The following is a 51610-nucleotide window of genomic DNA, read 5'->3' as shown; positions in this document are numbered from 1 at the left end:
TCCCACATTAGATATGCGCTAGCCATTCAAACCTTTTTGACAGCACAGCAATTCAACAGGTTAGAATCGCTGGCACGCAGACTGCATGGTCAGTTTGCGCCTCGTCTTTCCCGCTCATGGAGTACTGCCTTTGAATGCGACGACCATCAACAGCCTGTTCTTGATCGGCGCGTTGCTGGTAGGTGCGAGCATTCTGGTGAGTTCTCTTTCGTCCCGCCTGGGCATCCCGATCCTGGTGATCATCCTGGCCGTGGGCATGATCGCCGGCGTCGACGGCGGCGGCATCATCTTCGATAACTACCCGACCGCCTACCTCGTGGGCAACCTCGCCCTGGCCGTGATCCTGCTCGATGGCGGCTTGCGAACACGGGTGGCGAGTTTTCGCGTGGCACTCTGGCCCGCGCTGTCCCTGGCGACGGTCGGGGTACTGATCACCACCGGTCTCACCGGCATGGCAGCCGCCTGGCTGTTCAACCTCAACATCATTCAAGGCCTGCTGATCGGCGCCATCGTCGGCTCCACGGACGCCGCGGCGGTGTTCTCGCTGCTGGGCGGCAAGGGCCTGAACGAACGGGTCACCGCCAGCCTGGAAATCGAATCCGGCAGCAACGACCCGATGGCGGTGTTCCTCACCGTCACCCTGATCGACATGCTCGCCAGCGGCCAGACCGGCCTGCACTGGAGCCTGCTGGGCCACTTGATCCGGGAGTTCGGCATCGGCGGCATCATTGGCCTGGGCGGCGGTTGGTTGATGCTGCAGATGGTCAACCGGATCAACCTGGCCAACGGCCTGTACCCGATCCTGGTGATTTCCGGCGGCCTGTTCGTGTTTGCCCTGACCAACGCCCTGCACGGCAGCGGCTTCCTCGCGGTTTACCTGTGCGGTTTGGTGATCGGCAACCGCCCGGTGCGCAGCCGACATGGCATTTTGCATATGCTCGACGGCATGGCCTGGCTCGCGCAGATCGGCATGTTCCTGGTGTTGGGCCTGCTGGTCACGCCCCATGATCTGCTGCCCATCGCGCTACCCGCCCTGGGCCTGGCGCTGTGGATGATCCTGTTTGCCCGGCCGCTGTCGGTCATGGTCGGCCTGCTGCCGTTCAAGGCCTTCCATGGTCGAGAGAAAGCCTTTATTGCCTGGGTCGGCTTGCGCGGCGCGGTCCCGATCATTCTGGCGGTGTTCCCGCTGATGGCCGGCCTGCCCCACGCACAGCTGTACTTCAACCTGGCGTTCTTTATCGTGCTGGTGTCGCTGCTGGTGCAAGGCACGAGCCTGCCATGGGTGGCCAAGCTGTTGAAAGTGACCGTACCGCCCGAGCCCGCCCCAATCTCCCGGGCGGCCCTGGAAGTGCACGTCACCAGCGAGTGGGAGCTGTTCGTCTACCGTCTGGGCGCCGAAAAATGGTGCATCGGCGCCGCCCTTCGGGAGCTGAAAATGCCCGAAGGCACACGGATCGCTGCGCTGTTTCGTGGCCAGCAACTGCTCCATCCGTCGGGTAGTACGGTGCTGGAAGTCGACGATTTGCTCTGCGTGATCGGCCATGAACACAACTTGCCGGCCCTCGGCAAACTGTTCAGCCAGGCACCACAACGGGGCCTCGACCTGCGCTTCTTCGGTGACTTCGTCCTGGAAGGCGACGCCCAGCTGGGCGCGGTTTCGGCGCTGTACGGGCTCAAGCTCGAGGGCATCGACCCGGACATGCCACTGAGTCGCTTCATCACCCAGAAAGTCGGCGGGGCACCCGTGGTCGGCGACCAGGTGGAATGGAACAACACCATTTGGACCGTCGCGGTCATGGACGGGAACAAGATCGGCAAAGTCGGCGTCAGATTCCCCGAAGGAAGTCGCCCGGGCCCCGGACTCTTCCTCTAAACTGCGGGGCGACGGCGCGCCAGTCGATGTCGGGACGCCCCCTATTTATCACCTTGCTCGACCGGTCTCTATGACAACCCTGCGCACTTTTCTCGCTACTGCCCTGCTGGGCCTGACTCTCTGCGTCGGCACCGTGCACGCCGCCGACCCGCCCAGCATCGACTCCGTCCAGCAAACCCTGGACAAGCTGCCAGACCGCAAGCTGCCCGACGCCGACATGAAGGCGCTGCAAAGCATCCTGCAGCAGACCCTCACCTTCCTCGGCAACCAGCAGGATTACCAGCAGCGCCTGGTCGACCTCAAGCGCCAGCTGGAAGACGCGCCGCGCCAGAGCGCCGAGAACCAGCGCGAGCTGACCCGACTCAAAGCCACCAAGGTGATTCCGGTCGCCCAACGCTACGCCACCTTGCCGGTGCCGCAACTTGAACAACTGCTGGTGCAGCGCACCACCCAGCAAGGCGACCTGCAAAAGGACCTGGCCGACGCCAACAGCCTGAGCATCGCCGCCCAGACCCGCCCGGAACGCGCCCAGACCGAAATCAGCAGCAGCCAGACGCGCATCCAGCAAATCAACTCGATCCTCAAGGCCGGCAAAGACAATGGCAAGGCCCTCAGCGGTGACCAGCGCAACCTGCTGAACGCCGAGCTGGCCGCCCTCAACGCGCTGATTCCGTTGCGTCGCCAGGAGCTGGCCGGCAACAGCCAACTGCAAGACCTGGGCAACAGCCAACACGATCTGGTACTGGAAAAAACCGCGCGCCTGGAGCAGGAAATCCAGGACCTGCAAACCCTGATCAACCAGAAACGCCTGGCCCAGTCCCAGGAAACCGTGACCCAGCAGTCCATCGAAGCGCAAAAGGCCGGTGGCAGCAGCCTGCTTGCCACGGAAAGCGCGGCCAACCTGAAACTGTCCGACTACCTGCTCAAAAGCACCGACCGGCTCAACGAACTGACCCAGAAGAACCTGCAAACCAAGCAGCAACTGGACAGCGTGACCCAAAGCGACTCGGCGCTGGACGAACAGATCAACGTGCTCAAGGGCAGCCTCCTGCTGTCCAAGATCCTCTACAAGCAGAAGCAGGCCCTCCCGCGCCTGACCGTGGACCGCGACCTGGCAGATGACATCGCCAACATTCGCCTGTACCAGTTCGAGGTCAATCAACAGCGCGAACTGATCAGCACCCCGAGCACCTACGTCGACAACCTGCTGGTCAACCAACCGGCCGACCAGGTCACACCACAACTGCGCCGCACACTGCTGGAACTGGCGATCACCCGCAGCGACCTGCTGGAGCGCCTCAGCCGCGAGCTGAGCGCACTACTCAACGAATCCATCACCCTGCAACTGAACCAGAAACAACTGCTGAGTACCGCCAGCACGTTGCGGGCGACCCTCGACGAGCAGATGTTCTGGATTCCCAGCAACAAGCCGCTGGACACCGAATGGCTGGAAACCGTACCGGCGCACCTGAGCAAGCAGGTCACCACCCTGCCGTGGGCTTCCAGCGTCAGCGAACTGTATGACGGCCTGACCCAACGCCCGCTGCTGTTCCTGCCCCTGCTGCTGTTGATCGGTGCGCTGCTGTGGCGTCGTAGCTACCTGTATGAGCGCCTGAAAAAAATCCACCAGGACATCGGCCACTTCAAGCGCGACAGCCAATGGCACACGCCGGTGGCGATCCTGGTGAATATCGCCCTGGCAATGCCGGTGGCCCTGGGCCTGGCGCTGTGCGGTTATGCGTTGCAGATCGATGCCCGCGGGCAAAACGCCAACCTCGGCGCCGCCTTGCTGCAGATCGCCCAGGCGTGGCTGGTGTTCTACACCGCCTATCGAATCCTGGCGCCCGGCGGCGTCGCCGAACTGCATTTCCGTTGGGAAAAACCCCAGGTCGAATTCCTCCAGGGCTGGATACGCAAGCTCGGGCTGGTGGTGCTGGCGTTGGTGGCCGTGGTGGCGATCGCCGAGCATCAGCCAGCGGCGCTGGCAGACGACGTACTGGGCATAGGCGTGGTACTGACCTGCTACGCACTGATGGCGTGGCTGCTCGGGCGCCTGCTGCTCAATAGCCCGACCCACGAAAAAGCCTCGCTGTTTCGCAAAGCCGTCGGCCTGATGTTTACCGCGCTGCCGGTCGCGCTGTTTATTGCTGTGTGCTTTGGCTACTACTACACCGCCCTCAAGCTCAGCGACCGGTTGATCAACACCCTGTACCTGCTGATGTTCTGGCTGGTGATCGAAGCCACCTTCGTCCGTGGCCTGGGGGTTGCCGCACGGCGCCTGGCCTACGCGCGGGCCCTGGCCAAACGCCAGGCCGCCAAGGAAGCGGGTGATGGCGAAGCGGTTATCGAAGAACCGACCCTGGACATCGAACAGGTCAACGAGCAGTCGATGCGACTGATTCGCCTGGCGCTGCTCGGCGGCTTTATCGCCGCGCTGTATTGGGTGTGGTCTGACTTGATCTCGGTATTTTCCTACCTGGACAACGTCACCCTTTACGAATACACCAGCGGCACCGGCGCCAATATCAGCATGGTGCCCATCAGCATCGGCGACTTGCTCGGCGCCTTGATCATCATCGGCATCACCTTCGCCCTGGCGCGCAACCTGCCCGGCTTGCTGGAGGTGTTGGTACTGTCCAAGCTGGACCTGGCCCAAGGCAGCGCCTATGCCACCACCACCTTGTTGTCCTACGTGATTGCCGGCGTGGGTTTTGTCTCCACCCTGTCGACCCTCGGCGTGAGCTGGGACAAGTTGCAATGGCTGGTGGCCGCGCTCTCGGTGGGATTGGGCTTCGGGATGCAGGAAATCTTCGCCAACTTCATCTCCGGCATCATGATCCTGTTCGAGCGCCCGGTACGGATCGGCGACACCATCACCATCGGCAACCTGTCGGGCACGGTGAGCAAGATCCGCATCCGCGCCACCACCATCACCGACTTCGACCGCAAGGACATCATTGTCCCGAACAAAACGTTCATCACCGGGCAATTGATCAACTGGTCGCTGACCGACACCATCACTCGGGTCACCCTGAAACTGGGCGTGGACTACGGCTCGGACCTGGACCTGGTGAAGGAACTGCTGCTCAAGGCCGCCTCCGAAAACCCGCGCGTCCTGAAGGACCCGGCGCCCCATGTGTACTTCCTCAACTTCGGTGAAAGCACCCTCGACCACGAACTGCGCATGCATGTGCGCGACCTGGGTGACCGCAACCCGGTAATCGATGAGGTCAACCGCTTCATCAACCGCGAGTTCAAGAACCACCACATCAACATCTCGTTCCGGCAGATGGAGGTTTACCTGAAAAACCTGCATGGCCAGGAATACAAACTGGTGCCGGTGGAAGAAGAAAAAAGAACCATCCTGCCCCTCGCCAAGGACCAGGACCTGCCCGAGCCACCGCCCGCCAAACTCGACTAAACGCGCCATCCCCAGCAGAATGGTCGGACATTCTGCTGGGAGATGGCCGTTGAAAGCCCTCGACGAACTGACCTTCGACAACCGCTTCGCCCGCCTGGGCGACGGCTTCTCAACCCACGTGTTGCCCGAACCCATCGACGAACCGCGTTTGGTGGTCGCGAGCGAAGCGGCCATGGCGCTGCTGGATCTCGACCCTGCCGTGGCCGAAACGCCGGTATTTGCCGAGCTGTTCGGCGGGCACAAACTGTGGGCCGAGGCCGAGCCGCGGGCGATGATCTATTCCGGGCATCAGTTCGGCTCCTACAACCCGCAACTGGGTGATGGACGTGGATTGCTGCTGGGCGAGGTTTACAACGAAGCGGGCGAACATTGGGACCTGCACCTCAAGGGCGCCGGGCAAACCCCGTATTCGCGCATGGGCGATGGGCGTGCGGTGCTGCGGTCGTCGATTCGCGAGTTTCTGGCGTCCGAAGCGTTGCATGCACTGGGCATTCCCAGCAGTCGTGCACTGTGTGTGATCGGCTCCGACACACCGGTGTGGCGCGAGAAACAGGAGCGGGCCGCCATGGTGCTGCGCCTGGCCCACAGCCATGTGCGCTTTGGGCATTTCGAATATTTCTACTACACCAAGAAACCCGAGCTGCAGAAGGCGTTGGCGGAGCACGTGCTGTCGTTGCACTTCCCGGAGTGCATGGAACAGCCCGAGCCGTACCTGGCGATGTTCCGCGAAATCGTCGAGCGCAATGCCGAGCTGATCGCCAAATGGCAAGCCTATGGGTTCTGCCACGGCGTGATGAACACCGACAACATGTCGATCCTCGGCATCACCTTCGACTTTGGGCCCTTTGCGTTCCTGGATGACTTTGACGCGCAGTTCATCTGCAACCACTCGGATCATGAAGGGCGTTATTCCTTCAGTAACCAGGTGCCGATCGGGCAGTGGAATTTGAGCGCGTTGGCGCAGGCGTTGACGCCATTTATCAGCGTTGAAGCGTTGCGGGAAACGCTCGGGTTGTATCTGCCGTTGTTCCAGGCCCACTACCTGGACCTGATGCGCCGCCGGTTGGGCCTCACTACCGCCGAAGATGACGATCAAAAACTGGTAGAGCGCCTGCTGCAACTGATGCAGAACAGCGGCGTCGACTACACCCTGTTCTTCCGCCGGCTGGGGGATCAATCCGCCGCGTTGGCCGTGGCGCGGTTGCGCGACGACTTTGTCGACCTCAAGGGGTTTGATGAGTGGGCCGACCTGTACAAAGCACGTGTCGAGCGGGAAGCCAGTGGCACAGAAGAACAGCGACGTGAGCGGATGCATGCAGTGAATCCGCTTTATATCCTGCGCAACTATTTGGCGCAGAACGCCATCCAGGCGGCAGAGCTTGGGGATTACAGTGAAGTGCGCCGGTTGCACGAGGTGCTGACCAAACCGTTTGAGGAACAGCCGGGGATGGAGCAATACGCTCAGCGGCCGCCGGATTGGGGGAAGCATTTGGAGATTAGTTGTTCGTCGTAGGAGCGAGCCAATGTGGCGAGCTCCCTCGCCACAGAACGGATATATCCAGAAATAAGTATCGGACGCGCCTGACATCCCCAAATACACATTCGGCCTAGGGTTCGGCGGATGTGTAAATCAAATTTGAAGCATAAGACGGTGAATCCAGGCCTTAGGGTCGTGGTGGCCAGGACGCTGGTCAGTGCGGTTGTTTTCGACGCTCTTGTTCCTCTTTCTCCGTTAATCGCTCAGGACTTGAGTGTTTCTCCGGCATTCTTTCAAGGCATGCTCGGCTTGTGCCTGATGGCTTTCGCATTCAGCCAGTTGTTTTCAACGCCGTTGGTCAACCGACTGGGAACCAGCGTCAGCCTGGCCGGTGCATCGGTGCTGATCGCGCTGCTATGTGTCGCAGTGGCGTTATCAACAAGCGCTCTCATGCTATCGATCATCTTTACTTTCATGTTCATCGCCAACGCGGTGGCAGCAACCTCTTCACGCCTTTGGCTACGTCAACGACTTGGGCAAACAACCTTCCAAAGCGCAACAGCTTATCTCTTGAGTGCGATTAGCGTCCTTACGGTACTAAGCCCGCCGACTCTGCTGGCGGCAGCCTCGTTTTGGGGGTGGAGATGGGTTTTTGGCGTACTCGGTTGCCTGCTTTTTATAATCTGCCTGGGACTTCTGGCCACTCATCACGGTAAGGCAACCGACCAAGGCCAACAGGCTGCAACTGAAACCCAATCTTTACTGTGGAAACAGCCGAAGTTCATCTGTGGTTTACTGCTTGCTCTCCTGATACAGAGCGCCTTCACACAGTTGAACCTCAGCAAGGCGTTTGCCCTGCAGGGAGTTTTTCATCTCTCACCACAAGCAACGGGCATGGCTCTTTCAGGCTGGGCAGCGCTGGTGGCGGCAGGTTTTTTCTTTTCAGGAAAAGCCGTCACACGATTCAGTGACGCCCAACGCCTGAATGCAGGAGTGGTCTCTCAGTGCCTCGCCGCGCTCTTGATGGTAGCGGCATGGCTACATGTCGATATCTACCTTTACCTGGCAGCTGCAGCAGCAACCAGTATTGCCTTCTGTATTTTGTTGCCCCTTGCGACCGGCTGGGCACTGGATATCGACGCGTCTCACCAAGCCAAAGCTTCTGCGGTTTTCGGATGCATCACTGTGGCCGGGGCAGGATTATTAACCTGGCTAGGGTCTCAATGGAATGCACCACTGCTTTTCACTCTGATGCTGGTGATTGGGGGTTGTGCTGTGGGCAACGTGTTTGCCTGCCAGCTGGCACGAAAGAAGATTGCACGCTGACGGCTTGTGTTGTTCCTTGATAAACCCCGACGGCGGCTCCAAATAGAACCCATTGGCCACTTTCACGGAGCCCAGCATGTCCGACTCTCTAGTAATCCCCTGCCCCCACTGCAACGGTCTCAATCGCATCCCCAACGAACGCCTGGGCGATGCGCCGAAGTGCGGGCGCTGCAAGCAACCGGTGCTGCTGAGCAAACCCTTTGAACTGAAACAGGGCGATTACGCCAGCCAGATCAAAGGCGATTTACCCCTGTTGGTGGATGTGTGGGCCGAATGGTGCGGGCCGTGCAAGTCGTTTGCGCCGGTGTTTGAGCAGGCCGCCGGGCAGTTGGCCGGGAAGTGCCGATTGGCCAAGCTCGATAGCGAGGCCAATCAGCAGTTATCCGCTCAGTTGGGGATTCGCTCGATTCCCAGCCTGATCCTGTTCAAGAATGGCCGGGAAGTGGCGCGTCAGAGCGGTGCGTTTCCGTTACCGCAGTTGATGAGCTGGCTGCGCAGTCAGGGCGTTTGAGGTAACGGGACACCCCGGTCCATCACTTGCCCCATCAGCATTACGCCCAATTCGCTCAATTGATGAATGGCCAACGCGACATCGCGCTGCTTGCCGGTGAGGTCATCGGAAAGGTCGAGCAAGAGGGTGGTGACTGAGGAGAAGGTTTCGTAAGTGTTGAGGATCAGGGTTTCGGTGGCTTGGCCGGGGCTGACTGTAAAAAGGTAAGACGGGGGATTTGGAGTAGCTTTAAACATGGTCGACATTCCTGATTGGAGCCGCCATCTGATCGCTACTAAACGAATTAGGGTGGCAGCTGTACGCAGGTTAGTAGACCGGGAAATGTCGAAGCCGGCGCGCCCGAAGACGCCCTACGCACAGCTACCATCAAGCACAGACTCAGCGCCTGAAAGATGAAGCTTATGCACTTAACGACAAACACTCGGGCTACTAAACCCGATCACTGAGAATTCAGCGACCGAGCAACCTTAGAGACGCCCATCCAGACGCACAAGCCGGCGGATTCTGGCGTAACTGTAGGCAACGGCGCAAGACGACAGGCTCTTTGTAGGAGCGAGCTTGCTCGCGAAGAACCCGAGAGCGCCGCGTTCATCCAGGCAGCCCGCGTTATCGTTGACGTCTTTCGCGAGCAAGCTCGCTCCTACAGGGGGCAAACGCCTGCTGGATCACGCGTTTTCCAGCAAGTTATGCAACTCCACAAACTGCTGTGTCAGCTTGTGCCGTGGGTCCAGGTGGATCAGCGGCATGTTCGCCTGGTGCGATTCACGCATGCGCACCGAGCTGGTCAGGTACACCGGCAGTACCGGCAACCCTTCGGCAATCAATTCATCCAGCATCTGCTGCGGCAGGCTCGCCCGGGCCTGGAATTGGTTGACCACGATCCCTTCCACTTCCAGCCCTTCGTTGTGGTCTTCCTTCAATTCTTCAATCTCTGCCAGCAGGCCATACAGCGCCTGACGGGAGAAGCTGTCGCAATCGAAGGGGATCAACACACGATCAGCGGCAATCAGCGCTGAAACAGCATAGAAGTTCAACGCCGGCGGCGTATCCAGGTAGATCCGGTCGTAGTCTTCGCTCAATTCATCCAGCAGCTTTCGCAGCTTGTTGATCTTGTGCTTGGCTTCGAGCTTGGGCTGCAAGTCCGCCAGTTCCGCCGTGGCGGTGATGACGTGCAGGTTGTCGAACGGGGTTTCGTAGATATCCACTTGGTTCTTCTTCGAAAACGGCCCGGAAGACAGGGTTTGCTTGAAGAAGTCGGCGATTCCCATGGGGATATCGTCGCCGGTCAGCCCGGTGAGGTACTGGGTTGAATTGGCTTGGGCATCGAGGTCCACCAACAGGGTTCGATAGCCTTCGCTGGCGCTGACCGCCGCCAGGTTGCAGGCAATGCTGGATTTGCCAACACCGCCTTTTTGATTGAACACCACGCGCCGCATGGAAAAACCTCCGTGTATCAATGAATGACCGAGTGTAGAGCGCAAAAGCGCCGGTTAGCTACCTCGTTTGTTCCTGTACTACAGCATCAGAGGCTCTATCTCGCACAACATTTTCCCGTCTGTCCGACAAAGCAGGAATTCCCTGACACCTGCTGCCCCACTTCCATGACGGACAATTCGTAATTCTTTCCAGCGAATTTGTAATCAGTCGTGAACAATTCTTTACCAAAGTTTGCTAGAACCCCGCAGCACCGGGATAATGCGCGCCATTCGGCGATTGCACCCTGTCCCGGTATTCGGGGCCAATGGCCGCACAAGGAAGCCCGCAGGGGCGGGATAACTTCTCAGTGATCAATTTCAACATCGCCCAATGGCGTGCCTGGGCTCCCGGGCTCGAAAGCGCGGACGACTGGCGCACCTGGTGCCAGCAGCCGACAGTACTCCCCCGAAGCGAGTCGGCCCCCGACGTGTCGTTCCTGCCGGCCATGCAGCGCCGACGCCTGAGCCGCCTGGCGCGCATGGCCTTCAGCGTGGGCTGGCCCTTGGCCGAAGGCCTGCAACAACTTCCGTTGGTGTTTGTCTCCCGTCACGGCGAAACCCCGCGCACCCTCGACATTCTCAGCGACCTGGCCAATGACGAGCCACTGTCGCCGACCCAGTTCAGCCTGTCGGTGCATAACGCGGTGATTGGCCTGTGGTCGATCCTGCGCAATGAAACCAGCGAAATGACCGCCGTCGCCGCTGCCGGCGACGGCCTGGAACACGGCATGCTCGAAGCCGCCGCCCTGCTGAATGAAGGCGCACCGGCTGTATTGCTGATCATTACCGAGGAACAGCCACCTGAAGCCTATGCGCGCTGGATCGATGACGTGCCCTTCCCCTACGCCCTCGGCCTGCTGCTGAAACCGGGCGACGAGTGGCAACTGGAACTGAATACAGCCGCTGTCCAACCCACCACCAAAGCCCAGTGGCCCCACGCCCTGAACCTGCTGCGCACCCTGCTGAACGAACAGGGCGCCTGCCAACATGCCTGGAAGAACCGAGTATGGAACTGGCAACGCAAGCCCTGACCGAAAAGCCTCGGAAGGCCTACTACTGGCGCCTGTTCGCCACTGCCACCGCCTTCGCCCTGTTTGGTCTGGGCGGCCTGTGCCTGCGCGTGCTGGTGTTCCCGCTGCTCAGTTGCCTGCCGGGTGACGCCAAACAGCATCAACGGCGTGCTCGCCACACCATCAGCTGCCTGTTCTGGCTGTTTATTCGCATGATGTATCGCCTGGGCATCCTGACCTACAGCGTCGAAGGCGCGGAAAAGCTCGGCCGCCCGGGCCAGATGATCATCGCCAACCACCCGTCGCTGGTGGACGTAGTGTTCCTGATCGCCCAGATGCGCCAGACCAACTGCGTGGTCAAACAGAGCCTGTGGCAAAACCCGTTCACCCGCGGGCCGGTGCGCGACGCCGGCTACATCAGTAACGATGGCAGCGCCGACATGCTCGACGCCGCCGCCGATGCCCTGCGGGACGGCCAGACCCTGATCATTTTCCCGGAAGGCACCCGCACCTCACCGGGCAAGGCGCCGACCTTTCATCGCGGCGCCGCCGCCATTGCCCTGCGCGGTGCGAGCATCATCACTCCGGTGGTGATAACGGTAAGCCCCACCACCCTGACCAAGGCCGAACCCTGGTATCGCATCCCGAATCGTCGCTTTCACTTCAGTTTGCGCGTAGGTGCCGATATAGAACCACAGGCGTTTGCCGCACAAGGGCCCGCGCCCCAGGCTTCACGCAAGCTCAACGATTACCTGCACCAGTATTTTATTAAGGAGCTCGCCGAAGATGAGCAACCCACACAGCCTTGAGCACGACATAAAAAAGCTGATTATCGAGGCCCTGGGCCTGGAAGACATCAGCGAAAGCGACATCGGCGACGAGCAAACCCTGTTCGGCGAAGGCCTTGGCCTGGATTCAGTCGACGCCCTGGAGTTGGGCCTGGCGATCCAGAAAAAGTACGGCATCAAGATAGATGCCGACGCCAAGGACACCCGCAATCACTTCACCAACGTGGCCAGCCTCGCGGCGTTCGTCACGGCCAGACAGGCAGCTTGAGACCGTACCATGCAAACTCGTGACGATATTTTCAACACCTTGCGCGACGCCCTGGTGGAACTGTTTGAACTGGAACCTGAACGCGTCACGCTTGACGCCAACCTGTACCAGGACCTGGAAATCGACAGCATTGATGCGGTGGACCTGATCGACCACATCAAGCGCCAGACCGGCAAGAAAATTGCTGCCGAAGAGTTCAAGGCCGTGCGCACCGTGAACGACGTGGTTGAGGCGGTGTACCGTCTGGTTCAACCGGCCGCATGAGCCGGCTGATCGGCCTTGGCCTGTTGCTGGCGGGGCTGCTGTACCCTTTTGCGGTGTACTACGGCACGGAGCACTTTGCCCCGTGGCAATTTGGCCTGCTGCTGGGCAGCCTGTGGCTGTTGCGCGCCCTGACCGGCGCCAGGCGCCCGGGCAGCCGCTGGATGGCGGCAGCGATCATCGTCTTTTGCCTGTTGCTCGCCTGGTTCGACAACCCGCAGATGCTGCGCTGGTACCCGAGCCTGGTCAGCGCGTTCATGCTGGCGCTGTTCGGCCTGAGCCTGAAATACGGGCCGCCGATGGTCGAGCGCCTGGCCCGCATGACCGAGCCGCAACTGCCCGAAAAAGCAGTTGTGTACACGCGCAAGGTCACCGTGGTGTGGAGTGTGTTTTTTCTGTGTAACGGCCTGCTCGCCGCCGCCCTCACCCTGTGGGCGCCGCTGAGCTGGTGGACGTTGTACAACGGCATGATCGCCTACGGGCTGATGGGGCTGTTGTTTGCCGTGGAATGGCTGGTACGACAAAGGGTTCGAGGCCGCGTATGAATTGGTTGAATCTTGAGCACTTGCTGCTTGAGCCTGTAGGTCAGCGTTTGGTCACCACCGAACCTGCCCTGGATCACCCACAACTGTGGGAGAAGTCCCTGAGCCTGGCCGCCGGGTTGCAAGCCCGGGGCATCCAGCGCCTGGCGCTGCACCTTGAGGATGCCGGCTTGCTGGCGATCGCCCTGCTGGGTGCGTGGCGCGCCGGCGTCAGCGTGTTGTTGCCCGCCGACCTGCAACCACAAACGCGCCAACGCTGGGACGATGCCGTCGATGCCTGGCTGACCGAAGCCGGCGACTTGGACGCGCTGTATCAAGCGCCATTAGGCGCCGCGGCCCTGGACTTGGACACCCACTGCCTGAGCCTGTGCACCTCCGGCTCCAGCGGCGAACCCAAGCGCATCGACAAAACCCTGCGCCAGATGGCCAACGAGGTCCAGGCGCTGGAAACCCTGTGGGGCGCCGACCTGGGCGAGGCCTGCATCATTGGCAGCGTCGCCACCCAGCATATCTATGGCTTGTTGTTCCGGGTGCTGTGGCCGTTGTGTGCCGGGCGTACCTTTGTGCGCCAGCAGTTGGCATTCCCCGAGGACTTGCAGCGCGCCAGCCGCGAGCATTCGCAGTTCGCCTGGGTCGCCAGCCCGGCGTTGCTCAAGCGCATGGGCGACAACCTCGACTGGCCGGCGCTCACGCCGGTCAAACGGGTGTTCTCCTCCGGCGGCGCCTTGCCCCTTGAAGCCGCCAGCAGCCTGCATCAGCGCCTGCAACAGTGGCCGACGGAAATCCTTGGCAGCTCGGAAACCGGTGGCATCGCCTGGCGCCAGGGCGAACAACCGTGGCAGCCGTTTGTCGACGTGCAATTGAGCCAGGACGCCGACGGAGCGCTGCGCATTGCCTCGCCGTACCTGCCCGCCGGCCATGTCGAACAGACCGCCGACGCCGCCAACATCCACGCTGACGGCCGCTTCGAATTGCTGGGCCGCCTGGACCGCATCGTCAAGCTGGAAGAAAAACGCATCTCCCTGCCGATGCTCGAACAAGCACTGATGGACCACGCCTGGGTCGCCGAAACGCGCCTCGGCGTGGTGCAGGAAAACCGCGCCTCCCTCGGTGCCCTCGTCGTGCTCAGCGCTGAAGGTTTGCACGCCCTGCGCAACCAGGGCCGGCGCACCGTCACCCAAACCCTGCGCCAGCACTTGAGCCAACACTGCGAAGCCCTGGCCCTGCCCCGCCGCTGGCGCCTGCTGCGCCAATTGCCGCTGAACACCCAAGGCAAGCTGCCCCAGGCCGACGTCGAAGCCCTGCTGCTGGCGCCCCGGCCGAAAGCGCCGGAAGTGTTGGAACAAGTCGAAACCAACGGTGAATGGACCCTGCAACTGGCGATCCCGCCGGACCTCGCCTACTTCAGCGGCCACTTCCCGCAAACCCCGGTGCTGCCGGGCGTGGTGCAGGTGGATTGGGCGCTGAACCTGGGCCAGCAACTGCTCAACCTGCCGGGGCAATTTGCCGGGATGGAAGTGCTGAAGTTCCAGCAACTGGTGCGCCCGGATGACCGGATCGAGCTGCACCTACGGTTCGATCAGGAGCGCGGCAAGTTGTACTTCGCTTACCGCAATGAGGCGGCAGCCTGCTCCAGTGGCCGTATTCTTTTGGAGCTGGCGAGTGAATAAGCTTCTGTTGTGGCGAGGGAGCTTGCTCCCGCTGGAGTGCGCAGCACTCCCAACCCAGGCACTGTGGTTTATCAGGCAAATCGGTGTCGCCTGTATTGGGGCCGCTTCGCAGCCCAGCGGGAGCAAGCTCCCTCGCCACAAAAAGCGCTTCTGCCAATGGGGTGCCTGTTATGCATAAGCCCTGCGCCCTGATCCCGGTCTACAACCACGAAGCCGCCGTGCCCGCCGTGGTTCATACCGTGCTGGCCAGCGGCCTGCCATGCCTGTTGGTAGACGACGGCAGCAGCGACGCCTGCGCCGCTGTCCTGGCGCAACTGGCAACCCTCGATAACGTATCCCTGCTGACCTTGCCCACCAACCAGGGCAAAGGTGCCGCCGTCATGGCCGGCTTTCGCGAAGCCGCGCGCCTGGGCTTCACCCATGCCCTGCAAGTGGACGCCGACGGCCAGCACGACCTGCGGGAAGTCAGCACCTTCCTCGACGCCTCCCGCGCCCACCCGAATGCAGTGATCTGTGGCTACCCGGAATACGACGACAGCGTACCCAAGGGCCGCCTATACGCGCGCTACCTGACCCACGTGTGGGTATGGATCAATACCTTGTCGCTGCAAATCCGCGACTCCATGTGCGGCTTTCGCGTGTACCCACTGCCACCGACCCTGGCCTTGATGGACTCGGCCAACATCGGCAAACGCATGGATTTCGACTCCGACATCCTGGTGCGCCTCGCCTGGCGCAACCAGCCGATGCGCTGGCTGCCGACCAAGGTGCACTACCCCGCCGACGGCCTGTCGCACTTTCGCCTGTTCCACGACAACGCGCTGATTTCCTCGATGCACACCCGGCTGTTCTTCGGCATGTTGGTGCGCGCGCCGATGATCCTCTGGCGCCGGTGGCAGGCATGACCCAGGACACCAAGCACTGGGCCGACCGCGAAGAACGCGGCAGTTTCTGGCTGATGAAATTCACCGCCTTCGCCGCCAAGGTCCTCGGGCGCCGGGTGCTGAGCCCGCTGCTCTACGGCATCGTTTTCTACTTCTTTCTGTTCGGCCGCACGGCCCGCCAAAGCGCCTGGCAGTACCAGCAGCGCCTGGCCGACTGGAGCCAGCGCGACGACCTGCGCCCTACCCACAGAAGGGTCTTCGGACAGTTCATGGCGTTCGCCGATGCCTTACTGGACAAACTCGACGTATGGAACGGCAAGTTGCGCCTGGAGCAGATCGAAATCATCGACCCGGCTCAACTGCGCGGCCAGCTGCGCAGCGAGCGCGGGCAGATGCTGGTCGGCGCGCACCTGGGCAACCTTGAAGTGTGCCGCGCCCTCGCCGAGCTGGGCGAAAAGGTCACGATGAACGTGCTGGTACACACCAAGCACGCCGAACGCTTCAACCGGATATTGGGCGAAGCCGGGGCGACCAATTTGCGCCTGATTCAGGTCAGCGAACTCGACCCGGCGGTGATGATGATGCTCAGCCAGCGCCTCGACGACGGCGAGTGGCTGGCGATTGCCGGCGACCGCGTACCGCTGCATGGCGGGCGTACGGTGCGCGTGGATTTTCTCGGCCATGACGCCGCCTTTCCACAAGGCCCATGGCTGCTGGCCGGCCTGCTGAAATGCCCGGTCAACCTGCTGATGTGCTTGAAGCATCAAGGCCGTTATCGCCTGATCATCGAGCCGTTCGCCCAGTTGATCGAATGGAAACGCAGCGATCGCCAGCAGGTGATCGCACAATGGACCGCCCGCTACGCCGAGCGCCTGGGCCAGTTCTGCCTGGAAGCGCCCCAACAATGGTTCAACTTTTACCCTTTCTGGAAGACCGATGACGACGCATCTTGAGCCGGTAACCTTCGGCGAACTCCCTTTGCGCATCGAAGACGTGCTGGCCCTGGCCAACCGTCAGGCGCCGACTCAACTGCAAGCTGATGCCAAGTACCGCCAGCGTATCGCCAAGGGCGCGCAGTTCCTCGATTCGTTGCTGGACAAGGAAGGCGTGATCTACGGCGTCACCACCGGCTACGGCGACTCGTGCGTGGTGGCGGTGCCGCTGGAGCACGTCGAAGCGCTGCCGCGTCACCTCTACACGTTCCACGGCTGCGGCCTCGGCAAGTTGCTGGACGCGCAAGCCACCCGCGCGGTGCTGGCGGCGCGGTTGCAGTCGCTGTGCCATGGCGTTTCCGGGATACGCGTGGAGTTGCTGGAGCGCCTGCATGCGTTCCTGGAATTCGACGTACTGCCGCTGATTCCGGAAGAAGGCTCGGTGGGCGCCAGCGGTGATTTGACGCCGCTGTCCTATGTGGCTGCAACCCTGTCTGGCGAGCGCGAAGTGATGTTCCGTGGCGAACGTCGCCAGGCCGCCGACGTGCATCGCGAGCTGGGTTGGGACCCGCTGGTTCTGCGCCCGAAAGAAGCCCTGGCCCTGATGAACGGCACCGCCGTGATGACCGGCCTCGCCTGCCTGGCCTTCGCCCGCGCCGACTACCTGCTGCAACTGGCCACGCGCATCACCGCGCTGAACGTGGTGGCGCTGCAAGGCAATCCGGAGCATTTCGACGAGCGCCTGTTTGCCGCCAAGCCGCACCCGGGGCAGATGCAAGTCGCCGCCTGGTTGCGCAAGGATTTGGCGATTGATGCACCGACCGCACCGCTGCATCGCCTGCAAGACCGTTATTCGCTGCGCTGCGCCCCCCACGTCCTCGGCGTGTTGGCCGACAGCCTGAACTGGCTGCGTTCGTTCATCGAGATCGAACTCAACAGCGCCAACGACAACCCGATCATCGACGCGGAAGAAGAACGCGTGCTGCACGGTGGCCACTTCTACGGCGGCCACATCGCGTTCGCCATGGACAGTCTCAAGACCCTGGTGGCCAACGTCGCCGACCTGCTGGACCGCCAGCTCGCGCTGCTGGTGGACGTGCGCTACAACCACGGCCTGCCGAGCAATCTATCGGGTGCGCCAGCCGAGCGGGCGATGATCAACCACGGCTTCAAGGCCGTGCAGATCGGCACCAGCGCCTGGACCGCCGAAGCCCTGAAAAACACCATGCCGGCCAGCGTGTTCTCGCGCTCCACCGAGTGCCACAACCAGGACAAGGTGAGCATGGGCACCATCGCCGCCCGCGATGCGATTCGTGTGCTGGAACTGACCGAACAAGTCGCCGCCGCCACCTTGCTCGCCGCCAACCAGGGCGTATGGCTGCGGGCCCAGGCTGAAGACGCGCGCCCGCTGCCCCCGGCACTGGCCGCCATGCACATCGAGTTGGCCAAAGACTTCCCGCCGGTCATCGAAGACCGCGCCCTGGAAGGCGAACTGCGCCTGTGCCTGAAGCGCATCGCCGAGCAACACTGGAGGCTGCATGCGTAGCCCCGGCGTGCTGCACTGCGACACTGAAATCCTCGTGCCGTTTTTCGACATCGACACCATGAACGTGGTGTGGCACGGGCACTACGTGAAGTACCTGGAAGTCGCCCGCTGCGCCTTGCTGGACAAGCTCGGCCACAACTACACGGCGATGCTGGAAGCGGGCTACGCCTGGCCGGTAATCGACATGCAGTTGCGCTATGTACGCGGTGCGACCTTCGGCCAGACCCTCAACGTGCGCGCCAGCCTGGTGGAGTGGGAGAACCGTTTGAAGGTCAATTACCTGATCAGCGACAAGGCCACGGGCGAGCGCCTGACCCGCGCCAGCACCGTGCAAGTGGCGGTGGAAATTGCCAGTCGCGAAATGCAGTTGGCATCGCCAAAGGTGTTTGTGGATGCAGTCGAGAGGGCCCTGCAATGACCTCCCCTGTAGGAGCGAGCTTGCTCGCGAAAAACGTCAACGATAACGCAGGCCGCCTGACACCCCGCGGCGCCCTCTGGTTCTTCGCGAGCAAGCTCGCTCCTACAAGGGTCGCGTTGATGCTGTTTTTAGGCATTCCAGGCCTGGCCCAGGCTTTCGACCTGCAACAACTCAGCGATCAGCTTGCAAAGCCAACGGTGATCCACGGCAACTTCATCCAGGAAAAACACCTGCGCGCCCTGCCGCAACCGCTGACCAGCAAGGGCACCTTCGTCCTGGCCAAGGACCACGGCTTGCTTTGGCTGCTGAAAACCCCGCTGCAACAGGACTACCGCATCAGCGCCACCGGCATCGCCCGGCGTGATGCCAACGGCTGGCAGTTGCTGCCGAACAAGAGCGCCGGAGCCGAACAAAATCGTTTGTTCCTCGCGGTATTGCAGGGCGACAGCAGCGGCTTGCAGCGTGACTTCGAACTGCAGCTGCAAGGCGAAGCCACGCAGTGGAAACTCACGTTGATCCCGCGCTCTCTGCTGCTCAAGCAGGTGTTCAACCAGATCAATATCGACGGCGGCGAGCGGGTGCAAAAAATCGAGCTGCTGGAAACCCAGGGCGACAGCACCGTACTGCGCATGCAGGACAGCACCAGCAGCCAGCCCCTGAGCGACGCGGAGCAACACGACTTTGCCGAGTGAACGCTGGTTGCCGCGCCTGTTCCTGATCCTGCTGGTGGCCGTGTTGGCCCTGGCGGGTTGGCAATGGCGCCATGGCGCGCCGCTGTCGGCGAACCTGATGGAACTGGTGCCCGGCACTGCACCCGATGCGCTGGAGCTGCGCGCCGAACAGCGCATGCAGGAACCACTGAACCGCGAAATGCTGGTGCTGGTGGGGCATGCCGATCGGCAAAAAGCCGTGGCCATGGCGACGCAATTGGGCGAAGCCTGGCAAGCCAGCGGCCTGTTTGAGAAGGTCCAGTGGAACCTGCAAGCCGACCTGCCGGCCCTGCGTCAGCAGTTGCTGCAAGGCCGGCTCGCGATGCTCTCGACCAAGGATCGCGAGCAACTGATCGACGAGCCCCAGGCGTTTATTCAGCAGCGGGTTCAGGCGCTGTTCGACCCGTTCACCGGCTTCAGCCTGGTGCCGAGCCAGGACGATTGGCTGGGCCTCACCGGGCGCATCCAGAACAGCCAGCCGCAGCACGGTTCGGTGCAGCTGGATATCGGCAGCGGCGCGTTGATCGCCGACGCCGACGGCAAAAGCTGGGTGCTGCTACGGGCGCGCACCACGGGCAATGCCTTCGACATGAAACTGCCGCTGCAAGTGGCTGAATTACTCAAGGCCAGCCGCGAGCAGGCCGACCAGCAAGGCGCGCAATTGCTCGCCGCCAGCGGCCTGCTGTACGCGGCCAACGGTCAGCAACAGGCGACGCGGGAAATCACTTGGGTTGGCGGCGGCGCGACTGCCGGGATCCTGTTATTGCTGCTGTTGGCGTTCCGCCGCTGGCGTGTGCTGTTGGCGTTTGTGCCGGTGCTGGTGGGCATGTTGTTTGGTGCGGTGGCCTGTGTGGCACTGTTCGGGCATATGCATGTGATCACGTTGGTGCTGGGCTCGAGCCTGATCGGCGTGGCGGTGGATTACCCGCTGCATTACCTGTCCAAGAGCTGGAGCATGAGCCCTTGGCGCAGCTGGCCAGCCTTGCGCCTGACCTTGCCGGGCCTGAGCCTGAGCCTGGCCACCAGTTGCATCGGCTACCTGGCCCTGGCCTGGACGCCGTTCCCGGCGCTGACGCAAATCGCGGTGTTCTCTGCCGCCGGCCTGGTGGGCGCCTATCTGTCCGCCGTATGCCTGCTGCCGGCCTTGCTCAAGGGCGTCGAACTGCGCCCGGCGCAGTGGCCGCTGCGCATTGCCGAGTTCCTGCTGAGCATGCGCGAGTCGCTGCTCAAGCGCCTGCCCAGTCCGGTGTTATTGGTACTGGTATTGGTGTTTTGCGCAGGCGGCCTATGGCACCTGAACAGCAAAAACGATATCCGCCAGTGGATCGGTGCACCGCCGCAGTTGCTGCAGGAAGCCCAGGCCGTCGCGCGGATTACCGGGTTCCAGCCCACCAGCCAGTTCTTCCTGGTGCGGGCGGACAATCAGCCGCAATTGCTGGAGCGTCAGGCCGCGCTGAGTCAGCGTCTGGATCAGTTAGTGAACATGGACAAGCTCCAGGGTTACCTGGCGCTCAATCAGTTGGTCAGCGCGCCGGCCGAGCAACAGCAACTGCGTGAAGCCCTGAACCAACTGCCGCAGTACTGGCAGCCATTGCTGGACCTCGGCGTGCCCGCCGCCGCACTGCAAGCCGAGCTGGCCCAGTTGCAGGCACTGCCCACCGAAGACATCGATGCCGCGCTGGTCGGCCCGCTGGCTGAGCCGTGGCGCACACTGTGGCTGGGGAATGTCGACGGTGGCGTGGCAGCGATGGTGAGCCTGCAAGGTTTGAACAACCCGGCCTTGCTGCGGGTACAGGCGCTGGATTTACCCGGCGTGCAGCTGGTGGATCGCCTGGGCGACTTGAACCAGGTGTTTGCCGCGACGCAAATCAGCGCCGCCGAATTGAAGTTGATGTCGTGCGTGTTGATCGTACTGTTGCTGATCCTTCCGTTCGGCTTCGGCGGTGCCCTGCGCATCGTCGCCCTGCCGCTGCTGGCGGCGCTGTGCAGCCTGGCCAGCCTCGGTTGGCTGGGGCAGCCGCTGACGTTGTTCAGCCTGTTCGGCCTGCTGCTGGTGACCGCGATCAGCGTCGACTACGCGATCCTGATGCGTGAACAAATTGGCGGCGCCGCGGTGAGCCTGTTGGGCACACTGTTGGCGGCCGTGACTACTTGGCTATCGTTCGGCCTGCTGGCCATTTCCAGCACGCCGGCGGTGAGTAATTTTGGGCTATCGGTAAGCTTGGGGCTGGCATTCAGCTTCATGCTGGCACCGTGGGCCGCCCCGTCCGGGACAAGGAAGAAACGATGAGCAGCCAATACCTCAGCAAGAACTACGTCGAAGAAACCAAATTCGGCTTCTGGTTCCTGCGCAGCCACACCTGGCAGCACCACGTGCTGCGCGTGGCAATCAACGACCTGCGCAGCCTGTTCAGCGACCCGCTGCCGGTTGCCCCGGTGCTGCTGGACGCCGGCTGTGGCCAGGGCAAGTCGTTCCAGTATTTGCAGCAGGTGTTCGCCCCCGAACGCCTGATCGGTCTGGATGCTGACCCACACAGCCTCGACCTGAGCCGCGCCGAAGCCGCGCGCCAAGGTATCGCCATCGAGTTGATCGGCAGCGATTGCGCGACCCTCGACGTGGCCGACGCCAGTGTCGACGTGCTGTTCTGTCACCAGACTTTCCATCACCTGGTAGAACAACATCGCGCCCTGAAAGAGTTCTATCGCGTACTCAAGCCGGGCGGCTATCTGCTGTTTGCCGAATCCACCGAGGCCTATATCGACACCTGGGTAATTCGCTGGCTGTTCCGTCACCCGATGCATGTGCAGAAAAGCGCAGAAGAGTACCTTGAGATGATTCGCGAGCAGGGCTTTGAATTCGGCCCGCAGAACGTTTCATACCCGTACCTGTGGTGGAGCCGCGCCACTGATTTCGGCCTGCTTGAGCGCTGGGGCCTGCGCCAGCCAAAACCGGCCGGCCAGCGCGAAGAAACCCTGGTCAACGTGGTTGCCCGCAAACCTCTGGCGAGCGCTGAAACATGATCCGAATGCTGTTGATCGGCTGCCTGTTGCTGCTGAGCGCCTGCGCCAGCCAGCCGCCGTTGCCGTCGAAAAACCCGATGCTGAGCCTGCCGTTGCAACTGCATGTGCAGCGCGAACAGGATGGCCAGCGCCAGGACTGGCTGCTGGTGATGCAGCGCGAAGGCGGCGGGATTCGCTGGTCGATGATGGACCCGCTGGGCATTCCCCAGGCCCGCCAGATGCTGATCAACGGTGCCTGGCAAGCCGACGGTTTGCTGCCGCCCAACCCACAGGCGCGTGAATTGTTTGCCGCGCTGTTGTTCGCCCTCACTTCGGCGGATGAAGTCTCCAAGCTGTACCCCGGCACCCAGGAAATGGACTTGATCCGCACCCTGCCGTCCCGCTGGAAGATCACCTATCACTCCTCCCTGGTGTTTCGCGTGGACGTGATCGGGCAACACCTGACCTACCGCATCTCGCCGCTTGAGGCCACCCGATGACCGCCTACCTCAATGCCCTCGGCGTGATCTGCGCCCTGGGCCGCGACAAGCGCGAAGTCAGCCGCAACCTGTTTGCCGGCGACTGTTCCGGCATGCGCGCCGAAAGCGGCTGGGTGCCGGAGCGTGTGTTGCCGGTGGCGGGCGTGAGGGGTGAACTGGCAGCCATCCCGCCCGGGCTGGAATCGCACCACAGCCGTAATAATCAGTTGCTGCTGGAAGCGGCGTTGCAGATTGATGACGAGATCCGGCAAGCGATCCAGACGTTCGGTGCGTCGCGCATTGGCATCGTGCTCGGCACCAGCACCTCGGGCATTGATGAAGCCAGTCGTGGCATCGCCCACTACCTGCGGGAAAAAAACTTCCCCGGCGACTACGACTACCTGCAACAGGAACTCGGCGCGCCGGCCAATTTCCTCGCCGACTGGCTGCAACTGAGCGGCCCGGCCTACGTGATTTCCACCGCCTGCACCTCCAGCGCGCGGGCGCTGATGAGTGCCCAACGCCTGTTGGACCTGGGCGTGTGTGATGCGGTGATTTGCGGTGGCGTCGACACGCTGTGCAAGCTGACTCTCAATGGTTTTTCGTCCCTGGAAGCCGTTTCGGCACAGCGCTGCAATCCGTTCTCGGCGAACCGCAACGGCATCAATATCGGCGAAGCTGCGGTGCTGTTCCTGATGAGCAAAACTCCGGCGCCGGTCGCGCTGTTGGGCAGTGGCGCCAGTTGCGATGCCCACCATATTTCTGCACCCGAGCCCACCGGTAAGGGTGCGTTGCAAGCGATGCGCAAGGCCTTGGCCAGCGCAAAACTGGCGCCCGTGCAGATCGGTTACCTGAACCTGCACGGCACCGCCACGCAGCACAATGACGCCATGGAAAGCCTGGCGGTCGCGGCCCTGTTCCCGGGCGGCGTAGCCTGCTCGTCGACCAAACCCATGACCGGCCACACCTTGGGCGCAGCAGGCGCACTGGAAGCCGCATTCTGCTGGCTGAGCCTCACGGAAAGCGTGGTGCCGCCCCATGTCTGGGATGGCCAGGCCGACCCCGACCTGCCCGTATTGAAGTGGGCGTTGCCCGGCGACAACCTGGAGAAACGCTACCTGATGAGCAACTCGTTTGCTTTCGGCGGCAACAACGTCAGCCTGATTATCGGAGACGCCCCATGATTGATTGGCCGCTCGCCGAACTGCTGCCCCACGCCGGTGACATGATCCTGATTGATCAGGTCCTGAGCTTTGATGAAGAACAGATTCAGACCCGCCTGACGGTCACGCCCGGCGGGCTTTTCAACCGCGCCGACGGCAGCCTGCCCGCGTGGGTCGGCATTGAGTTGATGGCGCAAAGCGTGGCGGCCTACGCCGGTTGTCGCGCACGCCAGAAAGGTGAAGCCGTGGAATTGGGCTTCCTGCTGGGCACGCGCAAATTCGAGTGCAACGTCGAGCATTTCCCCGCAGGCGCTGAGCTGACCATCCATGGCCTGCGCTCTCTGGAAGACGACAACGGCATGGGTGTGTTCGAATGCCACCTCACCGGTGACGGTATCCAGGCGAGTGCACGCTTGAACGTATTTCGACCGCCCCAGGCGGCCAACTATTTAGATGAATCGAAGGACACCACGCCATGACTGAATCCGTACTGGTTACCGGCTCCAGCCGTGGCATCGGCCGCGCTATCGCATTGCGCCTGGCCCAGGCCGGGCACGACATCGTGCTGCATTGCCGCAGCGGGCGCGCCGAGGCGGATGCGGTGCAGATCGAAATCGAAGCCCTGGGGCGCAAGGCCCGGGTGTTGCAATTCGATGTGGCGGATCGCGCCAGTTGCAAAGAGATTCTGGAAGCCGACGTGGAAGCACATGGCGCCTATTACGGCGTGGTGCTCAATGCCGGGCTGACGCGCGATGGCGCGTTTCCAGCGCTGTCGGAAGACGACTGGGACGTAGTGATGCGCACCAACCTAGACGGGTTCTACAACGTGCTGCACCCGGTGATGATGCCGATGATTCGACGCCGCGCCGCTGGGCGGATCGTGTGCATCACGTCAGTGTCCGGGTTGATCGGCAACCGTGGCCAGGTCAACTACAGCGCGTCCAAGGCCGGGTTGATCGGCGCCGCCAAGGCCCTGGCCATCGAGCTCGGCAAACGCAAGATCACCGTCAACTGCGTGGCTCCCGGGCTGATCGACACCGCGATGCTCGATGAAAACGTACCGGTGGAAGAATTGATGAAAATGATCCCGGCCCAACGCATGGGCACCCCGGAAGAAGTCGCCGGGGCGGTGAATTTTTTGATGTCGGCGGAAGCCGGCTACATCACCCGCCAAGTGCTGGCCGTGAATGGAGGTCTGTGCTGATGAAGCGCGTGGTGGTCACCGGCATGGCCGGCGTTACGTCCCTGGGCTGCGATTGGGAAACCATCGCTGCCAACTTCCGCGCCAACCGCAGCGGCATTCGGCGCATGGACGAGTGGGAGCGCTTCACCGAACTGAACACGCGGCTGGCCGGGCCGATCGATGATTTCGTGGTGCCCGCCCACTGGACCCGCAAGCAACTGCGCAGCATGGGCCGGGTTTCGCGCCTGGCGGTATGGGCTGCGGAACAGGCGCTGAAAGACGCCGGCTTGCTGGGCGACGAGTCGATCAAGGACGGGCGTATGGGCGTTGCCTGCGGCTCGTCCACGGGCAGCACCGACGAGATCAAGGCCTTCGGCAATATGCTGCTGAACTCGGTGGCCGAGGGGCTGAACGCCAACTCCTACGTGCGCATGATGCCCCATACCACGGCGGCGAATATCAGCATCTTCTTCGGCCTCACCGGCCGACTGATCCCGACGTCCAGCGCCTGCACCAGCGGCAGCCAGGGCATCGGCTACGCCTATGAGGCCATCAAGTTCGGCCGCCTTCCGCTGATGTTGGCGGGTGGCGCTGAAGAGCTGTGCCCGACCGAAGCCATGGTGTTCGATGCGCTGTACGCCACCAGCCTGAAAAACGATGCGCCACAAACCAGCCCGCGCCCCTATGACAGTGGCCGCGACGGCCTGGTGATCGGCGAAGGCGGCGGCATCCTGGTACTCGAAGAACTGGAACACGCACTGGCCCGTGGCGCACACATCCACGCCGAAATCGTCGGTTTTGGCAGCAACGCCGACGGCCAGCACACCACACGCCCGGAGCAGACCACCATGCGCCGCGCCATGGAACTCGCCCTGGAAGATGCGGGGCTTTCGCCCGACGCCATCGGCTATGTGAACGGCCATGGCACCGCTACCGACCAGGGCGACATCGCCGAAACCCTGGCCACCAGCAGCCTGTTCGGCAGCCGCATGCCCATCAGTTCGCAGAAGAGTTTCCTCGGGCACACCCTGGGCGCATGCGGCGCATTGGAGTCGTGGTTCAGCATCGAAATGATGAACCGCAACCAATACGTGCACACCTTCAACCTCGACGAGGTCGACCCGCGCTGCGGCGAACTGGACTACCTGCAAGGCGAGTTCCGCGAGCTGCACAACGACTACGTGATGAACAACAATTTTGCCTTTGGCGGCGTCAACACTTCGCTGATTTTCCGCCGCTGGGCGTGAGTTTTTTTACTGACTGGAGAAATGGAATGTCTTCCCTGCTACGCGCAACACTGGTCGCTTTGGCCCTGCTCACCACCGCTGGCTGCACCAATAAACCGGTGCTCAACACCCAGCACGACTTGCCGGCGAACCCGCAGGTCAACGAAGAAAAAATGAAGCAGACCATTATCGCGGCCTTGAACAAACGCGAATGGGTCGTACAGCGCCTGAGCCCGCGGCTGGTGCAGGCCGAGATCAACGTGCGCAACAAATTCCACGCTGAAATCGACATCCGCTACACCGCCACCAGCTACGCCATCACCTACCGCGACAGCCGCGACCTGGGCTACAAGGACGGCAAGATCCACCGAAACTACAACCGTTGGGTGAGCATGCTGGACCGGGACATCCTGGCGGCGTTGCGCACCAATGGTGTGAGTGACAACGGGTCGGCGGCGCAGTTGTTTCAGCAGACCGGGACTTCGAAGCAGAACTGAAACACCCGCTCCCTGTGACGAGGGAGCTTGCTCCCGTTGGGGCGCGAAGCGCCCCTAAAACCTGCTATTGAGGGTTGTCTGGTAAAACTCAGTCGTCGGGTTTTGGGGCTGCTGCGCAGCCCAGCGGGAGCAAGCTCCCTCGCCACAGGTTATACGTCGGTCATACCAACGCTTTACGGGTCAGCAACTCGACAAACGCCTTGGCCATCGGCGTTTGCTGGCCCTTACGCTGCACCAGCCACACCGCCGTCACCGCTTCCTGGTCCAACAGCGTGCGATACACCACGCCATCAATGCGTATCCGCTGATACGACGCCGGCAACACCGAGACACCCAACCCCGCTGCAACCAGGCCAATAATGGTCATCGCCTCCCCGGCCTCCTGGGCGAAGTGCGGGCTGAAGCCTGCATCACGCGCCAGGTTCAGCAGCTGGGCATACAACCCGCTGCCGTAAGTCCGCGGGAAAAATACAAACGGCTCTTCAGCCAATTGCGCCAGGTGCAAACCACGCTCACTGCCTTCCACCAGCGGATGCCCGGCGTTCAGCACGGCCACCAAGGGCTCGCGCATCAGTTCCACGACACTCAGGGAATCAGGCAACGGCAACGGCCGCATCAGCCCCACCTGTATCGACTCATCCACCAGCGACTCGGCCACTTCCGTACTGCTCATCTCCTGCAAATTCAAATGCACCGCCGGGAACGCCTGGCGAAAGGCAAAGATCGCCTGTGGGATGCTGGAGTTGAACGGCGCGGAAGAGGTGAAGCCAATCTTCAACTCCCCCAGTTCACCTAACTGCGCCCGACGCGCCACGTCCGCCGCTTTATCCACCTGCGCCAGCACCAGACGCGCCTCTTGCAGGAACAACCGGCCCGCCTCACTCATCTCGACCCGACGATTGGTACGCTCGAACAACCGCGCGCCAATCTCCTGCTCCAGCGCCTGGATCTGCTGGCTCAGCGGCGGCTGGGAGATGCCCAGCACCTGCGCGGCGCGGCCAAAGTGCAGCTCTTCAGCCACGGCGATGAAGTAACGCAGGTGGCGCAATTCCATGAAAACCTCATTAGGTCGTAAAAGCTCTTAAACAGGTCGAACAATATATTGGAAAGAATCATTAGCGAGCTATATTCTTTTTTGCATTGTCAGCCCTGGCAGTCTTTCCTCCCCGAGGTCCCGCGTGAAATCTGCTGTCGCTCCGTTTGCTCAAGAAGTACCGCCCACCGCCCTCGATGAAGTGGTGGCACAGCTCAACGAGCAGTACATCGAAAAAGGCACCCCGATGTTCATGCGCACGGTGCTGGCGCTGTTTTCCGGCGGTTTTGCCACCTTTGCCCTGCTCTACTGCGTACAGCCGATGATGCCGGCGCTGTCCCACGAATTTTCCATCAATGCCGCACAAAGCAGCCTGATCCTCTCGGTAGCCACCGGCATGCTCGCCATTGGCCTGCTGATCACCGGGCCGATTTCCGACACCTTTGGGCGAAAGCCGGTCATGGTTGCCGCGCTGTTCTGCGCCGCGCTAGCCACCATCGCCAGCGGCCTGATGCCGAGCTGGGAAGGCATCCTGCTGATGCGCGCACTGGTGGGCCTGTCCCTCAGCGGGCTGGCTGCGGTGGCCATGACCTACCTGAGCGAAGAGATCCACCCGCAACACATCGGCCTGGCCATGGGCCTGTACATCGGCGGTAACGCCATCGGTGGCATGAGTGGGCGCTTGATCATTGGCGTACTGATCGATTTCGTCAGCTGGCACACGGCGATGCTGATCATCGGCGCCCTGGCGCTGATCGCGGCCACGGTGTTCTGGAAGATCCTCCCCGAATCGCGCAACTTCCGCGCCAGCACCCTGCACCCGCGCAGCTTGATGGACGGCTTCACCATGCACTTCAAGGACGCCGGCCTGCCGTGGCTGTTCCTCGAAGCTTTCGTGCTGATGGGCGCCTTTGTGACGATGTTCAACTACATCGGCTATCGCCTGCTGGCCTCGCCCTACGAGTTGAGCCAGGCCGTGGTAGGCCTGCTGTCGCTGGTGTACCTCTCCGGTATCTACAGCTCGGCGAAAATCGGCTCCCTGGCCGACCGCCTGGGCCGCCGTCGCGTACTGTGGGCAACCATCGTGCTGATGCTCGGCGGCATCGCCCTGACGCTGTTTACCCCGCTGTGGCTGGTAGTGCCCGGCATGCTGATCTTCACCTTCGGCTTCTTTGGTGCCCACTCGGTGGCCAGCAGCTGGATCGGCCGCCGCGCACTCAAAGCCAAGGGCCAGGCGTCGTCGCTGTACCTGTTCAGTTATTACGTCGGGTCGAGTATTGCGGGGACGGCGGGTGGTTTCTTCTGGCACTACGCCGGGTGGAACGGGATTGGCGGGTTTATCGTTGCGCTGCTGATCGTCGCGTTGCTGGTGGCGTTGAAACTTGCGAAATTGCCGCCGTTGCAGGAAGCCAAGGCTTAATCACCGCTCACAAAAAAGCCCGGCATCTGCCGGGCTTTTTCATTGCCGAGCGATCACTCGTGATACTGCGCCGACAACTCATGCACCGCCCGCAGGAATGCGCCCGCGTGCTCCGGATCAACTTCAGGCGTAATGCCGTGGCCGAGGTTGAATACGTGACCGCTGCCTTTGCCGTAGCTGGCGAGGATGCGCCCCACTTCAGTACGGATGGCTTCCGGCTTGGCGTACAGTACAGTCGGGTCCATGTTGCCTTGCAGCGCGACTTTGCTGCCCACGCGGCGACGGGCTTCGCCGATGTCGCAGGTCCAGTCCAGGCCCAGCGCGTCGGCGCCAGCGTCGGCGATGCTTTCCAGCCACAGGCCGCCGCCCTTGGTGAACATGATGACCGGCACTTTGCGGCCTTCGTGTTCGCGGATCAGGCCGCTGACGATTTTGCGCATGTAGGCCAGGGAGAATTCCTGATACGCCGCCGCCGACAGGTTGCCGCCCCAGGTATCGAAGATCTGCACCGCTTGGGCGCCGGCCATGATCTGGCCGTTCAGGTAGGAGGTGACCGACTGCGCCAGCTTGTCCAGCAGCAGGTGCATGGCTTGCGGGTTGTCGTAGAGCATGGCCTTGGTCTTGCGGAAGTCTTTCGACGAGCCGCCTTCGACCATGTAGGTGGCCAGGGTCCACGGGCTGCCGGAGAAGCCGATCAGCGGCACGCGGCCATTGAGCTCGCGGCGGATGGTGCTGACCGCGTCCATCACGTAACCGAGGTCTTTGTGTGGATCAGGGATCGGCAGGGCTTCGATGTCGGCCAGGGTGCTGACGACTTTCTTGAAACGCGGGCCTTCGCCGGTTTCGAAGTACAGGCCTTGGCCCATGGCGTCAGGGATGGTCAGGATATCGGAGAAGAGGATGGCCGCGTCCAGCTGTGGATAGCGGTCCAGCGGTTGCATGGTGACTTCGCAGGCGAACTCCGGGTTCATGCACAGGCTCATGAAGTCGCCGGCGTGGGCGCGACTGGCGCGGTATTCCGGCAGGTAGCGACCGGCCTGGCGCATCATCCACACAGGGGTGACGTCCACAGGTTGCTTGAGCAGGGCACGAAGGAAACGGTCGTTCTTGAGGGCAGTCATGTCGGCATCCGCAAAAAAAGTGCGGGCATTTTCTCAGAGCGCGACGCAAAAGGCACGGCAAGAGCCGTGCCTTTTGTCTATCGGGTCAATTTGTCGCGGATATGAAAGCGTCGCAAAACAAATGTGGGAGCGGGGCGTGCTCGCGAAAGCGGTGGGTCAGCCAACACATCTGGTGACTGATATACCGCATTCGCGAGCACGCCCGCTCCCACATTTTGATCCCATTTCAATCCAGGATCGGGGTCAGACCTGCAGGTAATCCAGGATACCTTCGGCGGCGTTGCGGCCTTCGAAGATGGCCGTCACCACCAGATCAGACCCGCGCACCATGTCGCCACCGGCGAAGATTTTCGGGTTGCTGGTCTGGTGTTTGTACTGGCCTTGTTCCGGGGCTACAACGCGGCCCTGGCTGTCGGTCTGGATTTCGAACTGCTCGAACCACGGCGCCGGGCTTGGGCGGAAACCAAAGGCGATGACCACGGCGTCTGCCGGGATGATCTCTTCGGAACCCGGGATCGGCTCAGGGCTGCGACGGCCACGGGCGTCCGGTTCGCCGAGACGGGTCTCGACCACTTTCACGCCTTCGACGCGGTCTTCACCGACGATAGCGATCGGCTGGCGGTTGTAGAGGAATCTCACGCCTTCTTCCTTGGCGTTCTTCACCTCTTTGCGCGAGCCCGGCATGTTGGCTTCGTCACGACGGTAGGCACAGGTCACCGACTTGGCACCCTGGCGAATCGACGTGCGGTTGCAGTCCATCGCAGTGTCACCACCGCCCAGCACTACGACCTTCTTGCCTTTCATGTCGACGAAATCTTCCGGCGATTTTTCAAAGCCCAGGTTGCGGTTGACGTTGGCGATCAGGAAGTCCAGAGCGTCGTACACGCCCGGCAGGTCTTCACCGGCAAAGCCGCCCTTCATGTAGGTGTAGGTGCCCATGCCCATGAACACGGCATCGTATTCTTCGAGCAGTTGTTCCATGGTCACGTCTTTGCCGATTTCGGTATTGAGGCGGAACTCGATACCCATGCCGGTGAAGACTTCGCGACGATGGCTCAGTACGGTTTTTTCCAGCTTGAACTCGGGGATGCCGAAGGTCAGCAGGCCACCGATTTCGGGGTTCTTGTCGAACACCACCGGGGTCACGCCGCCACGCACCAGCACGTCGGCACAACCCAGGCCCGCGGGGCCCGCGCCGATGATCGCGACGCGCTTGCCGGTTGGCTTGACCTTGGACATGTCCGGGCGCCAGCCCATGGCGAACGCGGTGTCAGTGATGTACTTCTCCACCGAACCGATGGTCACCGCGCCGAAGCCGTCGTTGAGGGTGCACGCACCCTCGCACAGACGATCCTGCGGGCACACCCGGCCGCACACTTCCGGCAAGGTGTTGGTCTGGTGCGACAGCTCGGCGGCGGCGAGGATGTTGCCCTCGGCCACCAATTTGAGCCAGTTCGGAATGAAGTTGTGCACCGGGCACTTCCATTCGCAATACGGGTTACCGCAACCCAGGCAGCGGTGGGCCTGATCGGCCGAGTGCTGGGGTTTGAAGGGTTCGTAGATTTCCACGAACTCTTTTTTGCGTTGACGCAACAGTTTCTTCTTCGGATCTTTGCGCCCGACATCGATGAACTGGAAGTCGTTATTCAGACGTTCAGCCATGTTAAAACCTCATCAAACTCTTCAGGCGCATATCACTGCGGGTTGGCACGGATGCTGGAAAGCAACGATTTCAGGTTGGCAGCCTTGGGCTTGACCAGCCAGAAACGACGCAGGTAGTCATCGAGGTTTTCAGCGAGGTTACGACCCCATTCGCTGTTGGTTTCCTCAACGTATTCGTCCAGCACATGCTGCAAGTGGTTGCGATAGGATTCCATCGCTTCGCCGCTGATCCGCTGGATCTCCACCAACTCGTGGTTCACCTTGTCGACGAAGGTGTTGTCCTGGTCGAGCACGTAGGCGAAACCGCCGGTCATGCCCGAACCGAAGTTGTAGCCAGTCTTGCCCAGCACCGCGACAAAACCACCGGTCATGTATTCGCAGCAGTGATCGCCGGTGCCTTCAACCACGGTGTGGGCACCGGAGTTACGCACTGCGAACCGCTCACCGGCCGTACCGGCAGCAAACAGCTTGCCGCCGGTTGCGCCGTACAGGCAGGTGTTGCCGATGATGGCACTGTCTTGAGTCTTGTAGACGCTGCCAACCGGCGGAACGATCACCAGCTTGCCGCCGGTCATGCCCTTGCCCACGTAGTCGTTGGCGTCGCCTTCGAGGTACATGTTCAGGCCACCGGCGTTCCACACGCCGAAGCTCTGGCCAGCGGTGCCCTTGAAGCGGAAAGTGATCGGCGCCTTGGCCATGCCCTGGTTGCCGTGCTTGCGCGCGATTTCGCCGGAGATACGTGCGCCGATGGAACGGTCGCAGTTGCAGATATCCAGAGCGAATTCGCCGCCGCTTGCGTCGTTGATCGACGAAGTGGCCATCTCAACCATCTTCTCGGCCAGCAGGCCCTTGTCGAACGGCGGGTTGCGCTCAACCTGGCAGAACTGTGGCTTGTCCGCCGGGATGTGATCGCTGCCCAGCAGCGGCGTCAGGTCCAGGTGTTGTTGCTTGGCGGTCTGGCCTTCGAGGATGTCCAGCAGGTCGGTACGGCCGATCAGCTCTTCCAGCGAACGCACGCCCAGCTTGGCCAGCCACTCACGGGTTTCTTCGGCGACGTAGGTGAAGAAATTCACCACCATGTCGACGGTACCGATGTAGTGGTCCTTGCGCAGCTTCTCGTTCTGGGTCGCCACGCCGGTGGCGCAGTTGTTCAGGTGGCAGATGCGCAGGTATTTGCAGCCCAGGGCGATCATGGGCGCGGTGCCGAAGCCGAAGCTTTCGGCGCCGAGGATCGCGGCCTTGATCACGTCGAGGCCGGTTTTCAGGCCGCCGTCGGTTTGCACCCGGACTTTGCCACGCAAGTCGTTGCCGCGCAGGGTCTGGTGGGTTTCAGCCAGGCCCAGTTCCCACGGCGCACCGGCGTACTTGATGGAGGTCAGCGGCGACGCGCCGGTGCCGCCGTCGTAGCCGGAGATGGTGATCAAGTCGGCATAGGCCTTTGCCACACCGGCGGCGATGGTGCCCACGCCGGCTTCTGCGACCAGTTTCACCGAGACCAGGGCCTGCGGGTTGACTTGTTTCAAGTCGAAAATCAGCTGCGACAAATCCTCGATGGAGTAGATGTCGTGGTGCGGCGGCGGCGAAATCAGGGTCACGCCCGGCACTGCATAACGCAGCTTGGCGATCAGGCCATTGACCTTACCGCCTGGCAGTTGCCCGCCTTCACCCGGCTTGGCGCCCTGGGCGACCTTGATCTGCAGCACTTCGGCGTTGACCAGGTATTCCGGAGTTACACCAAAACGGCCAGTAGCGACCTGCTTGATTTTCGAGCTCTTGATGGTGCCGTAGCGGGCCGGGTCTTCACCGCCTTCGCCGGAGTTGGAACGCGCACCCAGGCGGTTCATGGCTTCGGCCAGGGCTTCGTGAGCCTCAGGCGACAAGGCGCCCAGGGAAATACCGGCGGAGTCGAAACGCTTGAGGATCGATTCCAGTGGCTCGATCTCGCTGATGGCCAGCGGCGTGTCCAGGGTTTTCACCTTGAACAGGTCACGGATCATCGACACCGGGCGGTTATCCACCAGCGCGGTGTATTCCTTGAACTTGGCGTAGTCGCCCTGCTGCACGGCAGCTTGCAGGGTGCTGACCACGTCCGGGTTGTAGGCGTGGTATTCGCCACCGTGGACGAACTTCAGCAGGCCGCCTTGCTGGATCGGCTTGCGCGCGCTCCAGGCTTCGGCTGCCAGGGCTTTCTGCTCGGCTTCGATGTCGACGAAACGTGCGCCCTTGATGCGGCTCGGCACGCCACGGAAGCTCATGTCGCAGACTTCTTCCGACAGGCCGATGGCTTCGAACAGCTGTGCGCCACGGTACGAAGTGACGGTGGAGATGCCCATCTTCGACAGGATCTTCAGCAGGCCCTTGGTGATGCCTTTACGGTAGTTCTTGAACACCTCGTAGAGGTCGCCCAGGACTTCACCGGTACGGATCAGGTCGCCGAGTACTTCGTACGCGAGGAAAGGGTACACCGCCGAAGCGCCGAAGCCGATCAATACCGCAAAGTGATGCGGATCGCGGGCTGTGGCGGTTTCAACCAGGATGTTGGAGTCGCAACGCAGGCCTTTTTCGGTCAGGCGGTGGTGCACTGCGCCGGTGGCCAGGGAGGCGTGGATCGGCAGCTTGCCCGGGGCAATATGACGGTCGGTCAACACGATCTGGGTACGACCGGCGCGCACGGCTTCTTCAGCCTGATCGGCGACGTTGCGCACAGCGGCTTCAAGGCCGAGGCTCTCGTCGTAGTTCAGGTCGATGATCTGCCGGTCGAAGCCCGGGCGATCCAGGGTCATCAACGAACGCCACTTGGCCGGGGAAATCACCGGCGAGCTGAGGATCACGCGGGAAGCGTGCTCAGGCGATTCCTGGAAGATGTTGCGCTCGGCACCGAGGCACACTTCCAGGGACATCACGATGGCTTCGCGCAGCGGGTCGATCGGCGGGTTGGTCACCTGGGCGAACTGCTGACGGAAATAGTCGTACGGCGTGCGCACGCGCTGGGACAGCACGGCCATTGGCGTGTCGTCGCCCATGGAACCGACGGCCTCGTAACCCTGCTCACCCAAGGGGCGCAGCACCTGGTCACGCTCTTCGAAGGTGACCTGGTACATCTTCATGTACTGCTTGAGCTGGTCGACGTCGTAGAAAGCCGAACCGTGGTCGTTGTCTTCCATGGTTGCCTGGATGCGCAGGGCATTCTTGCGTAGCCATTGCTTGTACGGATGACGAGACTTCAAGCGGTTGTCGATGGCATCGGTGTCGAGGATCTGACCGGTTTCGGTGTCCACGGCGAGGATCTGGCCCGGGCCGACACGGCCTTTGGCGATCACGTCTTCCGGCTTGTAGTTCCACACGCCGATTTCCGACGCCAGGGTGATAAAGCCGTTGGTGGTGGTCACCCAGCGCGCCGGGCGCAGGCCGTTACGGTCGAGCAGGCACACGGCGTAGCGACCGTCGGTCATTACTACGCCGGCCGGGCCGTCCCACGGTTCCATGTGCATCGAGTTGTACTCATAGAACGCCCGCAGGTCAGGGTCCATGGTCTCAACGTTCTGCCACGCGGGTGGAATGATCATGCGCACGCCACGGAACAGGTCGATGCCGCCGGTGACCATCAGTTCGAGCATGTTGTCCATGCTGGAGGAGTCGGAACCCACGCGGTTGACCAGCGGGCCGAGCTCTTCCAGGTCCATCAGGTCGTTGGCGAACTTGGTGCGACGGGCTACGGCCCAGTTGCGGTTGCCGGTGATGGTGTTGATCTCGCCGTTGTGGGCGAGGAAGCGGAATGGCTGGGCCAGCGGCCATTTCGGCAGGGTGTTGGTGGAGAAGCGCTGGTGGAACACGCAGATCGCGGTTTGCAGGCGCTCATCGCTCAGGTCTGGATAGAAGGCGGTCAAATCCGCCGGCATCATCAGGCCTTTATAAATGATGGTCTTGTGGGAAAAGCTGCAGATGTAGTGGTCGGTGTCGGCGGCGTTGGCCACGGACGAACGACGACGCGATGTGAACAGCTTGATCGCCATGTCCTGGTCGCTCAGGCCGTCGCCTGCGATGAACACTTGTTCGATCTGCGGCAGGCGCTCCAGGGCCAGGCGGCCGAGTACGCTGGTGTCGATCGGCACTTTGCGCCAGCCGACAAGTTGCAGGCCGGCGGCCAGGATCTCGCGGTTCATGTTCTCGCGAGCGGCTTCGGCTTTTACCGGGTCCTGGTTGAAGAACACCATGCCCACGGCGTATTGCTTGGGCAAATCGGCGCCGAAATGCTCCTTGGCGACTGCGCGCAGGAACTGGTCGGGCTTTTGAATCAGCAAGCCGCAACCGTCACCGGTCTTGCCGTCGGCGTTGATCCCACCGCGGTGGGTCATGCAGGTCAGGGCCTCGATGGCCGTTTGCAAAAGGGTATGACTGGGCTCGCCCTGCATATGGGCTATCAGGCCGAAACCGCAGTTATCCTTGAATTCATCGGGTTGGTACAGACCTGCTTTCATAGACACTTTCTCACCAGGCTGCCTCTTATTTCGAGGCAAATTTCTTTTCAATTCAACCGGTTACCTTCCACGCCGAACGTACGCCGGCTTAGCGGGGGCAAAAGGGAGGTCATTGTACACACCGACACAGACGCTCACAAATTTAGCGACGAAATGTCGCAAATCTATGTCGCATTTATGAAAGGTTTAAAGCGATATGCTGTGCTAGTCAAAACTTTTTTAATTCTGACCGCTACGACTCAAAAGCTACTGTGACGCAGACACCACAAAGCGCGCGGCCTTCAGGGCTGCACGCTGTGTTGTTTTTTTTTGAGGTGCCGAGAGGGCGGCCTGGGTAAGGCCGCCGGATCTTCAGCGAGTTGTTGCCAGTTCTTGTTGGACGCTGGCGACAGTGCGAGGCCAAGGTTTACCAGCCTGAACCTTCGCTGGCAAGGCCTTGATAGCGGATTCAGCTGCTGCGCGGCTGGAGAAGTTGCCGTAAGTGATCACGAAGAGAGGCTTGCCGTTGAGCACTTTCTTGAAATAACGGTACTCGCCGCCCTGCTCTTTCACGAACGCCTGGGCGTTGGCTTCGGAGCTGGTACCCAGGATCTGCACCACGAAGTTACCGGTAGGCTGGCTGGTGTACCAGCTGCTGCCGGCGGCGCCGGCCTTGGCTACGGTCACAGGTTTTTCAGCAGGCTTGGCGGCAGGCGCTGGTTTGGCCACCGGCGCCGGGGCTACTGGCTTCGCAGCTGGCGCTGGCTTGGCGGTAGCGACCTGAGCAGGCGCAGGCGTCGGAGCCGGCTTGGCAGCTGGCTGACCCGCCGGCACGCCCGCAGGTGGCGCGGTGGTGGTCACGGTCGGCGGCGTGGCGCTGGAACCCTCTACCGGCACACCGTCGTCGCCTTCGGAAATGCCGCCGGCTTCTTCGGCGAGCGGGCCGCGCATCACTGGCTGGCCAACCATCGGCAAGTTGGTCGGTTGGCCGGAGTTGGCGAACTCAACGTTCGGTGTAGGCTTGCCCAGTGGCAACTGCGCCTGTTCGGTTGGCGCGCCAGCGGTGGTCGGGGCCTTGTTGCGACCTGGAATCAACCAGGCGGCGGCGACAGCGACCACGACAACGGCAGAAATTGCCAATACGTGCTTCTTAGGCATAGTGAACCCCATCTTTGGACGCTTGACCGCAGAGCGGCTGGCAATCATGGCTTCGATCATGGCATCGCGGGCAACCTGGTTGATGGTGCCAGGCCAGCCGTCGGAGCTTTCGTGAATATCAGAGATCTGCGAAGCAGAGAAAAGTTCGATGCCCTGCCCTGCGCCTTCCAGCCGTTGGGCGAGGTATTCGCGGGTTTCTTCTTCTTCGTAAGGCTGCAGTTCGATGACGTGGAACAGCTCCTGCTCGCCGCTGATCTGCTCAAGTTCGGCAATCAGCGAAGACTCGCCGAACAGGAACACATGCGGACGACCTTCAGGCGTACCGGCCGCCAGGGCCAGCAACGCTTCCAGGGCGGATTCGTCGAGCTGCTCGGCGTCGTCCACCAGCAGGTAGACTTCCTGGCCGGTCAGGCCCAGTTGCACCACTTGCTTGAGGATCGCATTCGGCTCGGCAGTGGACACGTCCAGGGCCTGGGCCACTTGGCGCAACACGCCCGCCGCATCACCGGCACCACGGGCGGAAACCACCACGCTCTGCACCGATTGCTTGTTGGTGCTGGCCACCAGCGCCTGGCGCAGCAAAGTCTTGCCGCTGCCCAGAGGGCCGGTGACCACCAGCAACAGCTGGCTGTAGCGCGCGAGGTGGTGCAACTGCCCGAGCACCGGCTTGCGTTGCGCAGGGAAAAATTTGAAACCAGGCACCCGTGGAGCAAAAGGGTCGTGGCTTAACTGGTAATGGCCGAGGAACGCCTCGTCGGCATGCAAACTAGTCATCGGGATCTTATTAACCTTTAAGCTGGGCCAGGGCGCGGTAATCCGCTCCCAGCGTGGCCTGTAAAATCTCTTTCGGATAATCGTCGGTCACCACCGCTTCGCCCATTCGGCGCAACAGCACCAGTCGCAGTCGACCGTCGATCACTTTCTTGTCTATTGCCATATGTTCGAGAAAATCTGCCTCAGTCATCTCTTCAGGAGGAATGACCGGCAACCCGGCGCGCTGGAACAGGCGGATCCCGCGATCACGCTCCTGGGCGCTGATCCAGCCCAGGCGTTGCGACATCTCCAATGCCATCACCGTGCCAGCCGCTACGGCCTCTCCATGCAACCACACACCATAGCCCATGTGAGTCTCGATCGCATGGCCGAAGGTGTGGCCAAGGTTCAACGTAGCGCGTACGCCCGACTCACGTTCGTCGGCATTCACCACCAACGCCTTGGCAGCGCAGGAGCGGGAAATCGCTTCGGTCAGCGCCACCTGGTCGAGGGAGCGCAGGGCGTCGACATGCTCTTCAAGCCAGGTCAGGAACGGCTCGTCGCAGATAAGGCCGTACTTGATGACTTCCGCCAGGCCCGCCGACAGCTCTCGGGGCGGCAGGGTGTTGAGGGTGGCGGTGTCAATCAGCACCACATTCGGCTGATAGAACGCACCGACCATGTTCTTGCCCAGCGGGTGGTTGATGCCGGTCTTGCCGCCCACCGACGAATCGACCTGGGACAGCAACGTGGTCGGTACCTGGATAAAGTCCACGCCGCGCTGGTAGCAGGCGGCCGCGAAGCCGGCCATGTCGCCGATCACTCCGCCACCCAGCGCTACTACGGTGGTGCGACGGTCATGACGGGCAGTCAGCAGGCCATCAAAGATCAGTTGCAGGGTTTCCCAGGTCTTGAAGGCCTCGCCGTCGGGCAACACCACCGAGATCACCGAATACGCCGCGAGGCTGCGGCTCAGACGCTCAAGATACAGCGGCGCGACCGTTTCATTGGAGATGATCGCCACTTGCCGCCCGGCAATATGCGGGGCAAGCAACTCGGGCTGGTCCAACAAACCTTCGCCAATATGGATCGGGTAGCTGCGCTCGCCAAGATCGACCTTAAGTGTCTGCATGTGTCCCCGCGTTGAAGATGAAAGCAGGCGTATTGCCCTACGTTAACGTTGTCGGCAACGTCGGGATCTGACGCTGCCTGATGGCTCTACGCCACAACTCGGACGGTCATGACGCGCCGCCGAGAATAGCGCATTTCGGCTCTGGCTTTAACGGGGTGGCAACTGCGCCAGGCGCTCAAGAATGTCGAGAACGACCATTCGTGGCGGCCGCTCATCGGTTTCCACCACCAGATCGGCGATTTCCCGATACAGCGGATCGCGCAGCGTCAGCAGGTCCCGCAGGGTTTTTGCCGGGTCGGCGGTACGCAACAACGGGCGATTGCGATCGCGAGCGGTGCGGCCCACCTGCTGTTCGACAGAAGCGTGCAGATAAACCACGCGACCTCCGGCATGCAGTGCCCGACGATTCTCATCACGCATCACCGCGCCGCCGCCGGTGGCCAATACCACGCCGTCACAGCCACACAGCTCGGCAATCATCGCCTGCTCGCGGTCGCGAAAGCCCAGTTCGCCTTCCTTATCGAAGATCCACGGGATATTGGCGCCCGTGCGCAATTCAATTTCCTTATCGGAGTCTTTGAATGGCAGGCGCAGCTCTTTGGCCAGCAAACGGCCGATGGTGCTTTTTCCAGCCCCCATCGGTCCAACAAGAATCAAATTTCGCACAGAATCAACGACTCACAGCAATCGCCTGGTTATTCATAATACGCGGAGTCAGGAACACCAGCAGCTCGGATTTTTTCTCCGAAACCACATCCCGCCGGAAAAGGCGGCCAAGATACGGCACATCGCCCAAAAATGGCACTTTATCTACCACTTTGCTTTGAGTATTGGAGAAAACTCCACCAATCACGATGGTCTCGCCGTCCCTCACCAGCACCTTGGCGTTAACCTCGTTTTTCTTGATCGGCGGCACGTCATTGAGTTTGTTCAGGTAGTCAGGCTCGTCCTTGGTGACCTTGACCTCCATGTTCACCCAGCCGTCCGGGGTGATTTGCGGGGTCACTTCCAGTGATAGCGAGGCTTCCTTGAATGACACCGAGGTAGCACCGGTGGAGCTGGATTCCTGGTAGGGAATCTCGGTGCCCTTGAGGATTCGTGCGGTTTCCTTGTCGGAAGTGACGACCTTGGGCTGCGAGACGATTTCACCGTTACCGGTTTTTTCCATGGCGGTGAGCTCCAGGTCCAGCAACAGGTTGTCGGTGATAAAGGCGATGCCCAGGCCGGCGCTGCCGTTGACCGTACCCAGGTCCACAAACGGCGAGCTGGGCGGGTTTTCAGGCGGCTCGGCGCCTTCGGCCAGCGGTTTCCTGATCCCGCCAGCACTCCAGTTACCCCGATTGACCTGCCCACCCCAGCGCACGCCAAGGCTTTTGTCGTAATCCACATTGGCCTCAACGATCCGAGCCTCGATCATCACCTGCCTTACCGGAATATCCAGTTGCGCCACAATCTTGCGCAGCTCCTCCAGCCGCTCCTGGGTCTGGTAGGCGATGATGTTGTTGGTGCGATCATCCACCGCCACCGAGCCGCGCTCATCGGTGGCACCTTCCAGGCCCACGGCCGACTGAAACAGCTTGGCCAGGTCCGAAGCCTTGGCGTAATTCACTTGCAGCAGCTCACGTCGCAGCGGTGCCAGCTCGGTCATTTGCTTGCGCGACTCCAGCACCAGCAACTCGCGGGCGGCCAACTCCTCGGCCGGCGCGACCAGCAGCACATTGGCCGTCACACGTTTATCCAGCCCCTTGGTTTGCAGCACCAGATCCAGCGCCTGATCCCAAGGCACGTCCTTGAGGCGCAAGGTGATCGAACCCTGCACGTCGTCGCTGGCCACCAGGTTGAGGCCGGCAACGTCGGCAATCTGCTGCAACACCGCGCGCAGTTCGATGTTCTGGAAGTTGAGGGACAGCTTGTCACCGGTAAATGCCACGCGCTCGGTACTCAGGGGCGTATTACCAGGTGGCGGCAGGTGAATCAGGTCGATTCGATTGGGCACAGCGATGACCATCGGTGCCGTGAACGCTATCCATAGCGCCACACCGAAGGACGAAAAAGTCCTTTTCATTGTTTGTTTCCGTTATGAGTTCACGTTCAGTGCAAGGGTTTGCGAGCGTTCCAGCCAAGCGCCCTGGCCATCCGGAAAAAGCTCGGCCAGTTCGACATGGGAGTCGTGGATTGCCGTGATGCGCCCGTGGTCCGGCCCCAGGTAATCGCCGATTGCCAACCGATAGACAGACGACGCGCCGCGCAGCAGCACGAAGGTTTGTGTACCAAGGGACAAGGTTCCAACCATTTCAAACTGATCCAGGGCGACGCTTTCAAGGACTCCGCGCGGCCTGGCGAAATCAGGTCCCGCGGCCGGTCGCCCAGCGGGCCGCACCATCTGACGAGAGGGCGACTGAAAAGGATCGCGCAAGGATGAAAAATCGTAGGCAACTGGCTCGGCGAGCGCCGGCGACGGTGGGTGCAAATCAGCCTCCAGATCATCACCCGCTTGATGGTTGTAGCGATAAGTCTTCGCCACCAGGCTGAGGCGCAACCCTGAGGGATCAACGTGGCTGAACGCCAAGTCATGCACCGTGATAATCCTTGGCATGCCCGCCATGCCGTTGATGAACGCCGCCAGATCGTGAAAGGCTCCGGTGACACCTATCTGCATGGGCGACTCGATGTACAGGGTGCGAGGCTGGTCATCCAGCAGGTCGATGGCTTCCAGCACCAAGCCATTGGTTGCACTCAGGCGGCCAATGTCTTCAAGCAGGCCGGGCACTTCGGTCTCGGCAGGCAGCTGCCGCAAAAGGTTGGTCAAACGGCCTTGCATCGTGCTGAGGTCGCGGGCCTGAGACTCCATCCCGGCAACCTGGACGGTCTTTAACGCAACCTGCTGCTCAAGCGCCACTTCCTGCACTTCCAGCTGGCGCAATTGCTCTCGCGCCCCGCTCAAGTAGAAGCTGTTGCCCGCTATCCACAGCAGGCAAACCACCGCACCACCCAGCAAAGCCTTGCCCGGCAGCGGCCAGTCGGCGGCGTTTCGGTAGAGCTGGGCGATGTCGAGTTCCGTCAGCCTTGGCAGGCCTGACGCCCCTCTCATTGGCCTGCCTCATCCGAATGACCATGGCGAACCGTCAACTGAAAGCCATTGCCGTCGCCCGCTTGCGCGCCGCGAACCCGTTGAAGCCGGGGCGACTGCAAGGCGTCGGCAGCCTCGAGACCACGCATGAACTGAGCAACGTCCTGGTTCGATTCGGCAGTGCCGCTGATCGAGACAGAACCACCATCAACGCTGACTTCACGCAATTGCACACCTTCCGGCACGGCACGGGCCAGTTGATCCAGCAACTGAGCACCCGCCGAACGGTCGTCCTGCAAACCCTGCACAACTTTCATCCGCTCCATCAACTGCTGGCGTTGCTCATGCAGCTCGTCGATCGCTTTCATTCGCGAGTCGAGCCCGGTCACGCCCTGGCTCAACTGGCTGTTGCGGGCCAATTGCCGATCAATTGCGCGATCGATCACCTGGTCTGCCAGCCACACCGCAATCAGCGCCACAGCCGCAGCACCCAGCAAGAACACCAGAAAATACTTGCGCCGCCGCTCATTCCGTTCTGCGCGCCACGGCAGCAGGTTGATTCGTGTCATCAGTCGAAACTCCTCAGGGCCAACCCGCAGGCCACTCCCATTCCCTGGGCATCCACGGCCCATTGCGCGCCATCGACACGACGGCCCGGCGTGATGCTGTCCGAAGCCTGCCTGCCCGCGCGAGCCAATGCAAATGCTTCGACATCCACGATCCGCGTCCCCAGGCCCGCCAGGGCCAAAACCGCCTCACGGGCCTCGACCTGTTCCTTGAGGCAGGCGACAAGCAGCACATCGACGCACTGAGGATCACGGGACGAAGGGCCCTGCACCTGAAAGTCGATGGCCACATCCTCCAACGGATAAGGAATGTACTGGTCTGCTTCCGAGTAGATTCGACGCACCATTTCAGCCTCAGTGAGCCCTGCGTCCATCTCGAGCACACGGGTAATCACCGAAGGCCCGGCGACGGCGACGGCGGCATGTCGGAGCGAGGTATGCGCCTGTACCAGCGCCCTGGACAGTGCCTGTGCGACGGCATCAAAGTCCATCACGCTGCTGTCGACCACCGCATGGGCCGGCAACTGCTGCGTGGCGTAACCCCGGACGCTGTAGCCGACGCCTGAAACCTCCAGTTCCACCAGCTTGATGCCGGCGTCATTGATGTCGATACCCAGGACGGCATCGGCTTTTCGCCTGAAAAATCCCTTTCTCATAAAACTCCCCAAAACTTTCCCTGTCTTATGGACTGATTGTTGCCAGGCTTCCTGCATTCGGTCGGCTTGTGTGAGCGGCACGAATGACGCCCGAAGCCGAAAAATGCTTTAATGCCCAGCGTTTTTTCCCGCGTTTATCTGCTGGCCGGGCCGATCCACCGCTTGCCGTGCATGCCCCGACGCCTAACCCATTCTTTTCCTTGGAAATCCAAAAGCCTTGATTCGTCTGCTGAAGTTTTTCGGGTACTCCATTGTCGCGATCGTCTGCGGGCTGATGCTCGTGCTCAGCGGGGCCTATCTCTACCTTAGTCCGGGTTTGCCCTCCGTAGAGGCCCTGAGAAGTATCCAGTTGCAGATTCCTTTGCGGGTCTACAGCAGCGATGAAAAACTGATCGCGGAGTTCGGCGAAATGCGCCGCACCCCGATCCGTTTCGCCGACATTCCACCCAATTTCATCAACGCCCTGCTGTCGGCTGAAGACGATAATTTCGCCAACCACTATGGCGTTGACCCAAGCAGCCTGGTGCGCGCCGCCACGCAATTGGTAAAAAGCGGACACATTCAGTCCGGTGGCAGCACCATCACCATGCAGGTCGCGAAGAACTTCTTCCTCACCAGCGAACGCAGCTTTTCCCGCAAGGCCACGGAAATTCTCCTGGCGTTGCAGATCGAACGTCAGCTGACCAAGGACGAGATCCTTGAGCTGTACGTCAACAAGATCTACCTCGGCAACCGTGCCTACGGCATCGAGGCGGCTTCCCAGGTTTACTACGGCAAGTCGATTCGTGACGCCAGCCTGGCGCAGATGGCGATGATTGCCGGCCTGCCCAAGGCGCCTTCGCGCTTCAACCCGCTGGCCAACCCGGCGCGCAGCAAAGAGCGCCGCGACTGGATCCTGGGCCGCATGTACAAGCTGGGCAAAATCGACCAGGCCGCGTACGAAAGTGCCGTGGCAGAGCCGTTGAACGCCAGCTATCACGTGCCGACGCCGGAAGTGAACGCACCTTATATCGCCGAAATGGCCCGTGCCGAGATGGTCGGCCGTTATGGCAGCGAGGCGTACACCGAAGGCTTCCGCGTGACCACGACGATTCCTAGCAACCTGCAGGAAATCGCCAACAAGTCAGTACACGATGGCCTGGTCGCCTACGACCAGCGTCACGGCTACCGCGGCCCCGAATCTCGCCTGCCGGGCAAGACCCTCAGCGCCTGGACCGTTGAGCTGGGCAAACAACGCCCGATCAGCGGCCTTGAGCCCGCCATCGTCACCCAGGTGAAGAAAGATGGCGTGCAGGTACTGACCCGCACCGGCGAAGAACATGTGTCGTGGGACAGCATGAAATGGGCCCGCCCGTTCCTGAACACCAACAGCATGGGTGCGATGCCCAAGCAGCCGTCGGACGTGGCCCAGGTCGGCGACCTGATTCGTGTGCAGCGCCAGAAAGACGACAGTCTGAAATTCAGCCAGGTGCCCGTGGCACAGGGCGCCCTGGTGTCCCTTGACCCGCAGAACGGTGCGGTTCGCGCCCTGGTCGGCGGGTTTGCCTTCGAGCAGAGCAACTACAACCGCGCCACCCAAGCCAAGCGCCAGCCGGGCTCCAGCTTCAAGCCGTTCATCTACAGCGCCGCCCTGGATAACGGCTACACCGCCGCCAGCCTGGTCAACGATGCACCGATCGTGTTTGTCGACGAGTACCTGGACAAGGTCTGGCGCCCGAAGAACGACACCAACACCTTCCTCGGCCCGATCCGCGTCCGCGAAGCGCTGTACAAGTCGCGTAACCTGGTGTCGATCCGCCTGCTACAGGCAATGGGCGTCGGCAAAACCATCGACTACATCACCCGCTTCGGCTTCAACAAGTCGGACCTGCCGCCCAACCTGTCCCTGGCACTGGGTACCGCCACGCTGACGCCAATGGAAATCGCCACCGGCTGGAGCACCTTTGCCAACGGCGGCTACAAGATCACGCCGTACCTGATCGACAAGATCGAAAGCCGTAACGGCGAAACCCTGTTCACCGCCAACCCGCCACGGGTACCGGGCGACGTGGTCAATGGCGTCGCAGCCACTGACGGCCAGGCAGCACCGACCAACGGCGGCATCACCATCGAGCCGACACCAGGCGAAGCCCCGGCAGCGGGTGCACCTGCCGCGCCGCAAGCGCCTGCCGTGGCCGAACGTATTGTGGATGGCCGCACCACCTACATCCTCAACAGCATCCTGGAAGACGTGATCAAGAAGGGGACTGGTCGTCGCGCCCTGGCCTTGGGCCGCGCGGACATCGCCGGCAAGACCGGTACCACCAACGACTCCAAGGATGCATGGTTCTCGGGCTACAACGCCGACTACGTGACCACGGTATGGACCGGTTACGACCAGCCGGAAAGCCTCGGTCGCCGGGAGTTCGGCGGCACCGTCGCGCTGCCGATCTGGATGAGCTACATGGGTGCTGCGCTTAAGGATATGCCGCCGCATACCCAGCCGGAGCCGGAAGGCATTCTCAGCTTGCGGATCGACCCGGTCAGCGGTCGTGCGGCAGCGCCGAGCACGCCGAATGCGTACTTTGAGCTGTTCAAGAGCGAGGACACGCCGCCGTCGGTCAACGAGTTGGGCAATGGTGTTGCACCGGGCAGCCCGCTGCCGGCGGATGAGGCGGCACCGATCGATTTGTTCTAACCCTGACCCGCGGGATGGACGCAGATCCAATGTGGGAGCGGGCTTGCCTCGCGAAGGCGGAGTATCAGGCTCAGATGGGCCGACTGACACACCGCCTTCGCGAGGCAAGCCCACTCCCACATTTGGATCACCGCAAGGCTCGAGCTAATTGCCAGCCACAAAAAAAGCCCCGACTCGCAAGAGCCGGGGCTTTTTGTTGGTGCGCTACAACGGCTTAGCCGTTGAACACATCGTCCACGCTTTGCAGCGGGTAGTTCTTCGGATACGGCAGGGTAGCCACACCGGTCTCGATCGCAGCTTTAGCCACGGCATCGGAGATCAGCGTGATCAGGCGCTTGTCCATTGGTTTCGGGATGATGTACTCACGACCGAATTCCAGTTTGGCACCACCGTAGGCATCACATACATCCTGAGGCACCGGCAGCTTGGCCAGTTCGCGCAGGGCGTTGGCCGCAGCTACTTTCATCTCTTCGTTGATGCGCTTGGCGCGAACGTCCAGGGCACCACGGAAGATGAACGGGAAGCCCAGTACGTTGTTGACCTGGTTCGGGTAGTCCGAACGGCCGGTGGCCATGATCACGTCGTCACGGGTGGCGTGGGCCAGTTCCGGGGAGATTTCCGGATCCGGGTTGGAGCACGCGAACACGATCGGGTTGGCTGCCATGGACTTGAGGCCTTCGGCGCTCAGCAGGTTCGGGCCGGACAGGCCAACGAACACGTCTGCACCGTCAAGGGCGTCAGCCAGTGTACGCTTGGAGGACGGATGCGCGAACATCGCCTTGTACTGGTTCAGGTCGGTACGCTCGGACTGAATCACGCCCTTGCTGTCGACCATGTAGATGTTTTCCAGCTTGGCGCCCATGCTCACGATCAACTTCATGCAGGAGATGGCCGCAGCGCCGGCGCCCAGGCAAACAATCTTGGCTTCGCCGAGGGTTTTGCCAGCGATTTCCAGGGCGTTGATCATGCCGGCCGCGGTAACGATCGCGGTGCCGTGCTGGTCATCGTGAAATACCGGGATGTCGCACTGTTCGATCAGGGCCTTTTCGATCTCGAAGCACTCAGGTGCCTTGATGTCTTCCAGGTTGATGCCACCGAAGGTGATGGAGATGCGCTTTACGGTGTCGATGAAAGCCTGCGGGCTTTCGGAATCAACTTCGATGTCGAATACGTCAATGCCGGCGAAGCGCTTGAACAGCACGCCTTTACCTTCCATGACTGGCTTGGAAGCCAACGGGCCGAGGTTACCCAGGCCGAGGATCGCGGTGCCATCAGAGATCACTGCAACCAGGTTGCCTTTGCCGGTGTACTTGTAGGCCAGTTCAGGATCCCGGGCGATTTCACGTACGGGCTCGGCAACGCCAGGGCTGTAGGCCAGCGACAGGTCGCGGGCGGTGGCAGTGGCTTTGGTGAGCTCTACACTCAGCTTTCCTGGACGAGGATGGGCATGATATTCGAGAGCGGCAGTTTTCAAATCAGACATATCGGCATTCCGCTTTTACTGTTGGTCGACGGACCGCCGAGGATACGCGTGTCGCAAAGTCCCTACAAGACTGGGCAGTCACAGGTGTCAAGAGCCCTGCCCTACGACTTTTGGCCAAGAGCCACGGGATACAAGGGCTCAACTGTTCACAATCGCACTAAAAAATGTCTACAATTTTTTTCTTACGGCACCCGCTGAAGCATGCTTGGATCAGTCAGTGGCAGCAGCCAGCGTGCCTGGTCATTTTTCAGGGCGCCGCGCCGGGAACGGCCCTGCACCCAGCCGCGCGCTTCGATGGACTGACCCTGCAAACCCTTCAACAGCGTGCTGTCGAACGTGGCCATCAGATTGGGTGCAATGCGTAATACCAATGAGCCCCGCAACTCAATCCAGAGGCCGCCGCGATTGCGTTCGATTTTGCTCACCTGGCCGCTGACCACGGCAAAGCCCGAGCGCCGGATCTTCGCCGCGTCCACCACCGACGACTGGCGCCACACCCCCAACCGGGCCTGCCGGGCGCTGCGTTCGGCGGCTTGCTGGCAGGCGACCAGTTCCACATTCGGCGCGACTGCCACCTGGAAACCCAGGCCTTCGGCGAGCAACTGCGCCTCCAGATTTGCGCCATTGGCGCCGTAAAGATGGGCCAGGGTGCGACCGTAACGGTCCTTGCTCTCCTGGCCAGGCACCACGCCAACTCGCCCGCCGTTCGCGTCCACCAGGCTTTGCAAGCGCTCGCGGGCGGCCACGGCGAAAGGCTCGTCAGTGCGTCCCTTCTTGCCGGTTTCCGGGGCATTTACGCCGATCATGCGTACGCTGCGGCCATCCTTGAGGCGCACCGTGTCGCCATCCACCACTCGCTGCACATCGAAGGTAGCGACATTGCCGGGCGCCGGGCAGAACACCTCGGCCTGGGCCGGCGCCAGCCAAATCGCAGACACAAAAAAGGCGCCCACAAGGGGCGCCTTTTTTATCAACAAAGAAAAGCCAAACAGGCTTTTCAAGCCGATCGCCTTACTCAGCTTCTGGAGCTGGAGCAGCAGTTTTAGCTGCGCCGAAAGCACCGAAACGGGTCTTGAAGCGATCAACACGGCCGCCAATATCCAGAGTCTTCTGCTTACCGGTGTAGAACGGGTGGCACTCGTTGCACACGTCGATTGGCAGAGCTTTGCCGAAAGTCGAACGGGTTTCAAACTTGTTACCGCAGCTGCAGGTAACGTCGATGGCAACATAGTTTGGATGGATATCGGCTTTCATGGTGTATTCCTCAGGCTAGCGTGCCGCCAATCAACACTATTGTTGAATACCGCACGTAATTAGGCCGCGGATTCTACCAGACCTTTTTAAACGCGCAAGAAGCACTGCGGCCCCTTTCATCAGAAAAGCGCGGCATACCCAACACCCTGTGGGAGCCGGGCTTGCCCGCGATGCAGGCGCTGCGGTGCCTCAGGTGCACTGTGTCGATACTATCGCGGGCAAGCCCGGCTCCCACATCCACCGCCGGTCTGCTAGGCTCCCGCCCTTCTTCGCCGCCCGTCATATGAGAACCCCCGCGTGCCCGACGCCATTTTGCGCCTCGCCCTGCCCTCGCCCCTGCGCCGCCTGTTCGATTATCGGGCTCCTGCCGGTGTATTGCGGTCGCAGTTGCAGCCCGGCATGCGCGTGCGCGTGCCGTTTGGCCGGCGGGAGATGATCGGCATTCTGGTGGAAGTCGCCGATCACAGCGAAGTGCCCGCCGAGAAGCTCAAGCCCGCCGTGGCGATCCTCGACGCCACGCCGCCGCTGCCACCCGCGCTGTTCAAGCTGTGCCTGTGGACCTCGCAGTATTACCAGCACAGCCTGGGCGACACCTTGAGCTGGGCGCTGCCGGTGTTGTTGCGCCAGGGCGAGTTGGCCGAGGCGCGCCAGGAGCGTTTCTGGTCGATGGTGCCCGGGGCGCGCATGGATGACCCGCGCATCGCCCGCGCCCCGCGCCAGCGTGAAGCTTTGGCAACCCTGGCCCAGCATCCCCACGGCGTCGCCCATCAGCTGTTAAGCAAGCTGATGCTGAGTAAGGACAGCCTGGATTTGCTACTCGCCAAAGGCTTGGTGCAAGTGGAGATCCGCAAGCACGCCCCCGGCGAACGCCACGAACACTGGCTGGCCCAGCCGGAGCTGCCGCTCAATCCGGAACAACGCGCCGCCTATGAAGCGATTCGTGCCGGCTTCGACAGCTTCCACGCGTTCCTGCTGGCGGGCGTCACCGGCAGCGGCAAGACCGAAGTCTATTTACAACTGATCCGCGAAACCCTCGAGGCCGGCAAACAGGCGTTGGTATTGATCCCCGAGATCAACCTCGGCCCGCAAACCCTGGCGCGCTTCGAGCAGCGCTTCAACGCGCGCATCGCCCTGGTGCACTCGGCGGTCAACGACCGCGAGCGCCTGGAATCCTGGCTTGCCGCCCGGGACGGCGAGGCCGACATTATTATTGGTACCCGCTCGGCGCTGTTCACGCCGATGAAAAATCCCGGGCTGATCATCATCGACGAAGAACACGACGGCTCCTATAAACAGCAGGAAGGCCTGCGCTACCACGCCCGCGACCTGGCGCTGGTACGCGCCCGCCAGGAAAACATCCCGATTGTGCTGGGTTCGGCCACGCCCTCCCTCGAAAGCCTGCACAACGCCTACACCGGGCGCTACGGCCTGCTGCGCCTCAACGAGCGCGCCGGTGGCGCCAAGCAGCCACGCTTCCTGCGCCTGGATGTGAAAAGTCGTCCACTGGACAGCGGTATTTCCGGGCCGATGCAACAAGCCATCGGCCAAACCCTCGCGGCGGGCCAGCAAGTGCTGGTGTTCCTTAACCGCCGGGGTTTTGCGCCGACGTTGCTGTGCCACGACTGCGGCTGGATGTCCGAGTGCAAGCGCTGCGACGCGCGAATGACCGTCCACCAGCGTTCCGGCGAGCTGCGCTGCCATCACTGCGGCCATGTGGAACGGGTGCCACGTCACTGCCCGCAGTGCGGCAAGGTCGACTTGCGCCCGGTGGGCGCAGGCACCGAGCGCGCCGAGGAGCGGCTGGGCATTCTGTTCCCGGATTACCCGGTGCTGCGGGTCGACCGTGACAGTACGTCGCGCAAGGACGCGATGAATCAGCTGTTCGCCACGATCCAGAAGGGCCAGCCGTGCATTTTGGTGGGCACACAGATGCTTGCCAAAGGGCATCACTTCCCACGGGTGACCCTGGTGTCGATCCTGGATGCCGACGGCGGGTTGTTCTCCGGGGATTTCCGCGCCAGCGAACGCATGGCACAGCTGATCGTGCAGGTCGCAGGCCGTGCCGGGCGGGCTGAAGAGCCAGGCAAGGTGATCATCCAGACACACCTGGCCGACCACCCATTGCTGATTCAACTGACAGAGCAAGGTTACTTTGCCTTCGCCGAGCAGGCCTTGAGCGAACGCCGCTCGGCCGGCTTGCCGCCGTTTGCGCATCTGGCGCTGCTGCGGGCCGAGGCGCACAAGCCGGGGCAGGCTGAAGGTTTCCTGGATGAAGCGTGCAGCGAGGCTGAACGTTTGCTTGGGGGACTGGGTCTGACCGGGATCGAACTGCTCGGCCCGGTGCCCGCCCCCATGGAACGTCGCGCCGGGCGTTACCGTGCCCAGCTACTCTTGCAAGCCAGTGCCCGCGCCCCGCTGCATCGTCTATTAAGCATCTGGTTACTTGCGCTGGAGCAAATGCCCAGTGGTCGCCAGGTGAGATGGTCGTTGGACGTAGACCCGGTAGAT

The 51610-nt window shown here is 61.7% G+C and carries 43 protein-coding genes; 27 read left to right on the top strand and 16 right to left on the bottom strand.

All coding sequences use genetic code 11. From position 1 onward, the window contains the following. Window positions 1–130 precede the first annotated feature (130 nt). The 5 genes from SNL23_RS04955 to trxC all read left to right on the top strand — a co-directional run bounded on the left by SNL23_RS04955 (window position 131) and on the right by trxC (window position 8608). Complete coding sequence (locus SNL23_RS04955) at window positions 131–1873, top strand: potassium/proton antiporter (RefSeq protein ID WP_076015486.1); 1743 nt, start codon at window positions 131–133, stop codon at window positions 1871–1873. A 70-nt stretch (window positions 1874–1943) separates the two neighbouring features. Beyond that, window positions 1944–5294: a mechanosensitive channel MscK gene (gene mscK, locus SNL23_RS04950; protein ID WP_318301768.1), complete on the top strand. Its 3351-nt coding sequence runs from the start codon at window positions 1944–1946 to the stop codon at window positions 5292–5294. A gap of 49 nt (window positions 5295–5343) precedes the next feature. Further along, on the top strand, window positions 5344–6807 hold the full coding sequence (gene selO / locus SNL23_RS04945; protein WP_076015484.1) for a protein adenylyltransferase SelO: 1464 nt from the start codon (window positions 5344–5346) through the stop codon (window positions 6805–6807). 108 nt (window positions 6808–6915) lie between these two features. Next, window positions 6916–8097: an MFS transporter gene (locus tag SNL23_RS04940; RefSeq protein WP_318301767.1), complete on the top strand. Its 1182-nt coding sequence runs from the start codon at window positions 6916–6918 to the stop codon at window positions 8095–8097. A 76-nt stretch (window positions 8098–8173) separates the two neighbouring features. Next, a complete protein-coding gene (gene trxC, locus SNL23_RS04935; RefSeq protein ID WP_003209402.1) occupies window positions 8174–8608 on the top strand; it encodes a thioredoxin TrxC in 435 nt (144 codons plus the stop codon). Here trxC and SNL23_RS04930 read toward each other — a convergent pair. Together SNL23_RS04930 and SNL23_RS04925 are read right to left on the bottom strand one after the other, a co-directional pair. Continuing rightward, on the bottom strand, window positions 8596–8844 hold the full coding sequence (locus SNL23_RS04930; RefSeq protein WP_318301766.1) for a DUF6124 family protein: 249 nt from the start codon (window positions 8842–8844) through the stop codon (window positions 8596–8598). The two genes, trxC and SNL23_RS04930, sit on opposite strands and share 13 nt — an antisense overlap. Before the next feature lie 429 nt (window positions 8845–9273). Beyond that, window positions 9274–10044, bottom strand: coding sequence for a ParA family protein (locus SNL23_RS04925; RefSeq protein WP_003209397.1), 771 nt, complete (start codon window positions 10042–10044; stop codon window positions 9274–9276). Window positions 10045–10391: 347 nt separating this feature from the next. Here SNL23_RS04925 and SNL23_RS04920 point away from each other — a divergent pair, with 347 nt between their 5' ends. The 19 genes from SNL23_RS04920 to SNL23_RS04830 all read left to right on the top strand — a co-directional run bounded on the left by SNL23_RS04920 (window position 10392) and on the right by SNL23_RS04830 (window position 26660). After that, window positions 10392–11114 carry a beta-ketoacyl synthase chain length factor gene (locus SNL23_RS04920; RefSeq protein ID WP_318301765.1) on the top strand — a complete coding sequence of 241 codons (723 nt, stop codon included), beginning with the start codon at window positions 10392–10394 and terminating at the stop codon, window positions 11112–11114. Then, window positions 11090–11902, top strand: coding sequence for a lysophospholipid acyltransferase family protein (locus SNL23_RS04915; protein WP_318301764.1), 813 nt, complete (start codon window positions 11090–11092; stop codon window positions 11900–11902). Before SNL23_RS04920 ends, SNL23_RS04915 begins: the two co-directional genes overlap by 25 nt. Next, on the top strand, window positions 11880–12149 hold the full coding sequence (locus SNL23_RS04910) for a phosphopantetheine-binding protein (protein ID WP_076015478.1): 270 nt from the start codon (window positions 11880–11882) through the stop codon (window positions 12147–12149). The genes SNL23_RS04915 and SNL23_RS04910 overlap by 23 nt, the downstream gene beginning before the upstream one ends. A gap of 9 nt (window positions 12150–12158) precedes the next feature. Beyond that, a complete protein-coding gene (locus SNL23_RS04905) occupies window positions 12159–12413 on the top strand; it encodes an acyl carrier protein (protein ID WP_003209389.1) in 255 nt (84 codons plus the stop codon). Then, a complete protein-coding gene (locus SNL23_RS04900) occupies window positions 12410–12955 on the top strand; it encodes a hypothetical protein (protein ID WP_076015477.1) in 546 nt (181 codons plus the stop codon). The genes SNL23_RS04905 and SNL23_RS04900 overlap by 4 nt, the downstream gene beginning before the upstream one ends. Beyond that, the gene (locus tag SNL23_RS04895; protein ID WP_318301763.1) at window positions 12952–14622 is read left to right on the top strand and encodes an ApeI family dehydratase; all 1671 of its coding nucleotides are present in this window, start codon (window positions 12952–12954) and stop codon (window positions 14620–14622) included. The genes SNL23_RS04900 and SNL23_RS04895 overlap by 4 nt, the downstream gene beginning before the upstream one ends. 170 nt (window positions 14623–14792) lie before the next feature. Then, window positions 14793–15527 carry a glycosyltransferase family 2 protein gene (locus SNL23_RS04890; protein WP_318301762.1) on the top strand — a complete coding sequence of 245 codons (735 nt, stop codon included), beginning with the start codon at window positions 14793–14795 and terminating at the stop codon, window positions 15525–15527. After that, window positions 15524–16459 carry an LpxL/LpxP family acyltransferase gene (locus SNL23_RS04885; protein WP_318301761.1) on the top strand — a complete coding sequence of 312 codons (936 nt, stop codon included), beginning with the start codon at window positions 15524–15526 and terminating at the stop codon, window positions 16457–16459. Before SNL23_RS04890 ends, SNL23_RS04885 begins: the two co-directional genes overlap by 4 nt. After that, window positions 16443–17984 (top strand): HAL/PAL/TAL family ammonia-lyase, encoded by a 1542-nt coding sequence (locus tag SNL23_RS04880; RefSeq protein WP_318301760.1) that lies wholly within the window; start codon window positions 16443–16445, stop codon window positions 17982–17984. The genes SNL23_RS04885 and SNL23_RS04880 overlap by 17 nt, the downstream gene beginning before the upstream one ends. Next, window positions 17977–18402 (top strand): acyl-CoA thioesterase, encoded by a 426-nt coding sequence (locus SNL23_RS04875; protein WP_167662948.1) that lies wholly within the window; start codon window positions 17977–17979, stop codon window positions 18400–18402. Before SNL23_RS04880 ends, SNL23_RS04875 begins: the two co-directional genes overlap by 8 nt. Further along, window positions 18399–19094 carry an outer membrane lipoprotein carrier protein LolA gene (locus SNL23_RS04870; protein WP_167662949.1) on the top strand — a complete coding sequence of 232 codons (696 nt, stop codon included), beginning with the start codon at window positions 18399–18401 and terminating at the stop codon, window positions 19092–19094. The genes SNL23_RS04875 and SNL23_RS04870 overlap by 4 nt, the downstream gene beginning before the upstream one ends. After that, on the top strand, window positions 19084–21402 hold the full coding sequence (locus tag SNL23_RS04865) for an MMPL family transporter (RefSeq protein ID WP_318301759.1): 2319 nt from the start codon (window positions 19084–19086) through the stop codon (window positions 21400–21402). The genes SNL23_RS04870 and SNL23_RS04865 overlap by 11 nt, the downstream gene beginning before the upstream one ends. Beyond that, window positions 21399–22133, top strand: coding sequence for a class I SAM-dependent methyltransferase (locus SNL23_RS04860; protein WP_003209370.1), 735 nt, complete (start codon window positions 21399–21401; stop codon window positions 22131–22133). The genes SNL23_RS04865 and SNL23_RS04860 overlap by 4 nt, the downstream gene beginning before the upstream one ends. After that, window positions 22130–22612, top strand: coding sequence for a hypothetical protein (locus SNL23_RS04855; protein WP_318301758.1), 483 nt, complete (start codon window positions 22130–22132; stop codon window positions 22610–22612). The genes SNL23_RS04860 and SNL23_RS04855 overlap by 4 nt, the downstream gene beginning before the upstream one ends. Next, window positions 22609–23775, top strand: coding sequence for a beta-ketoacyl-[acyl-carrier-protein] synthase family protein (locus SNL23_RS04850; protein ID WP_318301757.1), 1167 nt, complete (start codon window positions 22609–22611; stop codon window positions 23773–23775). The genes SNL23_RS04855 and SNL23_RS04850 overlap by 4 nt, the downstream gene beginning before the upstream one ends. After that, window positions 23772–24233: a hotdog family protein gene (locus SNL23_RS04845; protein WP_318301756.1), complete on the top strand. Its 462-nt coding sequence runs from the start codon at window positions 23772–23774 to the stop codon at window positions 24231–24233. The genes SNL23_RS04850 and SNL23_RS04845 overlap by 4 nt, the downstream gene beginning before the upstream one ends. Beyond that, a complete protein-coding gene (gene fabG, locus SNL23_RS04840) occupies window positions 24230–24958 on the top strand; it encodes a 3-oxoacyl-ACP reductase FabG (protein ID WP_318301755.1) in 729 nt (242 codons plus the stop codon). The genes SNL23_RS04845 and fabG overlap by 4 nt, the downstream gene beginning before the upstream one ends. Further along, a complete protein-coding gene (locus SNL23_RS04835) occupies window positions 24958–26184 on the top strand; it encodes a beta-ketoacyl-ACP synthase (RefSeq protein ID WP_318301754.1) in 1227 nt (408 codons plus the stop codon). The genes fabG and SNL23_RS04835 overlap by 1 nt, the downstream gene beginning before the upstream one ends. 26 nt (window positions 26185–26210) lie before the next feature. Then, window positions 26211–26660, top strand: coding sequence for a hypothetical protein (locus SNL23_RS04830; protein ID WP_076015464.1), 450 nt, complete (start codon window positions 26211–26213; stop codon window positions 26658–26660). Window positions 26661–26820: 160 nt separating this feature from the next. Here the strand turns inward: SNL23_RS04830 and SNL23_RS04825 are convergent, their stop codons facing one another. Continuing rightward, window positions 26821–27714 (bottom strand): LysR family transcriptional regulator, encoded by an 894-nt coding sequence (locus tag SNL23_RS04825; RefSeq protein WP_318301753.1) that lies wholly within the window; start codon window positions 27712–27714, stop codon window positions 26821–26823. Between the two features lie 181 nt (window positions 27715–27895). Between SNL23_RS04825 and SNL23_RS04820 the strand changes: the two genes are divergently transcribed. Further along, window positions 27896–29113 carry an MFS transporter gene (locus tag SNL23_RS04820; protein WP_412104158.1) on the top strand — a complete coding sequence of 406 codons (1218 nt, stop codon included), beginning with the start codon at window positions 27896–27898 and terminating at the stop codon, window positions 29111–29113. Between the two features lie 53 nt (window positions 29114–29166). On the opposite strand, the gene hemE is transcribed toward SNL23_RS04820, so the two are convergent. The 10 genes from hemE to pilM form a co-directional block, all read right to left on the bottom strand. Then, entirely contained in the window at window positions 29167–30234 is a 1068-nt protein-coding gene (gene hemE / locus SNL23_RS04815) for a uroporphyrinogen decarboxylase (RefSeq protein ID WP_076015450.1), read from the bottom strand. A 243-nt stretch (window positions 30235–30477) separates the two neighbouring features. Further along, window positions 30478–31896 carry an FAD-dependent oxidoreductase gene (locus tag SNL23_RS04810; protein ID WP_076015449.1) on the bottom strand — a complete coding sequence of 473 codons (1419 nt, stop codon included), beginning with the start codon at window positions 31894–31896 and terminating at the stop codon, window positions 30478–30480. A 32-nt stretch (window positions 31897–31928) separates the two neighbouring features. After that, window positions 31929–36374 carry a glutamate synthase large subunit gene (gene gltB / locus SNL23_RS04805; RefSeq protein WP_076015448.1) on the bottom strand — a complete coding sequence of 1482 codons (4446 nt, stop codon included), beginning with the start codon at window positions 36372–36374 and terminating at the stop codon, window positions 31929–31931. Between the two features lie 351 nt (window positions 36375–36725). Next, a complete protein-coding gene (locus SNL23_RS04800; RefSeq protein WP_318301751.1) occupies window positions 36726–38285 on the bottom strand; it encodes an SPOR domain-containing protein in 1560 nt (519 codons plus the stop codon). 10 nt (window positions 38286–38295) lie between these two features. After that, window positions 38296–39396 carry a 3-dehydroquinate synthase gene (gene aroB, locus SNL23_RS04795; protein ID WP_167662966.1) on the bottom strand — a complete coding sequence of 367 codons (1101 nt, stop codon included), beginning with the start codon at window positions 39394–39396 and terminating at the stop codon, window positions 38296–38298. Between the two features lie 147 nt (window positions 39397–39543). Next, complete coding sequence (gene aroK / locus SNL23_RS04790; RefSeq protein WP_003209345.1) at window positions 39544–40062, bottom strand: shikimate kinase AroK; 519 nt, start codon at window positions 40060–40062, stop codon at window positions 39544–39546. A 4-nt stretch (window positions 40063–40066) separates the two neighbouring features. Continuing rightward, window positions 40067–41404 carry a type IV pilus secretin PilQ gene (locus SNL23_RS04785; RefSeq protein WP_318301769.1) on the bottom strand — a complete coding sequence of 446 codons (1338 nt, stop codon included), beginning with the start codon at window positions 41402–41404 and terminating at the stop codon, window positions 40067–40069. A gap of 69 nt (window positions 41405–41473) precedes the next feature. Further along, entirely contained in the window at window positions 41474–42487 is a 1014-nt protein-coding gene (locus SNL23_RS04780) for a pilus assembly protein PilP (protein ID WP_318301750.1), read from the bottom strand. Beyond that, window positions 42484–43035: a PilN domain-containing protein gene (locus SNL23_RS04775; protein WP_076015443.1), complete on the bottom strand. Its 552-nt coding sequence runs from the start codon at window positions 43033–43035 to the stop codon at window positions 42484–42486. Before SNL23_RS04775 ends, SNL23_RS04780 begins: the two co-directional genes overlap by 4 nt. Beyond that, window positions 43035–43688: a type IV pilus biogenesis protein PilM gene (pilM, locus tag SNL23_RS04770; protein ID WP_076015526.1), complete on the bottom strand. Its 654-nt coding sequence runs from the start codon at window positions 43686–43688 to the stop codon at window positions 43035–43037. The genes SNL23_RS04775 and pilM overlap by 1 nt, the downstream gene beginning before the upstream one ends. A gap of 220 nt (window positions 43689–43908) precedes the next feature. On the opposite strand from pilM, the gene SNL23_RS04765 reads away from it, so the two are divergent. After that, window positions 43909–46365 carry a penicillin-binding protein 1A gene (locus SNL23_RS04765; protein WP_412104157.1) on the top strand — a complete coding sequence of 819 codons (2457 nt, stop codon included), beginning with the start codon at window positions 43909–43911 and terminating at the stop codon, window positions 46363–46365. Between the two features lie 214 nt (window positions 46366–46579). Here the strand turns inward: SNL23_RS04765 and SNL23_RS04760 are convergent, their stop codons facing one another. The 3 genes from SNL23_RS04760 to rpmE form a co-directional block, all read right to left on the bottom strand. Further along, entirely contained in the window at window positions 46580–47848 is a 1269-nt protein-coding gene (locus SNL23_RS04760; RefSeq protein ID WP_076018080.1) for a malic enzyme-like NAD(P)-binding protein, read from the bottom strand. 182 nt (window positions 47849–48030) lie between these two features. After that, on the bottom strand, window positions 48031–48786 hold the full coding sequence (locus SNL23_RS04755; RefSeq protein ID WP_442969513.1) for a thermonuclease family protein: 756 nt from the start codon (window positions 48784–48786) through the stop codon (window positions 48031–48033). A gap of 73 nt (window positions 48787–48859) precedes the next feature. Continuing rightward, on the bottom strand, window positions 48860–49102 hold the full coding sequence (gene rpmE, locus SNL23_RS04750; RefSeq protein ID WP_076018081.1) for a 50S ribosomal protein L31: 243 nt from the start codon (window positions 49100–49102) through the stop codon (window positions 48860–48862). Window positions 49103–49399: 297 nt separating this feature from the next. Here rpmE and SNL23_RS04745 point away from each other — a divergent pair. Beyond that, on the top strand, window positions 49400–51610 hold a 2211-nt coding region (locus tag SNL23_RS04745; protein WP_318301747.1), incomplete at its 3' end, for a primosomal protein N'.

Origin of the sequence: Pseudomonas sp. SED1, from assembly GCF_034044025.1 — a bacterium.
Classification (GTDB): Bacteria; Pseudomonadota; Gammaproteobacteria; order Pseudomonadales; family Pseudomonadaceae; genus Aquipseudomonas.
This window is presented reverse-complemented; position numbering and strand designations above follow the sequence as displayed.

Coding starts and splice junctions, on each gene's coding strand:
- mscK (WP_318301768.1), top strand. CDS start 1,944: ATGACAACCCTGCGCACTTTTCTCGCTACTGCCCTGCTGGGCCTGACT.
- SNL23_RS04940 (WP_318301767.1), top strand. CDS start 6,916: ATGTGTAAATCAAATTTGAAGCATAAGACGGTGAATCCAGGCCTTAGG.
- trxC (WP_003209402.1), top strand. CDS start 8,174: ATGTCCGACTCTCTAGTAATCCCCTGCCCCCACTGCAACGGTCTCAAT.
- SNL23_RS04930 (WP_318301766.1), bottom strand. CDS start 8,844: ATGTTTAAAGCTACTCCAAATCCCCCGTCTTACCTTTTTACAGTCAGC.
- SNL23_RS04925 (WP_003209397.1), bottom strand. CDS start 10,044: ATGCGGCGCGTGGTGTTCAATCAAAAAGGCGGTGTTGGCAAATCCAGC.
- SNL23_RS04915 (WP_318301764.1), top strand. CDS start 11,090: ATGGAACTGGCAACGCAAGCCCTGACCGAAAAGCCTCGGAAGGCCTAC.
- SNL23_RS04910 (WP_076015478.1), top strand. CDS start 11,880: ATGAGCAACCCACACAGCCTTGAGCACGACATAAAAAAGCTGATTATC.
- SNL23_RS04905 (WP_003209389.1), top strand. CDS start 12,159: ATGCAAACTCGTGACGATATTTTCAACACCTTGCGCGACGCCCTGGTG.
- SNL23_RS04900 (WP_076015477.1), top strand. CDS start 12,410: ATGAGCCGGCTGATCGGCCTTGGCCTGTTGCTGGCGGGGCTGCTGTAC.
- SNL23_RS04895 (WP_318301763.1), top strand. CDS start 12,952: ATGAATTGGTTGAATCTTGAGCACTTGCTGCTTGAGCCTGTAGGTCAG.
- SNL23_RS04890 (WP_318301762.1), top strand. CDS start 14,793: ATGCATAAGCCCTGCGCCCTGATCCCGGTCTACAACCACGAAGCCGCC.
- SNL23_RS04885 (WP_318301761.1), top strand. CDS start 15,524: ATGACCCAGGACACCAAGCACTGGGCCGACCGCGAAGAACGCGGCAGT.
- SNL23_RS04880 (WP_318301760.1), top strand. CDS start 16,443: ATGACGACGCATCTTGAGCCGGTAACCTTCGGCGAACTCCCTTTGCGC.
- SNL23_RS04875 (WP_167662948.1), top strand. CDS start 17,977: ATGCGTAGCCCCGGCGTGCTGCACTGCGACACTGAAATCCTCGTGCCG.
- SNL23_RS04870 (WP_167662949.1), top strand. CDS start 18,399: ATGACCTCCCCTGTAGGAGCGAGCTTGCTCGCGAAAAACGTCAACGAT.
- SNL23_RS04860 (WP_003209370.1), top strand. CDS start 21,399: ATGAGCAGCCAATACCTCAGCAAGAACTACGTCGAAGAAACCAAATTC.
- SNL23_RS04855 (WP_318301758.1), top strand. CDS start 22,130: ATGATCCGAATGCTGTTGATCGGCTGCCTGTTGCTGCTGAGCGCCTGC.
- SNL23_RS04850 (WP_318301757.1), top strand. CDS start 22,609: ATGACCGCCTACCTCAATGCCCTCGGCGTGATCTGCGCCCTGGGCCGC.
- SNL23_RS04845 (WP_318301756.1), top strand. CDS start 23,772: ATGATTGATTGGCCGCTCGCCGAACTGCTGCCCCACGCCGGTGACATG.
- fabG (WP_318301755.1), top strand. CDS start 24,230: ATGACTGAATCCGTACTGGTTACCGGCTCCAGCCGTGGCATCGGCCGC.
- SNL23_RS04835 (WP_318301754.1), top strand. CDS start 24,958: ATGAAGCGCGTGGTGGTCACCGGCATGGCCGGCGTTACGTCCCTGGGC.
- SNL23_RS04830 (WP_076015464.1), top strand. CDS start 26,211: ATGTCTTCCCTGCTACGCGCAACACTGGTCGCTTTGGCCCTGCTCACC.
- SNL23_RS04825 (WP_318301753.1), bottom strand. CDS start 27,714: ATGGAATTGCGCCACCTGCGTTACTTCATCGCCGTGGCTGAAGAGCTG.
- hemE (WP_076015450.1), bottom strand. CDS start 30,234: ATGACTGCCCTCAAGAACGACCGTTTCCTTCGTGCCCTGCTCAAGCAA.
- SNL23_RS04810 (WP_076015449.1), bottom strand. CDS start 31,896: ATGGCTGAACGTCTGAATAACGACTTCCAGTTCATCGATGTCGGGCGC.
- gltB (WP_076015448.1), bottom strand. CDS start 36,374: ATGAAAGCAGGTCTGTACCAACCCGATGAATTCAAGGATAACTGCGGT.
- SNL23_RS04800 (WP_318301751.1), bottom strand. CDS start 38,285: ATGACTAGTTTGCATGCCGACGAGGCGTTCCTCGGCCATTACCAGTTA.
- aroB (WP_167662966.1), bottom strand. CDS start 39,396: ATGCAGACACTTAAGGTCGATCTTGGCGAGCGCAGCTACCCGATCCAT.
- SNL23_RS04785 (WP_318301769.1), bottom strand. CDS start 41,404: ATGGTCATCGCTGTGCCCAATCGAATCGACCTGATTCACCTGCCGCCA.
- SNL23_RS04780 (WP_318301750.1), bottom strand. CDS start 42,487: ATGAGAGGGGCGTCAGGCCTGCCAAGGCTGACGGAACTCGACATCGCC.
- SNL23_RS04775 (WP_076015443.1), bottom strand. CDS start 43,035: ATGACACGAATCAACCTGCTGCCGTGGCGCGCAGAACGGAATGAGCGG.
- pilM (WP_076015526.1), bottom strand. CDS start 43,688: ATGAGAAAGGGATTTTTCAGGCGAAAAGCCGATGCCGTCCTGGGTATC.
- SNL23_RS04760 (WP_076018080.1), bottom strand. CDS start 47,848: ATGTCTGATTTGAAAACTGCCGCTCTCGAATATCATGCCCATCCTCGT.
- rpmE (WP_076018081.1), bottom strand. CDS start 49,102: ATGAAAGCCGATATCCATCCAAACTATGTTGCCATCGACGTTACCTGC.